This is a genomic window from Photobacterium profundum (assembly GCF_003026285.1).
Lineage (GTDB): Bacteria > Pseudomonadota > Gammaproteobacteria > Enterobacterales > Vibrionaceae > Photobacterium > Photobacterium profundum.
In genome coordinates this window covers 1-57,671 of record NZ_PYOD01000006.1, presented here as the reverse complement: position 1 = coordinate 57,671, position 57,671 = coordinate 1, and the positions used below count along the sequence as shown (strand labels likewise).

The window sequence follows — 57,671 nt, the reverse complement described above, 5'->3', positions numbered from 1 at the left end:
GGCATTGCCGGTTATTTTGGCGTTTCTGTTATCGACCCTCGTCCAGAAGGCGCAGCGGGGCGTGCAGCTGATGGCATGATTCATGTTATTAGCTTATTTAACGCAGAAGGTTTACAACTGATTGTTGCTAACCTTGTTAGTAACTTCACAGGTTTCGCACCATTAGGCACGGTACTGGTTGCGATGCTGGGTGTGGCGATTGCTGAATACTCAGGCCTACTTTCTGCCGCTATGCGTGGCCTAGTGATGGGTGCATCTCGTCGCATGGTAACGCTAGTTGTTGTATTTGCGGGTATCATCTCGAATACCGCCTCAGAGCTTGGCTACGTGGTTCTGATCCCTCTTGCAGCAATGTTATTCCACTCATTAGGTCGTCACCCTCTTGCGGGTTTAGCGGCAGCATTTGCGGGTGTATCGGGCGGCTATAGTGCCAACCTATTACTAGGCACGGTTGACCCACTGCTTTCGGGCATCACTGAAACAGCAGCACAAATGATCGATCCAAACTACCTTGTAGGCCCTGAGGCTAACTGGTATTTCATGTTTGCATCAACATTTGCAATTACGATCATGGGCGCATTTGTTACCGAGAAAATTGTTGAACCTAAACTAGGTAAATACAACGCTGAAGAAGCAAGTGAAGACCTTGGTGGCGATAAGATGGGTCAGCTTACCGATCTTGAAAAGAAAGGTCTTAAGCTTGCTGGTCTGGCTGCTCTTGTTGTATCGGTACTGTTAGCAATGACTATTGTTCCAGCAGATGGCATTCTTCGCCACCCTGATACAGGCTTGGTATCGGGCTCTCCGTTCCTTCGTGGTATCGTTGCGTTCATTTTTGTATTCTTTGCTATTCCAGGCTTTGTTTACGGCAGAACAGTCGGCACAATGAAGAACGACCGCGATGTGATCAACGCGATGTCTAAATCAATGTCGACCATGGGCATGTACATTGTATTGGTGTTCTTTGCTGCACAATTTGTTGCTTTCTTCAAATGGACAAACTTCGGCCAAGTCTTCGCCGTTGGTGGTGCTGACTTCCTACAGTCTATCGGTCTAACGGGCCCAATGCTGTTCTTCGCCTTCATCTTGATGTGTGGTTTCATTAACCTAATGATCGGCTCTGCATCTGCACAGTGGGCAGTAACAGCACCTATCTTTGTTCCGATGCTAATGCTAGTCGGTTACGCACCAGAGACGATTCAAGCGGCATACCGTATTGGTGATTCTGTTACCAACCTGATCACACCGATGATGAGCTACTTCGGAATGATTCTGGCGGTTGCTACGCGCTACCAGAAAAACCTAGGGTTAGGTACTTTGATTTCAATCATGCTGCCTTACTCGATGATATTTGTTATTGGCTGGAGCATCATGTTCTACGTATGGGTATTTGTTCTGGGTATCCCGGTAGGTCCAGGTTCAGCAACCTACTTTAATATCGCGGGTTAATCTTCCTTAGATAAAGAACATCCTCAAGCCGAGATCGTTATCTCGGCTTTTTCTTATCTGCGATTCAAGGATGTCGGATGAAACGTCACGTGAAATGAGCGCCTTGCCTAGAGCCCAACAAATTCTCGCTGAAACAAGCATCTTAAGGTAACGTGGGTATACATACTTTTTCATCGCCGAGCTACCTCTTATGGATCTGCGTCTACTTCGTTTCTTTGTTGCCGTTTATGAAGAAAAAAATATTACTTTTGCGGCAGAACGTTGCTTTGTTTCTCAGCCATCAATTTCCAATGCAATTAAGCAGTTAGAAGAAGAGCTCAGCACACCATTATTTATACGCCATAAGAAAGGTGTAAACCTTACGGATGAAGCTCACTATTTATATCCGTTAGCAATTCGGTTACTTAACGACATCAATCGTTTGCCACAATTATTTCAGCAACGCACAGAATGCTTGCCGCTCACTTTGGGCAACTTCCCCGATCTAAGCCAAAGCCAACTGGCACGCTTTTTAGCATTACTAACCCAACAAGTACCTAATGTGCTGTTAGAGTTAGTCGATCACAGTGCCGAATCTGATGCCCGTATCACATTGGATATGTTCAAGGCCGATGGTGAGATTTTCTTACCCCTGTGGGATGAAGATTATGTGTTATGCATGCTACCCAATCACCCACTAGCTGCACTGAATAAAGTCACGCCACAGCAACTACATCAGCATGACTTTATTGAGTGCCCGCCGTGTGAAGCCCACCAGCAAACAATTGGCTTATTAGCCTGTGATGGTTTGGCGGTAAATTTAGTTGCCAAAGCCGAACATAAAACGCAGGTAATGCACCTTGTTCAAGCAGGGTTAGGTATTTCATTTCTACCAACAGGTGTACTAGAAACAGCCAAAGAGCTGGTTACCGTCCCCCTTGATGGACCCCGTATGTTTCGCCGTTTGGGGTTATGTTACCCCGCCAATAAAACCCTCAACCCAGCGCTATCAGCTGCAGTAAAAGTGCTCAGTCAATATGCACACAGTGATAAGGTCGGTACGGTACTTACCGAGCAAAACACCGAGAGTTAAGTTTTATCTATCGCAACGATAAGTAAAATCGACTGTTTCAAATTACTGGTCAGATTTATGCTTGTACTTCTATAGGATTTGAAGCACAGGTTTTGCCCATGAATAGCACCCCATCAAGAGCACTCGTCGTAGAAGGCGGCGCAATGCGCGGAATATTTGCCAGTGGCGTATTGGATGCTTTTCTTGAAAATGGCTATATGCCGTTTGATTTTGTAATGGGGGTATCTGCAGGCTCGACAAATCTATTAGGGTACTTGAGTGGTAATCATGGTCGTAGTCATAGAATCATTACCGATTACTCGCGTCGCCCTGAATTTATTAACTTTTCGCGTTTTACCCATGGCGGACACTTAACCGACATCCGCTGGTTGTGGAATACAACGACCCGAGAATTACCGCTCAATTTATTTCAATTCGAACAACGCAACATTCCCTTTTTTGCAACGACCACAAACGTTGAGACTGGGCAGGCAGAATACACCGAGGTCACTCGCGAAAATGTGGCCGAAGTTATGATGGCATCGTGTGCTTTACCACTCGCTTATCGTGACTACCCCACAATAAATAAAACGCCCATGAGTGACGGCGGTATTGCTGATTCAATTCCGGTTATCGAGGCATACCGACGTGGGGCGCGTAAAATAACCGTCGTACTTTCTCAACCGTTAGGTTACCGAAAAAGTGATACCAAAGTGCCATGGCTATTACGATCGATGTTTCATCATCACCCGCAATTAGCCAAAGCCTTGTTACATCGCGCCAAGCGTTATAATAAAGCATTGGACTTTATTCAACATCCTCCCGCTGATTGTGAAATAACCATTATTGCCCCCAATAAAACCTTTCAAGTGGGTCGTCTGACACGCCACCTAGGTAAACTAGAGCATGGGTATTTACTCGGGCAACAAGCGGGATATCGACTTTGTGGGATAGTGCCTTGCCATGGTGAGCATTGCTTTGATGATACAGCGTTGATGGTTTAAGAGGAAAACACTACGACAGCTTTTCGTAGTTATTGGTCCAATCAAGCGCCTGCTGATGGCTACTGGCCACCAATGCTTCTGGGATACCTAATTCAGTACAATATACACTGACCTTGCTCCAATCAGCTTGCTCGTAAGCATCTAACAGTGCCAAGACTTGCCCGAGCTGACCTTGATGATGCAATAGGGCGGTTTGTACTTCATCTTGCAGGGGTAACAGTGCCAGCAGCTGATCGAGTGAGCTGTCTAATAATGCGTCCAATAATGAAAACATTCCAGTCAGAAATGCCTGTTCAGATTTTGCCTTTAAAGTACTGTTCGCCACCAAAACTTCGCACATCCGTGCCCGCTGCAGCGACATTGAGTACAACTCTTTCGGTTTATTTAATGCGGCATGTGCCGTTGCAACCACCCCGACAAACATCCGTACTTTGTCTTCACCCAAATACACCAATGCTTGTTTAAATGAACTGATGGGCTCAACAGTGCGCGTCGTTGCGGTATTTACATAACGCAGCAATAAGTATGACAACGAAACATCGCTGGCAATAATCTGCTCAACCATTTTAAAATTAACTGGCTCACGGCAAATTTCTTGCAGTAAGCGAACCGTTGTAAGTTTTTGCGGTTCAATTTGACGATTTTTCAGCAACTCTGGCTTACTGAAAAAATACCCCTGAAAAAAGTGAAAGCCCGCATCCAGTGATATTTGAAAATCTTGATGTGTTTCCACTTTTTCAGCTAAAAACTTTAGTTTCCGGTGCTTATTTTCAGCCACAAATGCACACGAATTGTCGAGACCTAACTTAATCAAATCAAGTTTAATAATATGAACATAAGGTAGAAAACGCAGCCATTCAGCCGAAGCTTCAAAGTCATCTAATGCAATCACGTAACCATTACGGTGTAAGTGTTTAATCGCAATGAATAACTCATCATTCGGAATGCAACTTTCAAGCACTTCAATCACCACCCGCTTTTTAGGCAGCAGCAGTGGTAATAAACGAATTAGGCTTTCATGAGGAAAGTTAATAAAGGTACGTTGACCAGTCGTTGCTAAGTTATCCCCCACAGCCATATAGTTTTCAACCAACAAACGACAGGTCGCTTTATTGGCTTCAATTAATGGAAAGGCATTACTTTCACCATCACGGAATAATAACTCGTAGCCGACGGTACGTTGCTGACGATTTAAGATGGGCTGGCGTGCAACGTATGAATACATGACGACTAAAGTATCCTATTATCCGTAAATGAAAATCAGCATTAAGCACGTGCTGATGCGAGTAATGCACCACAACCAATAAACATCGAGCCAAACACACGGTTTAACGTGTTCATCACACGAGAAGATCGTATATACCCAGTAAGTTTAGAAGCTAACGATACATAACACAGCATTACGCAGGTATCGACCAAGACTGTTGTCGCCCCCAAAATAATAAGCTGCATCATTTGCGGTTCATTCGGATTAATAAACTGTGGAAATAAGGCCACCAGGAAGACTATTGTTTTTGGGTTGGTCATATTCACCAATACGGCTTGACGAAATAATGATTGAGCTGAAACATTATCAGTAGGTGTATCGAGGCTAATAACCGATTTTTCTCGCCATTTTTGCACACCTAACCAAATAAGGTAAATCACCCCCACCCATTTGATAATAGAAAATGCCAGCGCAGATTGTGCCACAATAGTCCCAAGGCCAACCCCAACTAATACAATATGAAATGCCAATCCCGCCTGCAGACCGACGATCGACGCTAATGACTTACGAAAACCATAAACCATACCGTTACTGATCGAGTTCACTGTGCCTGAGCCTGGTGCAACGCTAAATACCACCGCTGTCGCTAAATATGCCAACCAAACTTCAATGTTCACAACTACACCTCATAGTGAATTCGTTTAAGTTAAAACTATCAATACTGCCCATGATCCACGCAAGTTAACCGTAGAATCTCAATGAAAGCAACCTGCGGATCATTATTCTGCCGTATCACTTTGCGATATACTCTATTATCAAAGAGATTAGTAATAAATAGCCGACTTATCTATGATTTAACTGTACTCATTAGATCAGGAATATAAATTCATAATCAGATTGATTACTTTTTATTATTCATTTCCTATTTCGTCAGACCGAGAGAAAACATGACCGCTCAACCTCTGCATTATTTTGATTTTTCGCAAGAAGACAGATACACCGAGACAATGTCTGGGCCAGTAGCTGAAATGTGGGAGCAACGCCAGGAAGGCACATTCAAAGGTGTCGATAATCTCAATATTGGTTGGGTAAGCCTGACGGGTTACAACCATGATAAAGCGATTATTGTGGTGAATGGTCGTATCGAAAGCTATTGGAAATACCAAGAGCTTTTCTACGATTTAGTAAAAAAAGGATACGATGTATATGCCATTGACCATCGCGGTCAGGGTATTTCCGATCGTTTAGCTCAAGATAACGAATTAGGACACGTTGAAGAGTTTGATGATTATGTTACCGATCTAAAAACCTTCTTTGATACCGTAGTAACCCCTAAAAAGTATAAACAACACTTTCTGCTTGGTCACTCAATGGGGGGAACCATCTCAACCCTATTCTTGGCAAAATACCCATCACTGATTAAACGTGCAGTACTGAGTGCACCAATGCATGGTATTCAACTGTCTAATTGGATGAAGCCTATTGCTTCCCCTTTTGCGCGCGTCATCGAACAATTACAACGCCAACCTGATTATGCACCAGGACAAGTACCTTATTATCCCAAGCCTTTTTTGAATAATAAATTATGCCAAAGCCAGATACGTTATCAATGGTTCCGCGACTTATATGAAAACAAACCTGCACTAAAGATTGGCGGACCCAGTACTCGCTGGGTATGGCAAGGCATGGCGGCCGCGAATCGCTGCATTAAACAAGCGGCGAATATCACTACCCCTATACTGCTTATTCAAGGTGGCGATGATAATATTGTTGATAACCAAGCACACCATCGTTTTTGCCAAGCCATGAACCAAGCTAATCGTTCATGTGAATTAAAGGTCATTGATGGGGCGCGTCACGAACTATTATTCGAAAAAGATGCTTATCGTAATACTGTATTGGCAGCGACTTTTTCTCATTTAAGCCAAGACAACAGCACATCATCAACATGATCGAGTAAAAGCGGAAATTATGAAATCACACATTAGCCTCTTTTTTCTGACGTAAACTGGTTTAGAATTCATCATACCAATCAGGTACAGAGGTTATTATGTGTATCTGACCCCTGCTTTCATTGCGAGAATATTCATGTACAAGATTGTTGCTTCAGATCTAGACGGTACGCTACTCACTCCTGACCACAAAATTGCACCATTCACCAAAGACGTCTTAAACCGCTTACACCAGCAAGGTAAAGATTTTGTATTCGCCACAGGTCGTCACCATATTGATGTTGCTGGTATGCGTGAACATATTGGTATTCCTGCGTACATGATCACCTCTAATGGTGCACGCGTGCATAATTGTAAAGGCGAATTAATCTTCCAACAGAATGTTCAAGCCGACGTGATTGCAGGTGTAATTGCCTTAACCAAAACAGATCCAGCCCTCAAAATCCATATCTACCGCAATGACGATTGGCTATTAAATGTGGAAGATAAATCACTAAGCGAATTTCATGATACGTTTAGTTATCAGCTTTTTGATGTTGAAAATCCACCATTAGACGGGGTTGCAAAAATATTCTTAACCCGTGATGACCGCGAGCATGACAACCTAGTTGAATGGGAAGATCGCCTTAATGAACATTTTGGCAGTCGTGCCAACATTGCATTCTCGACCCCTTGGTGTTTAGAAGTGATGGATGCTGGCGTATCAAAAGGTCATGCACTAGAAGCGGTTGCGAAAGAAAAAGGCTATGCATTGCAAGACTGCCTCGCATTTGGCGATGGCATGAATGATGCAGAAATGCTTGCAATGGCAGGTAAAGGATTAGTGATGGAAACCTCTCACGATAAAGTGAAAAAAGCCTTACCCAACAATGAAGTTATCGGCTCTTGTGCTGATGAAGCCGTAGCGCATTACTTAGCAGACAACCTGTTATAAGCATCTTTTTACTGTGAATCACATCATATAAAAAGGCTGCCAACGCAGCCTTTTTTGAGCATTTTTTTCAGATACGTTTAATGGTTAGAATTGCCCTGTCATTTGTAATATTGCCAGCCACTGCGCTTCAGTCACTGGCATAATGCTCAATCGATTACCTCGTTTCACTAAAGGCATCTCTTCTAACAACGGATTGGCTTTCATTCGTTTTAGTGAAACCAGCCGTAAATGGCGCTTATATTCCACATCGACCATGATCCAAAGAGGGTTTTCAGGATCGGATTTAGGGTCAAAATACGGGCAAGTCGGATCGAATTGAAAATGATCGGGATAGGCTTCTTTCACGACGGTCGCAATACCAGCCACCCCCACCTCTTTACACGATGAATGATAAATAAAGATCTGATCGCCTAATTTAACCTGATCACGCATCATATTTCGTGCCTGATAGTTACGAACCCCTTCCCAACAGGAAACTTTTTGCTGCTTTAAAGTGTCTATGGAAAAGGTATCTGGTTCTGTTTTAAATAACCAATAGCCCACAATCATTCTCGTTATAATATAAAAGTACTTTCACTTAAGCCTAACATGAAGAGGGATTTGCATGACACATCCATGGATGCGAACAACGTTACCTATTGCCATTCTTATCGCCTTAGCGGGTTGCTCGACATCTACCCCTTCGTCATCCACATCGGGCATAATCGATCTCACGCCCCCTAAAGAGCCAACGCAACTCGGTAGTAGTTCAACAACGGCAGCCAAGACAACAGATGTCACTGCACAGGCAAGTGATAGCGGAAAAGTACAGGCCTTTATGATGCGAGGCATGGTGACGCTCGGTCATGAAAGTAATAGCATTCAACCTTGTGGCAGCACGCAACAATATTGGCTAACAACAGCAATATCTGATCGTTCTGCGCTTGAAGAAATCACCCCAGACGGCTACCAAGCTATGTATGCGGAAATGATTGGTTTCTTAGACCCCGCTCCCGAGGAAGGCTTTGCCGCTAACTACGATGGTCGCTTTACGGTAAAACAAATCAACATGATTTCTGCTGAAATGAGTGGTGGCTGTAAACAACAACCGCACACAACACGTGCTTTTGGTAACGAGCCCGGTTGGGCTGCTGAAATCAAAGACAAACAAGTTACCTTAATTCAAATGGGTAAAGAGCGCCAAAGCCAAGCAATTACCTCAACATCATCCATCTCGGGTAAACAGCAATATACGGGTAAAGATTTCAGCCTAACCTTAACCAAAGCACAATGTAACGACACCATGAGTGATGCGTTATTTGGTTGGCAATCCACCTTAGAATGGCAAGGTAAGCAATTCAAAGGCTGCGCGACCATTGGCGCTACCGATGTCACCTTAAACTGGATTGGCGAGTATCAGAGTAGCGCTCAAGCTGCTCAAAACACGGGATTAACCACCACGTTAGTACTTAACCCGGACCACTCAGCAACCACAACGTACGCCTATACAAATGGTGACAACAGCCTTGTTGAAACAGGATTTTGGCAACAAGCCAATCAAAACACTGTGCAAGTTATGATGACACGCCATCAGGGACGTCGTTTAAATGGCGAACGTCTATTTACATTAAACGGCAATACGCTAATCACAACAGAAGAAGTGGTTAACGGTCATGCTTATAGCCTTGGAAGTAATGGTTTACGGCTCGAAAAACAATAAAGCTGGATTCAAGCAATACATGTGTGGCTTGATATAATATTGCGGTTACCTGCGGGAAGTGGAGCCGCTTCCCGTTTACGTTATGTCATTTTTATTTAAAGAGAACGTTTATGCCCTGCCCGCGCTGTGGTTTCCAACACAACTGTATTTGTCATGCTGAACCCCAATCTCTCACGAGTGCTGCGCATTTTGTATTACTGACTCACCCCAAAGAACTGAACAAAGACACCAATACCGGTGTTTTAATGGAACGTACCCTACCTCATTGTCGCCGTATCACCTGGGATCGAGTAACACCTCCGAGTGAGCTCATCCAACAATTAATCGACCCTCAATTTGACCCTTGGTTATTATTTCCTAGTGATGAAACGCACCCAGCCAATGATTTTCAGTTAACGAATAAGAGAATACCCTTGTTTGTCATTCTTGATGCGACCTGGCAAGAAGCACGAAAAATGGTTCGAAAAAGCCCATGGTTGGCTGCACTGCCACGGTTAAGCCTAACGCCAAGTTCCACCTCTGGATATCAGCTACGTCGTAATCAACAGACTGGCAATTTATGTACTTGTGAAGCAGGCATCGCATTACTATCACTGATGAATCAACCACAACAAGCAGCCAAACTGGAACAGTATTTCAGTACATTTATTGATGTATTTCATGCAGATAAAAGCGGTCACACTAAAAACTGAACCACAATAAGCACGGCTATCATTGTACAAATTTGCATCAAAATTTAAATGAACTATACTAAAACCGACTAATCAGTCGGTAGTGGTGTTATTTAGACACGCCATCGAACTGTTCAGGATCTTTGTGACCACCCACTCATGAGGCAATATCAATGACAGTAGCAGAAAACGTCGTCACCAAATTAGACATCGCGGCAATGCAAAATACATTACACGAACAACGTGCGAGTTATTCTGCTCACTCAATGCCAGACTACGCTGAACGAATCACCCAGCTAAAGGCGCTTAAACAAGCCTTGCTAGCCAACAAAACAGCACTGTGTGAGGCACTGAATCAAGATTACGGACAACGTAGCGAACAAGACAGCCTCATGGCTGATGTACTGCCCTGCGTCATGAATATTAGCTACACCATTAAACACTTAAAAAAGTGGATGAAACCCTCGAAGCGCCATGCTGGCTTACTGTTAGCGCCAGCCAAAGTGGAAGTGGTGTATCAACCGCTTGGGGTTATCGGAATTGTAGTACCGTGGAATTTCCCTGTAATGCTCAGCCTTGGGCCATTAATCACCGCCTTAGCCGCGGGTAATCGCGCCATGATTAAGCTCAGTGAATTCACCCCTGCAACCAACATCGTACTGCGTGACTTGCTGGCATCGGCATTTGATAACAAACACGTAGCGGTTTTTGAAGGTGAAGCCGATATCGCCGCGGCATTTACCGCATTACCGTTTGATCACCTGATTTTCACGGGGTCAACGACCGTTGGCCGCCATGTTATGCGCGCAGCAGCTGATAACCTCACTCCAGTCACACTCGAACTAGGTGGTAAATCACCCACCATTATTGCCCCCGATATACCGTTGAATATCGCTGTTGAGCGGATGATTTATGGCAAAAGCCTTAATGGTGGCCAGATTTGTGTCGCCCCTGATTACGCATTAGTCCCAGAAGGTAAAGTGGACGACTTTATTACAGAGTACAAAAAACAATTCAATAAGATGTACCCAAAGGGGACGGCGAATAAAGACTTCACGTCGGTGATCAATCAGCGCCAATATCAACGCCTAACTGCTTGGCTTGAAGATGCCAAAAGCAAAGGCGCCACAGTGATGCCTTGCCATGAAAATAGTCGAGATGATGATCAACATCGTATGATTCCCCATATTTTGTTGAATACCAATGATGATATGACCGTCATGCAAGATGAAATATTTGGTCCAATATTGCCAATCGTGCCTTATAAGACAATTGATCAGGCATTAGATTATATTCAGCAACGTCCTCGTCCGCTGGCGTTATACCTAATGAGTTTTGATGCAGAGCTACAACAACGCATTAAAACCACCACCCATTCAGGCGGAATGTGTATTAACGAGTCAGTCTTCCACGTTGCTGCCGATGATGCACCGTTTGGTGGTATCGGCCCTTCCGGTATGGGGCATTATCACGGTAAAGAAGGGTTCTTAACGTTCTCGAAAGCGAAAACAATTTTGAGTCGCGGTAAAATAAATACCGCTAAATTAGTGACCCCACCTTATGGTGGCTGGATCCAAAAGCTGATGTTAGCTTTCTTCCTTCGATAAATTTGGGAATTTAATCTGTTTATGGTTACAGAAAAGAAACAGCAAATTTTGGATACTGCTCTTTTGCTCTTTGTCGAACAGGGAATTCAAGCAACAGCAACAGCCAAAATAGCCAAGCAAGCAAACGTGGCAACAGGCACGCTATTCCACCACTTTTCGAATAAACAAGAATTGGTGGTGACACTATACCGTTCAATCAAAGATGAATTGAGCCAGTCCATTAGCCAAAATTCTGCTGACAAGGTTCATCCATCAGACAATCAAATGGATACTTTAAAATCCACCATTGAAAGCTATTGGCACCAAGCGATTGAATGGGCAATGAGTCACCCACTAAAATGGCAGTTTCTGCAGCAATTTGCCAACGATCCACAATTTAAAATTAGCCAACAACAAGATGTCATGACGTCATCAATGGCGTTTTTGGTTGAAGCGGTTGAACAAGGACAACAGCAAGGCGTATTGGCACGCTTACCAATGCCTTTAGTGCTTAATTATTGCCATTATCACTATTTAGCCGTGACAACCTTATTTATTGAACAACCAGAGCTATTCCAACAACCAAGCTACCAAGACGGTGCTTTCCAGATGTTTTGGCAAGGTTTAGTTGCCAAACCATAATATAAAAGTGGCTGACTACAAAAGCAAAACGGGAGCATAAGCTCCCGTTTTTTTATTCATTGCATGATACGGTTTTCACCACATCGTAATGATTAAGCTTGTACTTCAGCGTATTGGTTTAACTCTGCAATACTTACAGTGGTAATAAACTCACCGTCTAAGTAGAAGTTCACGTTATCGCCAGCTTTCTCACCACGTAGTCGCGCAGTTTCACCATTTTGGTAAGACACGTTCATTTCTAGAGTGGAATCGTCAAGCTGACGGAATGTAGCCGCTTCAATATTGCTGTTCTGCACGCTTGCTAGCGGCACAGTCGTCATTGATTTGTCTAACTTGCTGTTGATCTTAAAGATAGCATCAACAGGCATATCAGCCACTGCCGGTGATTTACCCGTAATCGGATTTTTACCTGTCCAGAACTCAATTGAGTTGAAGATAAACAAATCAGCGGCTGCAGCAATACCGTATACCGGGCTTAACAGTACAAATAGACCCGCACGACCATAACGGTTATCGACAGCTGATAAGTTTGCTTTGGTCACAATTTGTGATGTGCCCATCTGACCAATACAACCCGTTAGAGAGGTTGCCAATACTGCCATCGCCACAGCTTTCAGTGCGATCTTTTTCATTTGTGCGTTACTCCGCGTTAAAATTAAAATGGATAAAAAGTCGGCGGATTATAAGCACTTTTGTGGAAATTACGAGTCAATTGTTTGTGAATAGTTCTGAAATAAAAACAAAGTAAGCTGTAAGCTAAATCAAGGTAAAAAGACGGTGATTTCCCATCAAACAATAACAAGCTAAACACCTGATTAATTAATTATAAATATATAAAAAGCGGCTAATTAGCCGCTTTTAGATTTACCGTTGTAACTTGCAACTTTTAATACATTTAAGCGTATTGACCGGCAACATAACCTGAGCTCCAGGCCCATTGGAAGTTGTAGCCACCCAACCAACCGCTCACATCCATCACTTCGCCAGCAAAGTACAAACCAGGAACCAGCTTAACTTCCATCGTTTTTGATGACAGTTCATCAGTATCCACACCACCTAATGTAACTTCAGCAGTACGATAGCCTTCCGTGCCATTTGGAGCGATAGACCACGAGTGGAAATACGTATCGAGGCTTGCGACTTCTTTCTCGTTATATTGCTTCAATGGCTTATCGGTGATGTCACCACGCTCAATAAGCACTTCAATTAAGCGCTTAGGCAATAAACGCGACAGCGCCGTTTTTAAGCTTTGGTTCGGATTACTTGCTCGCATCGCACGCAAGGTATCGCTTAACGACACATCAGGCAACAAGTTGATTGTCACCTTCTGACCCGGTGTCCAGTACGATGAAATCTGTAGAATAACCGGACCAGACAGCCCACGGTGAGTAAACAGTAAACTTTCTTTGAAATAAGTACCGTCTTCCGCTTCAATCGTCACTGGAACCGCAATACCAGACAATTCAGCAAACGCTTCTTTTTCTTCTTTATGCAAGGTGAAAGGCACTAAACCCGCCGTGGTAGGCACCACTTTTAGCCCAAATTGCTCTGCAACCTGATAGCCAAAAGGCGTTGCACCCAGCTTAGGCATAGATAAACCACCCGTAGCAATCACTAAAGACTCACATTCAACCGTATCGGTATTCAGCTTTAAACTAAAGCCAGTATCGGTTTTAGTAATATCATGCACATCACAACGGTAACGCTGTTCAACCGTCGGTAAATCACATTCAGCTAATAGCATTTGTACGATTTCTTTGGCTGAATCTTCACAGAATAGCTGCCCATGCGAGCGCTCTTCATAAGCAATACTATGTTTCGCAATCATCGCGATAAAATCCCACTGGGAATATTGCGATAAGGCTGATTTTGCGAAATGCGGATTACGACAAACAAAATTGCTGGCGGTCACATCATAGTTAGTAAAATTACAGCGACCGCCACCCGAGATCAGGATTTTACGCCCTGGTTTCTTTGCGTGATCAACCACCAGCACAGAACGACCTCGTTTGCCTGCTTCTGCCGCACACATTAACCCTGCAGCACCTGCACCAATAATTACAACATCAAACTTGTTAGCCATTTCTGTACCTAAACGTTGGATCATCACGGAATGAAAAAGGGATGCGATACCATAATGGTTTGCATCCCTTTGTGTTCTGCGCGCATTTTACGCGGCTATGGCGTGAATACCAAACCTAATCCGACTTTAGGCTAAATTAGGCTGGCCGCGACTCATAGTAATATCGGCATCAGGCATGTGTAACGTTGTAGTTGGAAACGCAAAATCAGCACCGTTACGATGCACAATATCAACAATTTTCAGCATTACATCTTGCTGTACTTCTTGATATTCAACCCAATTAACGGTTTTGGTAAAGGTGTACACCAATATATTCAATGATGATGCACCATACGTATCAAAACAAACGATCATGGTTTGGTTACTATCAATATCGGCATGATTTAATAGCATGGCTTTTATATCAGCCGCCACTTTGCCCACGACAGCCGCATCTTCATAACGTAATCCAACACTTTGTTTAATTCTTCGATTGGTCATACGCGAAGGGTTTTCAACCACAATAGAGCTAAAGACAGAATTAGGCACATATAATGGTCGCTTATCAAATGTGCGAATAACCGTCATTCTAAAGCCGATACGCTCAACCGTACCTTCAATTTGGCGATCTGGACTGCGCACCCAATCACCCACTTTAAAAGGGCGATCCAAATACAGCATCATAGCGCCGAAGAAGTTGGCCAGCATGTCTTTTGCGGCCATACCGACAATTAAGCCACCCACGCCACCGAAGGTCAGTACCCCTGACAAACTCAAGCCGAGGTTTTGCATCATCACTAAGCCACCAATGACCATTACGATCAAACGCAGTATCTTAGAAATAGCATTGATAGTAGTTGTATCTTTCGCCTTAGGTAATATACCGGCTTCGACATTACTGATCAGGCGTAACAGTATCCAGACGAAGGTCCAAACTACGATTAAGTGACGAACAACAGCAAGAAAGGTTGTGGGGTAGCTTGTAGTGTTATCAACCACAATGCCAAGCGATAATAAAGCAGGCCATAGCCAGATTAACCAACTGACAGGACGACGAACAGCACTCACTAGTGCATCATCCCAGATTAAGCGGGTATTTTCGGCAATCACAGAAAGACGGCGGGTAACAAGTAGCCATCCACCCCATAAAATTGCACTTAACGCGAGTAACAGACCCACGTTATACATCCAGTCGTGATTCACACCTTGCTCAAGGGATGACCACCATTGAATAAATCTTGTCATAAAAACCGTTAGCCAATATGTCGATAAAATAAACGAGCCATAAAGCTAAGCGGTTCAATTTCAATAAGCAATCAATAAAAACCGCTGAACAAACATAACGACATAATTTGCCATTAGATACCAAGAAACGCGACGGCAAAGATCGAGATAAAGAAAACCATAACAAACGTACTAGCAAGGATGAATAGCTTGCGAACTTTCACACATTTAGTCATGAATAACGGATCATGATGATTCTGATATTGCTGACTACGAATGTAGTGAAAAAGACGAACTTGCTTACTGACATTGCCTTGAGAAGAGAAAAAACCGCGACCATCAACTTGTTGATAAAGTAACGGGTCACAATCTCGCATTACTCGAAGCAATGTACGCAAGGTACTCACATATCGAGACACATTCACAACCATTATCAAAAAGAGTGCAAGTAGAAATGCATCACCACTAATATTCATAATAAAACCCCCAAACAACATCAGTATAGGCTGGGGAAGAGAGGGCGCGATTTAATTGCGCCCCTAAAACACTTAACCAGCCGTTGTATCCATTACAGATGTCGAGCCAGCCTTAGCCATTGCTGCAAGATCTTTATCAATAAAGAATAAAGCTTTGCCATCTTCGCCAACTAACTCAATCTTATCCAAAATGCCTTTAAACAACTTTTCTTCTTCATGCTGCTCTGAGACATACCACTGTAAAAAATTAAAGGTAGAGTAGTCTTGGGTCGTGAATGCAACATGAGCTAACTTATTAATTTGCTGAGTAATTAATTGTTCATGTTCATATGTTTCACGAAATACCGCGCCCAAAGATTCAAACTCGTGCTTTGGTGCTGCAATTGCACCCAACATTGGCATAGAGCCCGTTTCACTCACATAAGTGAACAAACGCTGCATGTGTTCCATTTCTTCAACTGCATGTGAACGTAAGAACTCAGCAGCCCCCTCGAAACCCTTATCTTCACACCACGCGCTCATTTGCAGGTATAGATTTGAAGAAAAGAACTCCAAATTAATTTGCTCGTTCAGCTTTGCAACCATCTCTTGAGCTAACATTACACAACTCCTATCTATTAAAGTGTAATCAACACATTGCCACTGTGCACAATTGAGTTTGCAACTCATGCCCACAATTGCAGTGAAATTATCAATTAGTATCCCATAACATACGGGTAAGATTAAAAAAAAGACTACTTTTGTAATAATTAATTAACGCACTATCTTCCTATAAAGGATGCGATCTAACCGATATTTTTCAATCATACTCAATGCTAGCATGATTAAAACCACGATAAAGGAGTGCACGTTATGGCTTATAAACACATTCTAGTTGCAATCGACCTCTCTGATGACAGTTTCATCCTAGTCAACAAAGCAGCGACACTCGCCAAAGAGCTAGAGGCCAAATTGTCTTTGATCCATATTGATGTCAATTATGCCGAACTTTATACTGGTCTTATTGATATCAACCTCTCTGATACCCAATTTAAAATGTTTGATGATGCACAAAAGCAGCTCCAAGCACTGGCAGAAAAAGCAAATTATCCGGTTTCTCATACCCTCGTGGGCAGCGGTGATTTTAGTGATGAAATTTGCCAAGCCATCAATAATCTCGATATCGAGTTAGTGGTATGCGGTCACCACCAAGATTTTTGGAGTAAGATCCTTTCTTCAACCAAACAATTGATGAATGCGACTCCGGTCGATTTATTGATGGTGCCTTTAAAATAAAATCTATCCTGTTGATCGGTTTTCCTGAATATATCAACAACGGCGCTTGATACAATCAACGCCGTTGTATCTTTATGGTTTGGTTCTCAAACCGTGGTTTAAACTATTCCCCTACCTTTTATCCATATTTCAACGGAATCATTTCGGTTAGACTGTCGCCATCTATGGATAATAAATTAAATAAAAAATGGGATATTTATCAGCAATCACCCTGTTATGGGCATTTTCATTTAGCTTGATCGGTGTGTATTTAGCCGGTCAGGTTGATGCATGGTTCTCTGTGCTCACGCGTGTCTTACTTGCCGGTTTAGTTTTTCTTCCCTTTTTAAGAAAGAAAAACTTACACGCTAAACTAGCCATTAAACTGATGATTGTCGGAGCTTTTCAGCTCGGCATTATGTACTGCTTCTATTACCAATCTTTCTTATATTTAACCGTTCCTGAAGTATTATTGTTTACTATTTTCACCCCCATTTACGTCACCTTGATTTACGATCTGCTACATAAACAATTTTCAGCGTGGTATCTACTGACCGCGGTTATCGCGGTGGTTGGGGCTGCGGTAATTAAGTTTGAAGGGATCAATGAGAACTTTATTCTTGGGTTCTTTATCGTGCAGGGGGCTAATTTATGCTTCGCTATCGGACAAGTTGGCTATAAACATATCATGGAGCAAGAGCAGGCGGATCTACCACAACATACGGTATTTGGTTTGTTTTATTTAGGCGCTATTTGTGTCGCATTACCGATGTTTTTATTGTTCGGTAATATCGATAAGTTACCAACAACCAGTACCCAATGGGGCATTTTAGTGTACTTAGGTACGATTGCTTCTGGTCTGGGTTATTTCATCTGGAATAAAGGGGCAACGATGGTGAATGCGGGTGCGTTAGCCATTATGAACAACGCTCTAGTGCCTGCGGGATTAATCGTAAACCTAGTGATCTGGAATCGAGATGTCGATTACTCTCGCTTAATTATTGGTGGCGTTATAATTCTATTTTCATTGTGGTTCAATGAAACGTGGGTTAAGCGCAAAGTCGAGCAAACTAGAATCGCATAACCAATAATCCAAACCTCGCATAAAAAAAGAAGCGAAATACTCGTTAACATTGAGTATCTCGCCTCTTTTCAAGATTCAGCTATAGCAAGAAGTATCAGTTATTACTGAGAACAGCTATCAGCATCCGCTTTACGTGCAGCAGCATCTTCCGCTAACCATTCAGCAACCGATTTAGCAAAGTACGTTAGTACACCATCAGCTCCTGCGCGCTTAAAGCACATCAGTGATTCCATCACAGTTTCACGCTCTTTCAGCCAACCGTTTTGGATCGCGGCCATGTGCATCGCGTATTCACCCGATACTTGATAAGCAAACGTCGGCACTTTTAGCTCGGTTTTCACTCGGCGAACAACATCAAGATACGGCATACCTGGCTTCACCATTACCATATCAGCGCCTTCATTCACGTCCATTGCAACTTCATGTAGGGCTTCATCAGAATTAGCGGGATCCATCTGATACGTTTTCTTGTCACCACCTTTAAGGTTGCTCGACGAGCCGACTGCATCACGGAAAGGGCCGTAATAGTTAGACGCATATTTCGCAGAATACGCCATTATCTGGGTATGAATGTACCCCGCTTCTTCCAATGCTTCACGGATTGCGCCAATGCGGCCATCCATCATGTCAGACGGGGCAACTACATCTGCGCCAGCTTCAGCGTGTGACAATGCTTGCTTAATAAGTACTTCTGTTGTCACGTCGTTAATCACGTAACCTTCTTCATCAATGATGCCGTCTTGACCGTGCGTAGTAAATGGGTCAAGGGCAACATCCGTGATCACGCCCATTTGAGGCACATGTTCTTTTAGCAAGCGCACCGCACGTTGTACTAAACCTTCAGGGTTGTGAGCCTCTGCGGCACAAATACTCTTAAAATCTTGAGAAACAACCGGGAATAACGCAATTGCTGGCACACCTAATTTCGCCAGATATTCCGCTTCTTGTAACATAAGGTCGATAGACAGTCGTTCGATGCCCGGCATTGACTCTACCGTTTCACGGCGATCTTTACCCATCAGAATGAACATAGGGTAAATCAGATCGTTAACAGAGATTTGGTTTTCAGCCATTAAACGACGGCTAAAGTCATGCTTACGCATACGACGCATACGGCGTGCCGGGAAAGCGCCTTGAATAGATACTGACACTGCATATTCCTTGTATGGTTGATTCACTACTGTTTATTAATACCACTCTGGATAAACGTCTAGACTGGTATAAGCCTATAATAATGCGAATGCCATGGCATTATTATCTTAATTCGATAATACCACCCTCATAAAGTTTCGGGAGGTCTGATCACAAAAAACGCCTGCGTTGTCGCACGCGAATTTCGCACTACTTCAGCAGTTTCTTGCTGACGACACTGCGCTATAACACTGGCAATATGGGGTAAATATTGCGGTTCATTACGACTAGATTTTGGTTTTGGTCGGTAATCACGTGGTAACAGATATGGGCAATCCGTTTCAATCATCAAACGATTATCAGGTATCAAATGCACAATATCACGCAATTCAGTGCCACGACGCTCGTCGCACACCCAGCCTGTAATACCGATATGCAAATCAAGATCCAAACACTCTTTTAGCTCTTGCTCACTGCCTGTAAAGCAATGTAAGACTGCCGCAGGTAATTTAGCTCGCCATGGTCTTAGTATGTCGATAAAGCGCTCATGCGCATCACGGCAATGCATAAAAACAGGCAGGTTCAATTCTGCTGCTAACGCTAACTGAGCTTCAAATACTACTTCTTGTTGCGGCCTAGGCGAAAAATCACGATTAAAATCGAGCCCACACTCTCCAATAGCCACCACTTCAGGCTTTGCAGCTAAAGCACGAATATGAGGAAGCGTTAAATCTTCAACAGACTTGGCATCATGCGGGTGAACCCCCGCGGTACTGTAACAATATTGCGGCCACCGCTGCGCCATTTTTTGTGCTTGCTGGCTTTCTTCAATACTGGTGCCCGTTAAGATTAAGCCGGTAACGCCCGCTTCTTTAGCACGAATAATCACATCGTCACGATCTTTATCAAAACGGCTGTTCGTTAGGTTAACGCCAATATCTATCATTTTAAAACCTAATAAATTCAATAATCCTAATCAATACAAACAAAAAAACCGGCTCATCACCGGTTTTTATTATCACAACAGATTACTGTTCTTCGCTTTGCTCAATATCGTCATCTTCTTCTTGGTCTCGAACATAGAAACGTGAGAAGAATAAGCCTACTTCAAACAATATACACATTGGTATAGCGAGTAATGTCTGAGAAATAATATCTGGCGGAGTCAGCATCATTCCAACAACAAACGCAGCCACAACAATATATGGTCGCTTTGTCTTTAAACTTTCTGGGTCTGTTGCCCCCGTCCAGCATAAAAGAATGATGGCTACAGGTATCTCGAATGCAATCCCAAACGCCATAAATAACGCTAAGACAAAATCAAGATAACTGGCAATGTCGGTTGCAACCTGTACCCCTTCTGGCGCAATTCCCGTAAAGAAACTGAACACTAACGGGAAAACAACGAAATACGCAAATGATACGCCACCGTAAAACAACAAAGAGCTGGAGAACAATAACGGCATGATTAGCTTACGCTCATGCTTATACAGACCTGGCGCAACAAAGCCCCATACCTGATATAAAATCATAGGTACAGCAACAAATACTGAAGTGACCAATGTGAGTTTTATTGGTGTAAAGAAAGGCGAAGCAACATCCGTTGCAATCATCGTTGCCCCTTCAGGTAAACGCTCTACCAAAGGTGCAGCCATGAAAGCATAGATGTCGTTTGCAAACCAAACTAGACCAAGAAAAACCACCAAGACACTCAAGATAGAACGCAATAGGCGATTACGTAGCTCAACTAAATGGCTAAACAATGGCTGCGTTTCTTCTACTGTCGACATAGTGATGTAATTTATTCCTGCTTTTGAGAAGTCGTTGTTGAGGTTGACTCGCTTTTTTCAGCATAGGGACGTTGAACATCTGAAGCTGCTTGCTTCAATTCTTCAACCGATTCACGCAACTCTGGCGATAAATCTTTCATTCCCATTTGTTCGGCTTTTTTAAGATTTTCTTGCAGTTCCTGAATTTTCAGTTCTTGCGACAGTTCATCTTTCACCGAATTCGCCATATTGCGAGCGGCGCCAACCCAGCGCGAAACACTACGTATCGCGACAGGTAGACGCTCTGGCCCCAGTACTACCAATCCCACCACAGAGATCAGTATTAACTCCCAGAACCCTATATCAAACACGCGTTAAACCTGCTCTTTGTCTTTTTGGCTCTTTTGAACCTGATCTTCACTTTGCTGCTCTTTGGACAGTGTTTTCTGTTCGAAGTCAGCGTCGGCGTCAGTGTTGTCTTTTTTCACGGTTGGATCTTCATCACCAATCGCTTTTTTGAAACCTTTTACGGCCGACCCAAGATCACCACCAAGAGAACGTAATTTCTTTGTTCCGAATAAAAGAACAATGATCAGTGCAATAATTAGCAACTGCCAGATACTGATACCACCCATGCTTGTTTTACCTCAGCTCTTTGTGGTTAATGACTAATGTTATGTTGAAACTGTGAATGTATATATTGTCGCTTACTTTACCGCTATTTACGGCAAGCTCGCCAACCAAGTAACCAGAACGTGACGCCCATTGCAGCAGACGCTGCAGGAATCGTTTCAACATGGTTACTAAAAAGTATGGCAGAACATACCAATAGAGTCGCGCCGATACCAAAATAGAACCGGGCAAGCCCTTGATAGCGTCGACTCTCCATGAAGTTGTCATAGAGTTTATCGATTCGCTGATTCATTACCTTGCCTTGGCGCAAACTGTCGTAAAGTAATTCTGGCAATTCCGGTAGCTTTTCAGCCCAGAAAGGCGCTTTGCTTTTCACTGCCTCAACAATGGCCTGCGGGCCCACTTGGCGAGACATCCAATCTTCAAGGAAAGGCTTTGCTGTGGTCCATAAATCTAATTGTGGGTACAGCTGACGTCCAAGCCCTTCAACATATAATAACGTTTTCTGTAATAACACAAGCTGCGGTTGCACTTCCATATCAAAGCGACGCGCGGTGTTAAATAGATTCAATAGTACATGACCAAATGAGATGTCACATAACGGCTTCTCAAAAATAGGCTCACATACTGTACGAATTGCAAACTCAAATTCGTCAATATTAGTATCTTGCGGTACCCAACCTGAATCCACATGTAATTCAGCGACCTTGCGGTAATCGCGATGAAAAAACGCTAATAGGTTTTCCGCTAAGTAACGTTTATCTTCACGGTTTAAGGTACCCACAATGCCGCAATCTAATGCAATCCACTGCGGTGTTTCTGGGTTTTCGTAAGAAACAAAAATATTCCCAGGATGCATGTCTGCATGAAAGAAGCTATCACGAAAAACTTGAGTAAAGAAGATATTAACCGCATTTTCGGATAACAGCTTCATGTTGGTGCCATTCGCAATCAACGCATCAATATCTGAAACTTGAATACCATAGATACGTTCCATCACCAATAAATTGGTACTGCTGTAGTCAGTGAACATCTCTGGTACATACAAGGTATCGCTGTCTTCAAAATTACGACGCAACTGGATGCTGTTCGCCGCTTCCCGCATCATATTCAGTTCATCAAGCAACGTTTTTTCATACTCACGCACTACTTCAACAGGGCGTAATAAACGAGCTTCTGGCAATAAACGCGCAACGATATGTGCCATACGATACATCAGTTTGATGTCAGCTTGTATAACAGGAAGAATGTCGGGGCGAATAACTTTCAACACCACTTCGCGCCCATTTTCTTTCAATGTCGCGGTATGTACTTGAGCAATAGATGCTGAAGCAAGAGGTGTTTCATCAAAATCATCGAACCAGGTTTCAATAGGGCCACCTAAAGAGAGCTCCATGTGTTCTTTAGCAAGCTTGCCATCAAACGGTTCAACCTGATCTTGTAGCAAAGCCAGCTGATCAGCGATATGCGGCGGGAAAAGATCACGACGGGTCGACATCATTTGCCCGAACTTGATCCATACCGGTCCAAGTTCTTGTAAGGCTAAACGTAGACGTTCACCTAGTGATTTTTCTGGATGCTGATTTTTAATCCAAAATAATGACTTACGCACCATTTTTGGCATTTTCGTTCGCGGGTCTTCTGGCAGAAAGTCATCGAGCCCATACCGTAATTGGACTTCAATAATTTTATAAAGACGCTTAAATTCAGATGGCGTGATCATGATTGATGGCGCTCTAATAACTGATTAAATCGCGCTTCAAGGCGTGAAGAGTCTGATTTTAAATCATCCACTTGATCAGCAAAATAGGCAATTTCCAAGGCTTGTGGTGCTAGCTTCCACTCTTCGGTAATGATTTCCGCTAAGTCACGCTGACGACGTTCAACACCGCGCTGAATAAAACGCGCACTGTTTTTCAATCCACTAACAACAGTGTGTGCAACGACATCACCGGTATATTGAGACAGCTTTTCTTCAACATCAGGTTTTAGACCACTAAGCAGCGCAGAAAATTGCTGAGCTAATTGAATATCACCTTCTAATGAAAGCTTATCGGCTTTAATCAGTTGGGTCAGATTCGCCTGCTGACGCAATTCAGAGAGCACAGTTAGGTTAAGCGCTAATTGACAATCAACATCACCTTCATAAACAGCCAACACATCAATTTGCTGACTAAATATAAAAATCAGTTGTTTACCAAATTCATTAATCGTTACGCTAATAATTTTTCCGCGTAAACGCGCTAAACGACGCTGGCTTTCAGCATCGTCTTTCAATAGCGTGTTAAGCGAGGTTTCTACCGCGCCAGTGACCAAAGCATCAAATGACATACAGTCCTCAGAACTTAAAACCACGATGCAGCGCAACAATACCACCGGTTAGGTTGTAATAGTTGGTTTGCTCAAAACCTGCATCATCCATCATACCTTTTAAGGTTTCTTGATTCGGATGCATACGGATAGATTCAGCGAGGTAACGATAGCTTTCTGCATCGTTAGCAATCAGCTCACCCATTTTAGGTAACAAGTGGAACGAATACGCATCGTAAACTTTAGATAAAGGCTCAACAATAGGTTTAGAGAACTCTAACACTAACAAACGACCACCGGGCTTCAGCACACGATACATCGAACGTAATGCTTTCTCTTTATCGGTCACATTACGTAAGCAGAAGCTGATAGTGATGCAATCGAAGTAGTCATCAGGAAAAGGCAGCTCTTCTGCATTCGCTTGTACGTAACCTACGTTACCAACAATGCCAGAATCACGTAATTTACTGCGACCAACCTTCAGCATTGAATTATTGATGTCAGCCAAGATAACTTGACCCTCATCCCCAACAATACGTGAGAATTTAGCGGTTAAATCACCCGTACCACCGCCTAAATCCAACACGCGATTACCACGGCGCACACCACTACAGTCAATAGTAAAACGCTTCCATACTCGGTGAATACCTAGCGACATCATATCATTCATAATGTCGTATTTAGCGGCAACGGAGTGGAATACATCCGCGACTAAATTCACTTTTTCGTCCTTGGCTACGGTTCGATAGCCGAAATGAGTCGTATCTTGTGTGGTGTCCGTCATGCTACATCCGTTATGCTTATAATTTGTGTAAATAACCAGCGTAGTGTACTTGATGCTTGAGCTTTGCTCAAAGCACTACGACAAATCATTTACTTCTGAGCGCTCTGAATTACCTCTTTCGGGTAGTTCATTCAAGGTAGATTGCGCTTTTTCTACCAATATTGGGTTTATATCACGCTTAACTTCAACCCCAAGCTGTTTAAATCCTTCCGCTTGGCGAATCACATTGCCTCGCCCTAAGGTCAATTTATTCATTGCCCCTTGATAACTTTGGTTCGCCTTATCAAGTGATACGCCTACTGTTTCCATATCGCTCACAAACAAACGTAATTTGTCGTATAACTTACTGGCACGTTCAGCAATTTGTTTGGCATTTTGATTTTGACGGTCATTGCGCCATAAGTTGTTTATCGTACGTAGCGCCACCAGCAATGTTGTCGGGCTCACCAGCATAATGTTCAAATCCATTGCATCTCGGATCAAGCTTGGGTCAGTCTCTATAGCAGCTTGGAATGCAGGCTCTACTGGTATAAACATCAAGACATAATCGAGGCTATGTAGCCCATGAAGCTGATGATAATCTTTACGGCTTAATCCACGCATGTGCGCTCGTAACGAAGCAGCGTGCTCACTTAGCGCCAACTCTTGTTCTGCAATTGTGTCGGCATTAAAGAAGCGTTCGTACGCGACCAGTGACATTTTAGCGTCTACCACCACATCTTTATCTTGCGGCAAATGCACCACTACATCGGGCTGATAGCGTTTTCCTTCTTCATTTTCTAAGCTGACTTGCGTTTGGTATTCGTGCCCTTCTCGTAAACCGGATTCACTCAGCACCCGTGCCAGTACTACTTCACCCCAATTACCCTGCGCTTTATTGTCCCCTTTTAACGCTTGAGTCAAGTTAACGGCTTCTTGTGCCATTTGTTCATTCAAATGTTTAAGGTTATTAATTTCATGCACTAAGGTGTGGCGTTCACGTGATTCTTGGCTAAAGTTATCATTCACTTGTTTCTTAAAGCCTTCAAGCTGTGCTTTTAATGGGCTTAGAATCGATTCCATGCTGAGTTTGTTTTGCTCATCAACCGTTCGGGTTTTCTGTTCAAACAGCCGGTTAGCTAAACTTTCAAATTGCACCCGTAAACGCTCTTCTGCATTCACGAGCAATGCAATTTTTTCTTCCGCAGCTTTTTGTTCTTCAAAATGACGCGCTTCTTGTTCTCTCAAATCCCCTTCAAGCCCGGCATTGGCTGCTCGTGCATTTTCCAGTTGTTCAGAAAAGTATTGTTTTTCATTTTTCAACGCTTCGAAATGGCGCATTTTTTCTAATGCACCAGCAAGACGACCGTGCATTTGGCGTAATTCATTGGTCAAGCGATCGCGCTCAACATCCAGTTCGTCTAATTCATCATTTCGTTCAGTTAATTGCGTTTGAATTTGCTGTTCACGGCTTTGTGCCAACTGTACACCTGCATCAATCTGCTGTTGGAACAATTGTGCCTGTTGTTGCAAGCGCCCTTTCATCCAGATTGCAGTTAACACACTCGCAATAGTTGCACCGGACATTGCAGCCAATATCGCCAGTACACCACCGTTAAGCCATTCTGCCATCATCATTTAAACCTGAAAAAAGAAAAATATCAGACATAAAGGCTAAGTGGATACTGGATAAATGTCCAGCAGTTATCCGTTAGTGAAAACCAAGTGAAAAATAGTGACCAAAATTACGCGGAGACAATCACAGCGTTGAAAGATGTGATCTAGTTGTTAGAAAAACAATCGCATAGACTAGCGCACTGATCCCCCCTCTTATTATTAACCGAATCGTAGGAAAAAAATGAACGAACGTCATGCGCTCGGATATGGCTTAGCTGCTGTATTACTCTGGTCTACCGTCGCAACCGCATTTAAGATCACCCTTGAATATTTTACTCCTATTCAAATGATGGTCGCTGCCAGTATTGTTTCAGCTATCGCACTGACGGCAATTGCACTCTATCAAGGCAAGCTGCACTTATTAGGTCGAACGTTTACTGCCCGTCCTTTTTATTACCTTACGCTCGGTTTGATAAATCCTTTTGCTTATTACCTTATTTTATTTAAATCGTATGAGTTGCTACCCGCATCTCAAGCCCAACCACTCAACTATAGCTGGGCAATTACCCTGACATTAATGGCAGCGGTATTCCTCGGTCAGAAAATTCGAAAACAAGATTGGGTAGCTTGTGCGCTAGGTTATTTCGGTGTGATAGTGATCGCTACCAAAGGCAATCTTACCGCGTTGCAGTTTGATAGCCCATTAGGTGTCGGGTTGGCCTTATTTTCAACCATTCTATGGGCGATGTATTGGATCTTAAATGCTAAAAATAAAGCCGACCCAGTGCTCGGGGTATTATTGGGTTTTTTGGTGTCGTTACCTTTCTCGATTGGCTTAAGTGTGTATTTGGGCGGTTGGAAACCAGTGCCATGGCAAGGTTGGATAGCTGTGAGTTACGTCGGCCTATTTGAAATGGGGATCACTTTCGTCTTGTGGATAAACGCATTACGCTTAACCAACAATACGGCGCGGATCAGTAACTTGATTTTCATCTCACCGTTTATTTCACTGCTTCTGTTAGCTACGATTATTGGCGAAGAAATTCACCCTTCTACTTTGGTCGGTTTGGTGCTGATAGTCTGCGGCCTCTTAATCCAACAGTGGAAAGGCAAGAAAGCCCCTGCAGCAAACACATCTAGCTAATGCATCGAACGAATAACAAGATAAAAAAAAGCCTGTCACAAAGACAGGCTAACGTTTTACAGGGTTGTCGAGACCCAGCGCCTCTCGAAGAGCAAAGGCGTCTAGTTATAAATTTCTAATTAGCTGATACCGTGTGCCATTTACGACCCACTTTAGACCAAAGAATCAATAAGCCAGGAATCACTAGCCACATTTGAAACGTCAGTAAAATTGGTGGTGAAAAATCTAAACGTTGCGTCAAACTTACCATCAAACCCGCGCCACTCATTTGGAATAAACCCAGTAATGCCGCAGCGGTTCCTGCACGGTCACCAAATGGTGCAAGTGCTTTACCTGCCGATGAACCTAGAACAAATGCAAAGCCAAATGAACAGATAAAGATAGGCAGCATAAATGCCCATGCTTGTGCGATATTACTCAATACCAACATTGCCGCACCAGCACCAATTAATAAGATCAGCCCTGTTTTAAGCGTGCGACGAGTACCAAAGCGATCCATGTATTTGGGTGCGACCATACACGCTAAAATATTGAGTGCGGCATTAATACCAAACCAAATCGTGAATTGCCCCATATCCTGACCGAGTTCCATCATCAACCAAACTGGTGCTGATGTAACGTAAGCCAGAATCACTGCCATTGCTAACATACATAGCGTCGCATGGAATAAGAAAACTGGTTCGCGCAATACTGACATATAACGTTCGAAGCTAATCATCGAACCTTCAATATTGGTATCCGCTGGGCGCGTTTCTTTAAAGCAAATAGCAATAAAGCTACCCGCTACAATCGCAAAACCCGCCATAAAACTAAAGTTAGAACGCCAACCAAATTCGTGGGTTAACCATGAACCAAGAATCGGCGCTAAAGCTGGAATGAAACAGATTGCTCCGTTTAAATAACTGATCATACGACCGCTACGTTCAGGACCAAAACTATCACGCACTGCCGCAAAAGCCGCAACCGATGTTGCACAAGCGCCGAAGCCTTGTAATAAACGCGCCACCAGCAATAAATCTAATGTTTGTGCCCAATACGCCATTGCGGCACTCAATGCGTAAATGGTGATACCACCTAACGCAATAGGGCGACGACCAAAGCGATCAGCTAATGGACCCGCCAAGAGTTGGCCAAGACCTAAACTAAACATGAACCATGTAACGGTATCTTGCACACGGGTTGTATCTACCGCAAATTCCTTTGCCATTGCTGGCAATGCAGGTAAATAAATATCGATCGCAAGAGGACTAAATAAAACAAGTACCACCATTAAGGCGATTAATCTTGTTCCTGATACGGCTGTTGATTGACTTGCCGTTGCTGTTTCTGGCTGCATGTTACTTTCCTATTTAATGACAGCGGCAGTCTAAGGCTTTAGTGATATGAATAGAAATGGTTTATATTCAAACCAGAATTTCCATTTTGGAATATCACTTTTTCAGGGGTGCACTGTGTCATTCGAAAAGCTTGCCCGACTTGATCTTAATCTCTTAGTTTGTCTGCATGTATTGCTTGAAGAGTGCAGCGTTACTCATGCAGCAAAGCGCCTTAACCTCAGTCAATCGGCGGTGAGTAAAACCTTAACGCGCTTACGTGACCAATTTAATGACCCTTTGTTTACCCGTTCTGCTCACGGTATCAAGCCCACCCCTCGTGCGTTGGCATTAGTCCCATTACTAGAACAATTATTACGGGATGTCGAAAACCTTACCGCTCCCGCAATCTTTGAGCCGAAAAGCAGTGATCGTCATTTCAAAATGGCACTGGTAGAAAGTGCTTATCCTTTATTTTTACCGCAGTTTCTTGGTGATATCTTTTCTGAAGGCCCCAATATAATTCTCGATACTCGCGCGTGGGAACGTAATGCCTTTGATAAATTGCAACGCGGGGAAATCGATTTCGGGATCACTGGTAAAGATCTGAACCCCAAAGATGCAATGCTGACATTGATGCCACCTAAAGGCATCATTTCTCAAGAACTATGTCGCGACACCCAGTGCTGCATCGTACGCAAAGAACACCCTATTTTGAGCCCTGACAGCCCTGAATGGGATCAAGACTACTACCTTAAACAGCGCCATATTCAGGTACGATGTGGGCAAGATGATCGCTGGTTATTGGATTATAAATTAGCAGAGCAAGGCCTTACGCGGGATATTGCAATGTATGTGCCCGACTTCAATAGTGCAGCAAGCTTATGCACTCACACAGATTTAGTGTTTACCGCGCCGAGTCACTTCGCAAATTACATTGCTGCTCAATTGGATTTAGTGGTACTGCCTTTACCTTCAGAACTTCCTGCTATGGCTTACACGTTATTTTGGCATCAACATCAAGAAAAAGACCTCGGGCATAGTTGGTTACGTCAAATTATCATCAGTCGTTGTCGTGATTTATCTTCCGTCTAATTGCAGCCAGCCAACAAAAGCGATAACGTAATACGATATGCCAGAGCAACTGAATGCGATAAACGAGATATAAAAAGTGCACCTCATTGTTCAATAATTAATGTTCAGTAGTTAACGTTCAGTAATCAACGCTTAATTATTTCGGCTGGCAACTTTCCGTCACACGGACGGTGACATACAACAAGGAACCTCAAAACATGCAAGCAGCTATCTCACAACGTGTTGAGCAGATCCGCCAATGGTTGATTAGCAATCAACTCGACGCTTTGCTTATTCCTCATGAAGATGAATACCTCGGCGAATATATTCCCGCGCATAATGAACGCTTACTTTGGGCTACTGACTTTACTGGCTCTGCGGGTATGGCAGTGATCACGCGTGATAAAGCTGCCGTTTTTGTTGATGGTCGCTATGTGGTTCAGGTACGTAAGCAAGTACCGGGTGATGTATTTGAATACCGTCACCTTATTGAAGAGCCACCAGTACAATGGGCACAAGATAACCTGATTGCTGGCAGTAAAGTGGCCATTGATGCTCGCCTTCATAGCGGTGCATGGTTAACACGAACAACAGAAAGCCTTGCGGGTGCATTAGAGCTTGTATGTATTGATCAAAACCCTATCGAAACGCTATGGCATGATCGTCCTGCGGCAACATTGTCTAACGCCAAGTTAATGGGATTAGATTTTGTTGGCCAAAGCAGTGCTGACAAGCGTAGTGAAATTGCAGCAAAACTTACGAACCTAAAAGCTGAAGCAGCGTTATTAACACAAGTCGATAGTATTGCGTGGTTATTAAACGTACGTGGTAGCGATGTGCCAAGCCTACCGGTTTTATTATCAACAGCCATTATTCATGCTGACGCACGCGTCGATTTCTACATTGACCCCGCTCGCTTACCGGAAGAGTTTGCCTCACACGTTGGCGACGGTGTTCGTATTCATCAACCTGACGCACTGGAAACAGGTTTACAGGCCTTAGGTGGTAAGCAAGTATTGATTGATCCGGCAACAAGCAATGCATGGGCAGGTCAAACATTACATACTGCAGGTGCCAACCTTATTGAAGCCGCAGACCCTTGTTTACTGCCAAAAGCACAAAAAAATTCAACTGAAATAGCAGGCATGAAAGCCTGTCATATCCGTGATGGTGTTGCAGTCTCTAAATATCTAGCATGGGTAGATGCACAGGTTGCTGCGGGTAACCTGCTGGATGAAGGCACGCTATCTGACAAGCTATGGCAGTTCCGTATTCAAGATACTAGCTGTACTGATGTGAGCTTTGATACGATTTCAGCTGCTGGCAGCAACGCTGCAATGTGTCATTATAATCACTTAAACCAACCAGAACCTAGTGTACTGGAAATGGATAATGTGTACCTTGTCGATTCAGGCGGTCAGTACCCAGATGGCACAACCGATATCACTCGTACAATTGCCATTGGTCAGCCTGGATATGAGGTTAAACACACCTTTACCTTGGTATTAAAAGGTCATATTGCTTTAGCATCAGCACGCTTTCCAAAAGGCACAACAGGCTCTCAACTTGATGCACTCGCCCGTCAACACCTATGGGCAAATGGCTTCGACTACGACCACGGTACTGGTCATGGTGTGGGTCACTTCCTTAGCGTGCATGAAGGACCGCAGCGTATTGCGAAGAACTACAACCCAACAGCCTTGCTACCGGGCATGGTGTTATCGAATGAGCCGGGTTACTACCGTGCAGATGCCTTTGGTATTCGTATTGAAAACCTAGAATTAATCGTTGAAGTCGAGACCCAAGGTGACATGACCGTTATGGGCTTTGAGTCGTTAACTCGTGCACCGATTGATCGCCGTTTAATTGATTTAAGCTTGCTAAATGATGTTGAATTAGCTTGGTTAAACAATTACCACCACACGGTATTTACCGTGATTAGCCCATCCCTTGAAGGTGATGATCTAGCATGGCTTGCAAAAGCGACAGCACCACTGAAACGCTAAATCACTCGTAAGTTCAGATTCAGTAAATAAAACAAACTAAAACGCCCGTATACATGTTTCGCGAAAATTCGCTGAAGTATACGGGCGTTTTTTATTGCGCTAAACATGACGCTAACTAATTCTAGCCGTCATTAACCGGAGTAAGCATGGTGCCAATCTTTCCATACCACTTCAAAACCATTCTGCTTAACGGCAGCTGCCACATCAGCAACCGAACGATCATCACTAATCGAAAATTGCTCCAGTTCTGGCTCATCGTTAGCATAACCACCCGGTTGAGTTTTCGAACCAGCCGACATGCTCGTTACACCTAGTGGTAATACATTATCACGAAACTCGGGTGATTCTCGGGTCGATAATGATAACTCCACTTGCGGATTAAACATCCGATAGGCACAGATCAACTGAACTAACTGACGATCACTCATTATCGACTTCGGCTGTAATCCGCCTTCGCACGGGCGTAACCGCGGGAAGGAAATAGAATATCGGGTTTGCCAATATGTACGTTCAAGGTAATCAAGATGAGTCGCCGCAAAGAAGCAGTCTGTCCGCCACTCTTCAAGCCCAATCAGCGCACCTATTCCGATTTTATCTATCCCAGCTTTAGCCAAACGATCAGGCGTGGCGAGGCGATACTCAAAGTCCATCTTATTGCCGCGCAAATGATGTTCGGCATAAGTCGGCGCGCTATAGGTTTCTTGGTACACCATCACGGCATCCAAGCCTAAGGTTTTCAGCTCGGCATATTCTTCTTGCTCTAGCGGCTGCACTTCCATTGCCAGATAGCTAAATTGCTGTTTGATCGCAGGCACACTTTCGCGAAAGTACTCCATTCCTACCTTGCGTTCATGCTCACCTGTTACCAGCAATACGCTATCAAAATTCATCGCTTTGATGGCTTGGCATTCTTGGTTAATTTCTGCCAAGGTAAGCGTACGACGCTTAATCCGGTTTTCCATTGAAAAACCACAATAAGTACAGGCATTCGCACAAAGATTAGAAAGATACAAAGGCACATAAAACGACATGGTGTGCCCAAATCGTTTACGGGTTAATGCCGCAGATTGCTGTGCCATTTGTTCTAAATACGGTTCAGCGGCTGGAGAGATCAACGCTTTGAAATCTTCCAAATCACGCTTCGATTTCCGTAATGCACGCTCTACATCTGTCGCTGTTTTACTATAAATAGATAGACGTACATCATCCCAATTTAGCTGCTTCCAAACATCAACGTAACTCATGCACAACCCTTATGCGGTCTGATCTAAGAAAGCCGTTAATGGGCTTGACGCAATTGCATGGTTTACCGTGCCAGCCAAACCGGCTTCATACGCCATACGCCCACTTTCAACCGCAAGCTTGAATGCTCGCCCCATAGCAATAGGATCGGCTGCAGCAGCAATCGCCGTATTCACTAGCACTGCATCTGCCCCCATTTCCATCGCTTCAGCAGCATGAGATGGCGCGCCAATACCAGCATCAACGATAACTGGCACTCGCGCCTGATCGATAATAATTTCAAGGAAGTCACGCGATGCCAGCCCTTTATTGGAGCCGATCGGGGCACCTAACGGCATCACAGCAGCACAACCGACTTCTTCTAGACGCTTGCATAGCACAGGGTCGGCATGGCAATAAGGCAAAACGATAAAGCCTTCACGCACCAGCTCGGCGGCGGCAGCCAATGTCTCGATTGGATCGGGCATTAAATATTTCGGGTCTGGATGAATTTCTAACTTCAGCCAATTGGTACCCAAGGCTTCACGGGCAAGCTTCGCGGCAAAAATTGCTTCTTTGGCATTTTTTGCCCCTGAAGTATTAGGGAGCAGGTTCACTCCAGCTTTAATCAAAGGGGCAAGAATGTCGTCGTCACGGTTATCAATATCAACGCGTTTCAACGCCATCGTCACCAACTCAGATTCAGACGCGATAATAGATGTAGCCATCACCTGGCTGTTAGCATATTTACCGGTTCCGGTAAAAAGACGAGAAGAGAACGTTTTATCTGCAATAGTTAACATTTTAGCCTCCAGCTATAGCTTGAAATAAAGCAATACGATCGCCAGCATTCAATATCGTGCTGCCCCATTGGATGCGCGCAACAATATCGTCATTAAGGGCAACAGCCGTTGCTTGTAATGGCATTTCTAATTCAGTAAGTAGCGCTTCAAGATTGAGATCCAATGAGCACTCGACGGGTTTCTCATTGACCAGAACTTGGATCATTACATCGGTTGGATTATCGGTGTGGGTTGTCATTAGCGACTTACTCTCCATTGTCATTGTGCTGGCGACACACTGGACACTGTGGATCGGCGGCAATATTAAATCGCTGCCAAGCCATGGTTAATCCATCAAATTGTTGCAGAGCGGCAAAGGCCACACTACCTGCACCAGTAATACATTTAATCGTTTCTAAAGCTTGCATCGTCCCCATCATGCCAACTACTGGGCCAGCAATGCCTGAGTTACTGCAATTTTGAGGCTCTTGCGCGGCATCTGGTTGGATCGGGAACAAACAGTGGTAACACGGCCCTGTTCCTGACCGATTATCAAATGCCATTAACTGACCTTGCCAACGAATGGCAGCCCCTGATATCAAGGGCTTTTGCGCTTTAACGCACGCTTGATTAACCGCGTGACGCGTTGGCAAGTTATCAGAGCAATCCAACACAATATCTGCCAGTGCCACTTCAATGGCTAACCGCTGATCAGCCAATCGCGCCTGAACCGCTCTGACTTTGATATAAGGGTTTAGAGCCTGAAGGTGCGCTGCTGCCATCTTGACTTTGCTTTTACCTTGGTCGGCATCACGGTAAATAACTTGACGCTGTAAGTTTGAGCTATCGACTTCGTCATCATCGGCAATCACTATATTACCGACCCCAGCCCCCGCAAGATAAAGCGCAGCCGCAGAACCTAACCCACCAGCGCCGACAAGCAATACTTGTGCTTGTGATAAGGCTTGTTGCCCAATCTCCCCTATATCTGGCAGCATGATTTGGCGGTTATAACGTAAAAATTCTTGATCAGTCAGCATCAATACGATCCGTTATTGTCTCGTTAATTACTTCAGGGAATTCAGGACGCACTAATAACTGGTTAAATGCATTAACCGCAACAGCTGGATCGCTCGCCTCGGTAATTGCACGTACCACAGCAACACTGCTGACCCCTGTACGCCACACTTTTTCGGCACGAGGTAAATCAATTCCGCCAATTGCAACAGTTGGGAATGTATCGCCAATCAGCTTTTGGTATAGCGCCAAACGGTTCAGTCCTTGCGGTTTTGATGGCATTTCTTTGGTCGTGGTAGGAAAGATATGACCCAATGCGATATAACTTGGTGAGAATTCAGCGGCACGCAATATTTCGTAATAGCCATGTGTCGATAAGCCAATCCGTAAACCCGCTTGCTGAATCGCCACTAAATCTGCGGTTTCAAGATCTTCCTGCCCAAGGTGAACACCGTACGCTTGGTGTTTTATCGCCAGTTGCCAATAGTCATTCACAAAGACTTGTGCTTTGTACTGGTTACCAGCAGCGATAATTTGCTGCACCTGAGTTTCAAGCTGTGGGTCTTGCGGGTTCTTAATCCGTAATTGCGTGGTTTTTACCCCAAGATCAAGCAAGCGCTCTACCCACTCAGCTGTATCAACCACCGGATACAACGCCAATTGCAATGCATCGGTGGCAGAAAACGGTTTAACTGCCACTTCTTTGCTCTGCCAACCTAACACATCCACTTCGGGATGATTCGCCGTTAACGGACATGGGAATAGCTCACGTGATACTGGCCAGCTAACTTCACCGTGACCATCTTGGTGAGAGCTTTGGTATCCACGCGCATGAGCACGCGCTAATGTCACGGCATCTTCCAAAGGATAATCTAAGGCTAATGCGCAAAGTAACATTGCACGCTGTGGCTCTCCTGCCCCTGCATGATGGCAGTAAACCGCACGCGCTTCGCCATTGTGGTGCCAGATATCAACACAGCCATTTTCGGTAGGCAGACCACACACAACCAAACGACTGTCTTGCTCAACCTTTAATTGCATCTCCCGCACACAGGGATACGGCGCGTACCATTGGTCCAATACTTTTAATCCTGCGAAACCAGCCTCAGCCTGGTTGAAAACCAGGCTGAGCTGACGCTCTTCAATCTTAATGTCTACAACACCCGATTCACTCACGCTAACACTAACCGCATTACCTAGCTGATATTGATCAGCATTGGCAAGCAGTGGTTCAACATGCATCAGTAACGGCGTTAAGTGATCTGGTAAACATAAAGAGCTCATTAGATTTCCTCTTGAACAGGGTGATATAGCTCACTGCCTCGAGAACGGAATTCATCGGATTTTTGCTGCATGCCTTCTAACGGGTTATCAAGCAATTTAATTGCTATATCACCGTTTTCTTCTAGCCCTTTGGCATAATCTCGCACTTCTTGAGAGATTTTCATCGAGCAGAATTTAGGCCCACACATCGAACAAAAATGCGCGACTTTTCCTGATTCTTGAGGCAAAGTTTCATCATGATAGGCACGTGCCGTATCAGGGTCTAAGCCGAGGTTAAATTGGTCTTCCCAGCGGAATTCAAAACGGGCTTTTGATAATGCATTGTCTCGAACTTGCGCACCTGGGTGACCTTTAGCTAAGTCAGCCGCATGAGCACATAGCTTGTAGGTGATCAATCCGACTTTTACATCATCTTTATTGGGCAAACCGAGATGTTCTTTCGGGGTGACGTAACACAACATGGCACAGCCGTACCAACCAATAATCGCAGCACCAATACCCGAGGTTATATGATCATAACCCGGTGCAATATCAGTCGTCAGGGGGCCTAGCGTATAGAACGGCGCTTCGTGGCAGTGCTCAAGCTGCTCATCCATGTTCTCTTTGATCATGTGCATCGGCACATGGCCCGGCCCTTCAATCATGACCTGAACATCGTATTCCCATGCGATTTTAGTTAACTCGCCTAAGGTACGTAATTCACTAAACTGGGCTTCATCATTGGCATCTGCCACCGATCCCGGACGTAAGCCGTCACCGAGAGAAAGTGAAATATCGTACTGAGCACAAATCTCACAAATTTCGCGAAAGTGCATATATAGAAAACTTTCTTCATGGTGAGCCAAACACCACTTTGCCATTATGGATCCGCCACGAGAAACAATACCAGTGACGCGCTTGGCGGTCATCGGTACATAACGCAGCAATACGCCAGCATGGATCGTAAAGTAATCGACCCCTTGTTCAGCCTGCTCCAACAACGTATCGCGGAAGACATCCCAGTTCAGGTTTTCAGCAATACCATTGACCTTTTCCTGTGCTTGGTACATTGGCACAGTACCAATCGGCACTGGACTGTTTCGGATAATCCATTCGCGGGTTTCGTGAATATTACGTCCAGTAGAAAGATCCATGACGGTATCGCCCCCCCAGCGGGTCGACCACACCAGTTTCTCGACCTCTTCTTCAATGGAGGAGCTCACTGCCGAGTTACCAATATTGGCATTCACTTTTACCAAGAAGTTACGGCCAATGATCATTGGCTCTGATTCTGGGTGGTTGATATTGGCAGGAATAATTGCACGGCCTTCGGCGACTTCCTTGCGCACGAACTCAGGGGTGATTTCAGGGGGGAGATTGGCACCAAAGTTAATTCCTGGATGCTGCTGGTTTAGCACTTCATCGGCATATTTGGCACGACCCATATTTTCACGGATCGCGATATATTCCATTTCCGGTGTCACGATGCCTTTGCGCGCATAATGCAGCTGAGTGACACAGTGCCCTTCAGCCGCTTGGCGTGCTTGAATTCGGGCATCAAAGCGCAGCTCATCGAGAGTTTCATCAGATAAACGTTCTTTGGTGTATACCGAATTTGATTCCTCCAGCAATACGGTATCGCCACGCTCTTCAATCCAACCTGAGCGCACTTTTTCTAGACCATCATAAATATTAACGGGTTGATTCGGATCAGTATAGAAACCAGACGTATCATAAACACGGATCGGTTCATTCGGCTCTAAGATGGGATCTTTTTTACTACCACCGACTAAGCTATCAGCCAGTGAAATTTCACGCATCGGTACTTGGATGTCTGCTCGACTACCTTGAACGTACACTTTTTGTGAATTAGGGAAAGGTTGTGCAGTCAGTGAATCTATAAATTGTTTAGCTTCCAATCTCGCTTGTTTGCGAATCGACATAGCAAATTCCTCTGTATCCATGTAGGGAAAGTTGCTTGACGGGTTGGTGCATAAACAAGAGGCGTACACAGAGTATGTGCAGCATTATCTGATGCGCTAACTAAGTATAAATAATAGTTCTATCAATACAGTTAGGCAGAAGATTTTCTCTTGTTCCCTTCGCAGGTATTAGCCTGATCAGGTTCAACGGATCCCGTAATACGGTCTCAGCCATGTGGCACTCCGACAAGTTTCAAGAGGAAGTATAAGGAAGGGAACAAATCACGGCAACCACAAAACTTAAAAAGTGATGAAGTAGCGATAAAAATTCAGATCCGACATAAATATACTGTCCCTGCATTATTTTGTATGTTATTTAACCACCAACTATCAATATTACTGCAAAATCATGACATCACATTTCACTTCTTGAGCAACGTCGTGGCTAATATCATTACACCAGTGAAAACGATTTTTGTGGTAACCCGTCATCACTAAGTTAGCTTTAATTTTTTCTGCCAACTCAATTACATGGTTAGTAACCCCCCCATCAGCAATATGAACTGCACGTACTGGGTAGGGTGATTGCTTTGACAGCTCAGACAGTTGATTCATGCGTTTAAGCTCGAGATCGTTGTGGCTCTCTTCCAACCCCAACTCAACATCCATATAGCTCACATTACCGACACCAGGTTCAACGAACACAATATGCAACTCTGCATTATTTTGTTCTGCCACTACACCCGCTTTAATCATTAACTTATGTGCATCGATATCATCAGGATTCACTGATAATAAAATAGTTTGGTAAAGTGCCATGATGTTGCCTCCCAAAGAAAAACAATTCGTAATACCTAACGATAGTTATATTGCTGCTATAACAAGTATGTCGCAATAAAAAATATATATTGCACAGGAAACAGTGATTTCAATTTTGAAACGATATGCGGATGAATAATTAAACCTAATTATGGTATTAGTATATCAATTCTTTCATTTTAAATGAGATACCAATGAGTCAATTTACATTATTGGGCTTTATTGCCCTCGGGGGAGCCTTCGGAGCCTGCTCGCGCTACTTGATATCAGAGCTTTGCGTCGTACTTTTAGGACGCGGATTCCCATACGGTACGCTAACCGTCAATGTCATTGGTTCGTTGCTGATGGGCATTTTAATGTCTTCACTTAACCAAGGGTTAATTGAAGCTGGACCATGGCGTCCAATTATCGGCCTGGGCTTTCTTGGTGCACTGACAACCTTTTCTACGTTCTCGATGGATAACGTCATTTTAATGCAGCACGGTGAGTTCATAAAAGCAGGGCTAAACATTCTACTGAATGTAGCCTTGAGCATTACGGCCTGCTTTATCGGCTATCAGCTGATGATGAAAAGCTAAATATACGTAGCATGTTGTCACGCAACTTTTCGATACCAACAAAAAAGCCTCGCATAAATGCGAGGCTTTTTCTAAATCTGGCAGGGGTGGAGAGATTCGAACTCCCAACACGCGGATTTGGAATCCGCTGCTCTGCCAATTGGAGCTACACCCCTAGATGTGCTGATTATTGTATACCGCTGACAGAGAATTGCTAGTAGCAATAGCGCAAAGTTTTCAACTTCTTGTCCAAGTGTCTACTTTACGAACAAAATAACCCTATTAACAACCACTTGCTACCGAAAAAACCAGTTCCAACTAATAAAAAAGGTGATCCGAAGATCACCTTTTTTGTTCAGTAACGTCAGACGTTAGCCTTTATACAGCTTCGGGTTAAACACATCACGTAGCCAATCACCCAGTAAATTAATCACCAATACCAGAGAGATCAAAACGATGCCAGGGAATGCAGTGATCCACCAAGAGCCGGAGAAAATGTAATTAAAGCCAATACTGATCAATGAGCCTAATGACGGTTGATCAACTGGCAAACCTAGACCAAGGAAAGATAATGCTGCTTCCGACATAATCGCATTCGCAATTTGTACTGTTGAAATAACCAAGATAGGTGATAAGCAGTTCGGCAAAATATGGCGGAACATGATACGTGGCGAACGGAATCCCATTACACGCGCAGCTTCAACATACTCTTTTTTCTTCTCGGCCAATACTGATGCACGCACAGTACGCGCATACTGCGGCCATTCAGCCACACCGATAATCACCACCAGCATAACCACTGCATATTGACTAAACAGCTCAGACCCTAAGACGGTTCGGAATATTGCCGACACGATGATGGCTACCATCATGGTTGAAAACGACAGCTGCACATCAGCAAAGCGCATCAAGAAGCTATCGATGCGACCACCAAAGTAACCTGCACTTAAACCAATTGTCACACCCAGTATTAACTGAAGACCAACGGCTAATAAACCAATGGTGAGTGATAAACGAGAACCATAAAGAATGGTAGAGAAAATATCTCGCCCCTGATCATCCGTGCCTAACAGAAAACGGCTATCGCCCTCTTCCATCCAAGATGGTGGCAATTCAGAGTCCATGATATCGATCACCGACAAATCATAAGGGTCTGTCGGTGCAATCCATGGTGCTAATACTGAGGCAGATACAAAAGTAAGGAAAAGGGCAAAACTGAACATCGCCACTTTATCTTTCAAGAAGTAGTACACGATATCGGAGTTTTTAAAGCGTTCCCAACGGCTTGGAGCGGTTACTGTTACTGTATTCATAACTTACTCCCCTTTACCTGTTAGATTAACGGTTGGGTTAACCAAGCCATATAGCAGGTCAACAATGGTATTCGTTACTACAAAGATTAAGCCCACGAAGATAACGTAAGCAGTGATTAACGGCGTATCGACACGGTTAATCGCATCTAGGAACAACAAGCCTGTTCCAGGCCATTGGAATACCGTTTCAGTCAAAATAGTGTAGGCAACCATTGTACCGATCTGCACCCCACCGACAGTTAATACTGGCAACATGGTATTTTTCAACGCATGTTGATAATAAATCTTGTTGCTTGCTAAGCCTTTAGCTCTCGCAAACTTAATGTACTCCGAACTTAACGCTTCCAGCATTTCAGAACGAACAAGACGAATAAACAGTGGCAGCATGATGGAAGCAAGCGCGACACAAGGCAGTACTAAGTGTTTAAGACCATCAATGGTGAAGTAGCCCGATTGCCAGCCTAATACATTCGCAGTTTCCCCTCGGCCATAAGACGGCAGCCAACCTAATTCAATAGAGAAAACATACATCAACATGATCGCAGTTAAGAAAACTGGTATAGAAATACCGACACTACTTAGCGCCATCACGGTTTTAGTAAACATGCTATTGGGGTGGATAGCAGAATAAACCCCGAGTGGTATCGACACCACGATAATAATAAGTGTTGCGCCAAACACAAGCTCAAGCGTTGCCACCAGTTTATCCAGAATCACTTCTGCTGCTGGGCGCTTAAAGAAATATGACGTACCTAAATCGCCTTGAACGGCATTAGTAATAAAACGGCTATATTTAGTCACGAATGGGTCGTTTAGACCGAGATCGTCACGCAATTGTTGACGTTCAGCTTCTGATACAGACTGCCCCACTAGCTCTCGCAATGGGTCGCCAAGGTTATCCTGAATGGCAAATGCCACCAGACTGATCACAAACATCACTATCAGTGCCTGAAACAGGCGCTTGACCAGAAACGTAAACATTCCTTGCCCCTTCTATCGTCCTTAAAAAGTGCCGAAGCATGTCACTTCGGCACTGGTGCTACTTATTTCATTTACAAGCTGTTACTTACTTCTCGTCAACCACAAGGTCACCGAAGTAAGGCATTACCATTGAGTTAACAATCTTTGCAGCATGAACATTTGATTTCACACCCCATGCTTCACTCTGCCAATGTAGAGGTACGTATGCCGCATCGTTATACAAAGTGGCTTCTACTGTTTGAAGCATTTGTGCACGCTTTTTAGGATCCGTTTCTACGTTTGAGCCTTCTACTAACTTATCGACTTCAGCATTTGAGTAATGACCACAGTTATACTGACCACGACCCGTATCTTCATTTCGAGTCATTGTCAGGAATTCACTTAGGTTCGCTGAATCTTCTGTATCTGAGTGCCAGCCAATCATCATCATGTCTGCTGAACACAGATCGAACTCAGGCCAGTATTGCGCTTTTGGCAATGTTTTTAGATCCACCTTGATACCGATTTTAGATAACATTGCAGCTGCGGCCTGCGCCACTTTTGCATCGTTAACATAACGGTTGTTAGGTGCCATCATGGTTAGCGTAAAGCCGTTCTCGTAACCAGCTTCCTTCATAAGCTCTTTCGCTTTTTTCAGGTCGTAACGTGGAACTAGTTCGTCGTCGTAACCCGCATAACCTTCAGGACCTTGCTGACCAGCTGCCGTTGCGAAGCCTTTCATGATTTTCTTCACGATGCCTTCGTTATTGATTGCATTAACAATCGCTTGACGAACTCGTACGTCTTTTAGGGCTTCGTTGCTATTTTGGTTCATCTGGAACGTGATGATACGTGTGCCAGGTAGTGTAACTAGATCGATACCGTCAGCGTTCTCTACGCGCTTATGATCGTTTGGTGCAACAGGGTGAATCATATCAACACCACCAGAAAGCAGCGCTGCTACACGTGTGGCGTTTTCTTTAATCGGCACTAGCGTTAACTTATCAACGTTACCTTCCGATGCTGTGTCCCAGTAATCTTTAAAGCGTTCAAATTCAACTTTAACGCCTTGCTCACGCGACGTTACAACAAAAGGACCGGTACCAGAAATGTGCGTTGATGCGAAAGAGTTACCATGCTTCACTAACTCAGCTTTATCTTTACCATCTTCTGTTTTGCCCGAGTAGAACTTGCTGTCCATTGGGAAGATGTAAGTTGCTGTTTGAAGCACTAGCGGGTAAGGACCTTTTGAAATCAATTGAACTGTGTACTCATCTACTTTTTTCATTTCTGAGTACGGTTCGAAGATTGCTTTAAAATCAGGCGATGATTTAAGACGGTTAAATGTCCAAACTACGTCATCCGCTGTCATGGTGTTACCGGAGTGGAATTTAACCCCTTTACGTAATGTGAACTGGAATGTGTTGTCATCAATACGTTTCCAGCTTTCAGCTAGACGAGATTCAAATTCAAACTCTTGGGTGTAACGAACCAGTGGATCAAAGACCATGTGGGACAATTGCAGCGTACCACCAGAAAGTTGCTCATGCGGGTCAAGCGATACTGGATCGGCATCGTAAGCGACTTTGATATTTGCTGCTGCTGCGCTAAAACTTAGGCCTGCGGCGATTAAAGCGACTGCCAGCTTGCTCTTAATGGTTTTCATTGCATAACTCCTTTATGCGGGGAGCGAACTCCCTTGCTGTTGTGTTTGGTTTTTATTAGTTTTACTGAACCCAGCCAAGGCAATAGCAATAGCCATAACCGGTACAGATGGTTAAGCTAATTTCAATCCTTCCTGACTCATGCCCTTAAACTCAGGCATTAATGAAATCAGGTGTTTGCTGTACTCATGTTGAGGAGCAGTAAACAGTTGCTCGGTAGGCGAGACTTCCAACAGTGTTCCTTGCTGCATTACACCAATACGGTCACACATTTGTCGTATAACGGGTAAATCATGGCTAATAAATAACATGGTGAGGTTTAGCTCATCCTGCAGATCTTTCAGCAGGTTAAGAATTTGTGCCTGTACCGATACATCTAATGCAGATGTTGGCTCATCACAAATTAATAAACGTGGGCGAGTAGCGAGCGCACGAGCGATAGAAATACGCTGACGCTGACCACCAGAGAATTCATGGGGAAATTTCACGCTAGCTGCACGGCCTAAACCAACATGATCCAATAAGTCATGCACAATTTGACGCGTTTGAGCTTCATTATCAGACAGTTTATGGAAACGAATAGGTTCGGCAATAATGTCGAATATTTTCATCCGTGGGTTCATTGAAGAATACGGATTTTGGAATACCATCTGCATTTGACGACGCATTGGGCGGCGCTCTTTTTCACTCTTCAGTGCCGTAAGATCAATGCCTTCAAATGTTACTTTTCCTGAATTAGGCGGGTATAGCCCAGCAATAACACGTGCAATCGTTGATTTACCTGAACCAGATTCACCAACTAAACCAAATGTCTCACCTTCATAGATTTCAAAGCTAACATTATTAGAGGCTTGCACGTACTCACGGCGACTTTCAAAAAATGAATCTTTCGTCGTAAAACGTAAATTCACGTTTTCAACCTGAAGCAAAGCACCAGTGTAACTGCGCTGATCTTCACTTTGACCTAGCCAATGGTTTTTTACATCAAGTTGTGTCAACTCATGCGCTTCTTCGATATAACTAACTAACGGAAAACGATTTAGTTTTACGTCTGAACGAGGCACCGCAGAAATCAAACTTTGAGTATATGGATGGTTAGGACGACTCAATACTTGCTCAGTCGTACCAATCTCAACCAAATCACCACGGTACATTACCGCAACCCGATCGGTTACATTCGATACAACGCCCATATCGTGAGTGACCAGCATACAGCCGACATTTTTCTCGATACAAAGGTTACGAATAAGAGTCAGGATTTGATCTTGAATAGATACATCAAGTGCTGTTGTTGGTTCATCGGCGATAATCAGATCAGGCTCACCTGATAGTGCTATCGCAATCACCACACGTTGACGCATACCACCCGAAAACTGGTGCGGATACTGTTTGATACGAAGTTCTGGCTCAGGAATACCAACCTGATCCATTAAACTAATAGCACGAGTATAGGCTTCAGCCTTCGTTACCTTTAAATTCGTTAAAATCGTTTCTGTTATCTGTTGTTCAACCGTAAAGAGTGGATTTAACGATGTCATAGGATCTTGGAAAATAAATCCAATTTTTGAACCTCGAATCTTTCTCATCTCTTCTGATGATAAACCTGAGATTTTATCACCATCCAGATAAACGTCGCCACTTGCGACCTTTCCTGGTGGGCTCAATAAATCAATAACAGCATTACCTACTGTCGACTTACCGGCGCCTGACTCACCCACTACACCTACTATCTCACCACGTTCAATGGTGAACGATAGTGATTTAACAGCGGCATGTATCCCATGACGAGAGGGGTATTCTATACGAAGATTTTTTACTTCTAATAATGACATTACCAGACCTCAACTGCTTGGCAGCTTTCTGCCCTGTCTGAAAAATTGAATCCATTCACTTCCAGTACAAATGGCTGGACATAAGTACGTCCAATAATCTGTCAAAAATTTCACAGAAAAGCAACAAAACAAGCTGAAAAACTAAAAAATAGAGTAAAGAACGAATAAATACTCAATTCAAACCACACGAAAAGCGATTATCCAGAGGTTGTAAAACGCCACCAAGGTGCTGCTACATAAGGCTGAATTAAGAGCTTTCATCTAGAAAAAGCCCTATGTTTTATAACTTAAAATAAAATAATCATGAATAAAAAATCAAAAAAGCTCGCTCGACATTTAACACTATATAAACATAAACTAATAACGTAGGGTAAAACAGTTATTTAAACCACACCAAAAGATAATCTCGAGATATGTGTTCAAATGATAAACACCAACATAGTGAATAACACTAACGTATCTATCAGGTAGTCTTTTCTACTATTAATAAAGTCACATAAGTATAAAATACAAAAATATCAATAAGTTAAAACGATATTCAAGGTAATAGGAAGGAAAAGGGCATCGCTATACGAATTAAAGGTCAGCAATTAATGAAAAAAGAAAAATCACGAATAATTTAGAGGATAATGATAACAAGCTGCGGTTTTTAATAATCGGAGGAGGTAATAAGAAGATTTAAAAGATAAAAAAAAGCCTCGTCTTTCGACGAGGCTTTCTAATGGTGGTCGGTGAAGAGGGATTCGAACCCCCGACCCTCTGGTCCCAAACCAGATGCGCTACCAAGCTGCGCTATTCACCGACAATCGTTTTAGGCTTAAAGCCAAGGAAGTGAAAACACTACCTAAATATGGGGTGGCTAACGGGGCTTGAACCCGCGACAACCGGAATCACAATCCGGGACTCTACCAACTGAGCTATAGCCACCATTGTTAGTGGTCGGTGAAGAGGGATTCGAACCCCCGACCCTCTGGTCCCAAACCAGATGCGCTACCAAGCTGCGCTATTCACCGACTAAATCTTGCTTTTTAAAGGCTATCGCCTGAGAATACTGATTTAACAATCAATCTTCTAAAATATGGGGTGGCTAACGGGGCTTGAACCCGCGACAACCGGAATCACAATCCGGGACTCTACCAACTGAGCTATAGCCACCATTGTTTCTATTTTACCAATTTTTTATACCGGATGGTGCGCCTGAAAGGATTCGAACCTTCGACCTTTGGCTCCGGAGGCCAACGCTCTATCCAGCTGAGCTACAGGCGCCTTGCCCTGTCGGCGGAGGTGAATATTACGGATCAGGGGGGTATTCGTCTAGTCTTTTTTTTGTTTTTTTTACTGTATGCTTTAATTTTAAACGATTAAGTGTTGATTAGCTTCATACAAATACAGCCGCTCTGTTTATCACTTTAAATTTAACGGATATAATAACTTGGTTTTTACATTTTAAACATTTTGTAAATAATCACTGCCTAGTCTCAACAGTTCGATTAAAAACAATTCATTATATACGGCTGTGGCAATAGCACATAAATAATTTGGAAGTGTAAGGTGAGCTCAATGGAATTATCTCTTCGGCAGTTAATCGTCGCGACAGTAGCAGCATTAACATTTGCTGGTTCAGTTGCTGCGGCTGATATGTCAGACGACGCTATCGCAGAACGAATTAAACCTGTTGGTTCGGTTTATTTAGAAGGTGATACCCCTACAGATACAGCAGCAACGTCAGGCCCTCGTTCAGGAGATGCCGTTTATGGCACATTCTGTATTGCCTGTCATGGCTCTGGGGTTTTAAGTGCACCGAAGCTAGGGGATGCGGGCGATTGGAGCCCACGTTTAGCTAAAGGGATGGATGTATTAACCGATCATGCTCTTAACGGCTTTAACGCAATGCCAGCTAAAGGCTCATGTATGGATTGTAGTGACGATGAGATCGTCGCAGCAATTAATCATATGATTGAAGGTTTATAACAGCGCATTTAAGCCAATCAAAATAAGTAACACAAACTAAAAAGGTTAGCCTCTCGGCTAACCTTTTTTAATGCATATTTGCTGTTAACTTAATTCTTCTTAAACATGGCTGCACGTAAGTTGGCGATATGTGATTGCCCTTTTTGCATTCGCTCTTGTTGAGTAACTGGGCGCTTTTCAACATCCCAGTGCAAATCATCTTGTGGCAATTCATACAAGAAACGGCTTGGCTCCGGTTTTATCAACTCACCGTATTGTCGGCGCTCTTTACACAAGGTAAAAGTTAACTCTTTTTGTGCCCGCGTAATGCCAACATAAGCTAAACGACGCTCTTCCTCTACGTTACCTTCATCCACGCTGGTTTGGTGAGGCAAAATCCCCTCTTCGGCACCAACAAGGTACACATAGGGAAACTCCAGACCTTTTGAAGCATGAAGCGTCATTAACTGTACTTGATCTGCTTCATCATCTTCTTCACCACGCTCCATCATATCTCGTAGTGTTAAACGCTGAACGATCTCTTTTAATGTTTTAACTTCGTTATCATAATTATCGCCCTCTAAATCTGCAGTCACCCAACTATACAACTGAGATACGTTTTTCATTCGCATCTCTGCCGCTTTAGGGCTTGGAGAGCTTTCATACAACCAATCTTCATAATGAATATCACGCACTAATTCACGCAGAGCAGCAACCGAGTCACCTCGTTCAATATTCTCAGACATCTCAACAATCCAGCGTGTAAACCGCTGTAAATTTTCTAACCCACGCCCCGCTAAATGTTGCTCTAATCCAAGTTCAAAGCTAGAAGCAAATAAACTTTTGCCACGCATATTGGCGTAAGTACCCAGCTTTTCTAACGTTACCGGACCGATTTCACGACGTGGCGTATTTACGATACGTAAGAAAGCATTATCATCATCAAGATTGGTTAACAGACGAAAGTACGCCATGATATCTTTAATTTCAGAACGAGAGAAAAATGACGTGCCACCGGAAATTTTATACGGAATTCGGTTTTGCATTAATGATTTCTCGAACAAGCGCGACTGATGGTTGCCACGGTATAAAATCGAATAATCTTTATACCCAGTATTATTCAAGAAACGGTGCGCAATCAATTCACCCACAACCTTTTCTGCTTCATGCTCTTCATTTTTAGCCGTGATCACTTTCAGCATTTCGCCGTCAGGTATCTCTGAAAAAAGTGCTTTCTCAAACAGGTGAGGATTGTTAGCAATCAATATATTGGCAGTACGCAAAATACGGCTGGTTGAGCGGTAATTTTGTTCAAGTTTAATCACCCGTAAACTAGGAAAATCTTTCTGCAATAACCCTAAGTTTTCTGGCTGAGCACCACGCCAGGAATATACCGACTGATCGTCATCACCGACCACAGTAAAACGCGAGCGCTCGCCGACTAACAACTTCACAAATAAATATTGGCTGGTATTAGTATCTTGGTATTCGTCGACCAATAGGTAACGAATTTTATTTTGCCAACGTTGACGTACTTCTTGATCATCACGTAGCAGCAATACAGGCAATAGAATTAAGTCATCAAAATCTAATGCGTTATACGCTTTCATTTGTCGTTGATACAGCTCGTAACAATGAGCAAATAACTGATCACGTTCTGATTGGGCATAAGCTTGTGCTTCTGCAGCCGACAACATCTCATTTTTCCAGTTGGAAATCGCAGACTGTAATAGCTTTAACAGATCTTTATCGCCGTCTAATTCATCTTCTGTTAATTCTTTTAACAAAGCCATTTGGTCTTGATCATCAAACAAAGAAAAATTGGCTTTCAAACCAAGAGCTTTATATTCACGACGAATAATATTTAAGCCCAAAGTGTGAAATGTTGACACCATTAAACCTTTGGCTTCTTTCTTACCCAAAGTTTTCCCAACACGCTCTTTCATTTCACGTGCAGCTTTATTGGTAAAGGTTAAAGCAGCGATGTTGCGAGCTTTATAGTCACAATGCTGAACTAAGTACGCAATTTTATTAGTGATTACACGAGTTTTACCTGATCCAGCCCCAGCCAGAACAAGACATGGTCCAGCTATGTATTTCACTGCTTCTGTTTGCCTTGAGTTCAGTTTCATCTGCTTATCCTGTTTCAAATTTTTATCGTGTTAACACCAACAGGCGCATTGTAGCGGGTTCTTACAACTTGTCTATTAAGCCCTCCTCGAAGCATTCACGAAACTAAAGGGGGATAAGAAAATACTTGCACAAAATTTTATGCCATTTAAAATAATGAATGAACATTCATTCATTATTTTATTTAACATTGAATACCCCATGAATAATAAAAAAGAACGTATCTTACTAGCAACAGAAAAACTGCTCGCCGAGTACGGATTTCATGGGCTTTCCATGCAAATGGTTGCTAAAGAAGCTGGGGTCGCTGCGGGGACGATTTATCGTTATTTTGAAGATAAAGATGATCTACTCTACCAACTTCATGATCATATTTTAGGCTATGTTGCGAACAAACTGACACTTAATGTGTCTGATGAAATGCCGTTGAAACAACGGTTTCGCACTATGTGGCTAAATATATGGAATATGGCAACACGCGGTGATGCACCATTGATCAATAGAGGCCAGTTTGAAAACTTACCTCGCCGCGATAATCACGAGCAGCGATTATTAGAAAAAAAGATGTTTGCACAAGTTGATCGCCTCTTTGATGAGGGGAAAGCAAGCGGTCAATTTAAAGACCTCGATAATGAAATATTAAGTGTTTTAAGCCTTGAGCCTAGCAGTTGCCTGGCTCGTAAACATATGAAAGGCCTTGTAACGGTCACCGATGAAGCTATAGACGCAGCCATCGATGCTTGTTGGGACGCCATAACTAAGCATTAACATTAGCAATTCCGGAGCACACCCTAAAATGAAAAAATGGATAGTGATGCTATTTGTCGCGCTACTGCTGTTCGGTAGTGTGATAGGTTTTAATCTGATTAAGCAGAAAAAAATAGCAGAATACATGGCAAGTATGCCTGAACCTGATTTTCCAGTAACCGTCGTAGACGCCAAAGCAGGAAGTTGGGTTCCTGTTATTGACGCTATTGGCTTTATCGAACCCAATCAAGGTGTAATGATATCAACAGAGGCATCTGGTGTTATCGATGATATCGACTTTGAATCTGGCGCAATTGTAAAAGCGGGTCAAAAGCTGATAGCACTTGATTCTGATGTTGAAAATGCCAACTTACAAAGTAGCCAAGCACGTCTTCCTGCTGCAAAAGCAAAGTACATTCGCTATCAAGGTCTTTATAAGAAAGGATCTATCTCGAAAGAATCTTATGATGATGCTGAAGCGGCTTATTTTTCGCTGGTTGCTGATATAAAAAGCCTAAAAGCGACGATTGATCGCCGTACCATCAAAGCGCCTTTCGATGGTGTCGTTGGCTTACGTAATATTTTCCTTGGTCAATATATTCAGCCAGGAACTGACGTTGTTCGCCTAGAAGATACGACCTTAATGAAGCTACGCTTCACAGTGCCACAAACCGATATCTCTGAAATCTACCTTGGTCAAGAAGTCGATATATTTGTTGACGCTTACCCTGAAACACCATTCAGAGGGAAAATCAGTGCCATTGAGCCTGCCGTTAACTACCAAAGTGGTTTAGTTCAAATTCAGGCTGATATTCCAAATAACGATGGTCAGTTGCGTTCAGGGATGTTTGCCCGCGCTAGCATCATTCTGCCAACGTTAGAAAACCAAATCATCTTACCGCAAACAGCCATTACCTTTACGTTATATGGCGATAATGTTTACGTAGTAAATAAAGATGAAAACGGTGACTTACGCGCGCGCCAATCTGTTGTAGAAACAGGTGAACGTGACGGCGCCGTTGTGCACATTTTAAAAGGTGTGAAGGTTGACGATACCATTGTGACTTCAGGTCAGGTTCGTCTAAGTAATGACGCTAAAGTGCGTGTTGTTGAAAGCAATGCACTAGAAGCGCCAGCTGAAATACCAATGCTATAATCCGGAGGATTAATGCGCTTTACAGATGTTTTTATTAAGCGTCCTGTTCTGGCGGTATCAATCAGCTTTTTGATTGCTTTACTTGGCCTGCAAGCTATTTTTAAAATGCAGGTTCGAGAATACCCAGACATGACCAATACCGTAGTAACGGTAACAACCAGTTACTACGGTGCAAGTGCTAACCTTATTCAAGGCTTTATTACTCAGCCTTTAGAGCAAGCGATAGCACAAGCCGATAATATCGACTACATGACATCATCCTCAGTGTTAGGGTCTTCAACCATCACAGTTACGATGAAGTTAAACACCGATCCAAATGGTGCACTGGCTGATATTCTAGCGAAAACTAACTCAGTACGATCTCAGCTACCGAAAGAGTCTGAAGATCCCACGGTTACCATGTCAACCGGCTCTACAACTGCGGTTATGTACATCGGTTTCACCAGTGATGAGTTAGTATCAAGCCAGATTACCGATTACTTAGAGCGCGTGGTTAATCCACAGCTATTTACTGTAAATGGTGTATCGAAAGTCGACCTATATGGCGGTCTAAAATATGCGCTACGTGTATGGCTAGATCCACCTAAAATGGCAGCTTACAACCTAACCGCAACTGATGTAATGAGCGTATTAAATGCGAATAACTATCAGTCTGCGACGGGACAAGCGGTTGGCGAATTCGTTCTGTACAACGGTACTGCCGATACACAGGTATCAAACACTGATGAGCTGGCTAAATTAGTTGTTTCAACGAAAGATGGTCAAGTTATTCGCCTAGGCGATATCGCAAAAGTATCATTGGAAAAAAGCCACGATATTTATCGAGCTTCTGCTAATGGTGAAGAAGCGGTTGTTGCTGCAATAAATGCAGCACCGAGTGCTAACCCAATCAATATCGCAGCAGATGTACTAACATTATTGCCTGAATTAGAACGCAATATGCCAAGTAACATCAAAATGAATGTGATGTATGATTCAACCATTGCGATTAACGAATCAATTCAAGAAGTAATCAAAACTATCGCTGAAGCGGCATTGATCGTATTAGTGGTTATTACCTTATTCTTGGGTTCATTCCGTGCTGTTTTAATCCCAATTATTACTATTCCACTATCACTGATTGGTGTTGCCTTAGTCATGCAGATGTTTGGGTTCTCATGGAACCTAATGACATTGCTGGCAATGGTATTAGCAATCGGACTGGTAGTAGATGATGCGATCGTTGTTCTAGAAAACGTCGACCGTCACATTAAGCTAGGTGAGTCACCATTCCGAGCAGCAATCATTGGTACGCGTGAAATCGCAGTGCCGGTTATTGCCATGACGCTAACCTTGGGTGCGGTATATGCTCCAATTGCAATGATGGGTGGTATCACTGGTTCATTGTTTAAAGAGTTTGCTTTAACACTGGCTGGTGCTGTATTTGTGTCAGGTATTATCGCACTAACATTATCGCCGATGATGTGTTCGAAAATGCTAAAAGCAAATGAAAAGCCAAGTAAATTCGAATCAACTGTCCATAGCTTCTTGGACCGCATGACTAACCGCTATGAGAAAATGCTTGGCGGTGTAATGACAATGCGTCCAGTGGTTATTGTATTTGCAGCGATTGTACTGACGAGCTTACCGTTCTTATTTAAATTTATTCCAAGCGAACTTGCACCATCTGAAGATAAAGGTGTATTGATGATGATGGGTACCGCCCCATCAAACGCAAACTTGGATTACATTGAAAATACCATGCAAGAAGTTAACAAAATGCTGAGTGATCAGCCAGAAGTTGCTTATGCGCAGGTATTCTCTGGTGTGCCTAGTTCAAACCAAGCCTTTGGTATTGCATCAATGGTACCGTGGAGTGAACGAGAAGCGAGTCAGGCTGAAGTTGTTAAGCGCGTAACTGACTTGGTGAAAGACGTTCCTGAAATGGCAGTAACAGCCTTCCAAATGCCTGAACTACCAGGTGCTGGTTCTGGCTTACCGATTCAGTTCGTAATCACAACACCAAACCAGTTTGAAAGCTTATTCCAAGTAACTACTGATATCTTAACTGCAGTTAAAAACAATCCAATGTTCGTATATTCGGATCTGGATTTGAACTATGACTCTGCAACTATGAAAATCAGTATTGATAAAGACAAAGCCGGTGCTTACGGCGTCACCATGCAAGATATTGGTATGACGTTAAGTACAATGATGGCAGACGGTTATGTAAACCGTATTGACCTGAATGGCCGTTCTTATGAGGTTATCCCTCAAGTTGAACGTAAATACCGCCTAAACCCTGAGTCAATTAATGGCTACTACGTCCGCGCAGCGGATGGAAAAGCGATTCCTCTTGGTAGCTTAATTACGATTGATGTTGTAGCTGAACCTCGTGCACTACCTCACTTCAATCAGCTTAACTCTGCCACTATTGGCGCTGTACCAGCACCAGGAACGGCAATGGGTGATGCGATTAACTGGTTCCAAACAGAAGCTGTAGATAAATTGCCATCAGGCTATCAGTATGACTTTATGGGTGAAGCACGTCAGTACGTAACTGAAGGTAGTGCCTTATACATGACGTTTGCACTAGCACTCGCCATTATCTACTTAGTACTAGCGATTCAATTTGAATCATTGCGTGATCCACTCGTTATTCTGGTATCGGTACCACTTGCGATTTGTGGCGCATTGATCGCCCTTTCGTGGGGGGCTGCATCAATGAATATCTATTCTCAGGTTGGGTTAATCACCCTCATAGGTTTGATTACCAAGCACGGTATTCTTATCTGTGAAGTCGCCAAAGAAGAGCAGTTACTGCATCAGAAAAATCGCATGGACGCTGTTATGGAAGCTGCGAAGGTTCGTCTTCGTCCAATCCTAATGACAACTGCAGCGATGATCGCAGGTCTTATCCCGCTGCTTTATGCTTCGGGAGCTGGTGCAGCGCAACGCTTTAGTATTGGTATCGTAATTGTTTCAGGTCTGGCAATCGGTACAATATTTACCTTGTTCGTATTACCCGTGATTTATACTTACTTAGCAAGTATTCACAAACCTTTACCTACCTTTATGGAGGATAAGGATTTGGAAAAGTTAAAGCGGGCTGACGAAGCAAGAAATGCTTTGAAAGCTCGTGATTGCTAATTAAATAAATATCAATTCAGAGGCCGCCATTGTGCGGCCTCTTTTATTTTCACGATTCAACGACGACAATTGCGCTGTGATTGAATAAAATAAGCACAACAAACTTAAACCCGTGACGGAGCTACTAAAGCTATGTTTGATCCAAAAAAGCTTGAGCAAGTTGCTAAGCAGATCCAAGAATCGATGCCTCAGCCAGTAAAAGAATTAGGCGTTGATATAGAACAAAAAGTTCGCCAAGTAATTCAAGCACAACTTGGTAAGTTAGATGTGGTTAACCGTGAAGAATTTGATGTGCAAACTCAAGTTTTATTACGTACTCGCCAAAAACTCACAGAGTTAGAAAAGAAAATGGCAGAACTTGAAGAAAAACTTACAACCAAATCTAAAAGCGAGGATTAATAATCACGGTTTATAGAATGGTTGATGGTCAATAATGAACAAATAAAAAGCCCAGCACGATTATGTGCTGGGCTTCTTTTTTTCTGTGTATTTATTGGAGATTAATCACCAACAGCAATACGCTTCATGTCTGTCATGTAGCCACGTAACTCTTGACCAACCCACTCAACAGGATGGCTACGCAGTGTCTCATTCACAACAATCAGTGTTTCATTGCTAACTTGGTTGCTCACTTCACCCAAGCCACGGCCAATAACATCAGTATCAACGTCAGCCATAAACTTCTCACGAAGTAGTGGAGTTGCTACGTTAGCAAATAGGTAGTTACCATATTCCGCAGTATCTGAAATTACTACGTTCATTTCATACAGGCGCTTACGTGCCACTGTATTCGCAATCAATGGTAGCTCGTGTAGTGATTCGTAATATGCTGATTCTTCAACAATGCCAGATGCAGTCATTGCTTCAAACGCAAGCTCAACTCCAGCACGAACCATAGCAACCATCAAAATACCGTTATCGAAGTACTCTTGCTCTGGGATTTCAACATCAGTTGTTGGGTAGTTTTCGAATGCAGTCTCACCCGTCTCTTCACGCCAGCCCAGTAGGTTAACGTCATCGTTAGCCCAGTCAGCCATCATGGTGCTAGAGAAGTGCCCTGTAATGATATCGTCCATGTGTTTGTTATACAGTGGACGCATTAGATCTTTAAGTTCTTCAGAAAGCTCGAATGCTTTCACTTTTGCAGGGTTTGATAAGCGATCCATCATATGTGTAATACCACCAAACTTCAGTGCTTCAGTAATCGTTTCCCAACCATACTGTAGAAGTTTACCGGCATAACCTGCATCGATACCATCAGCGATCATTTTCTCGTAACAAACGATTGAACCAGCTTGTAGCATGCCGCACAAAATTGTTTGCTCACCCATAAGGTCAGATTTAACTTCAGCAACAAATGATGATTCTAATACGCCGGCACGGTGGCCACCAGTGGCAGCAGCCCAAGCTTTAGCGATTTCTTGACCATCACCTTTTGGATCATTCTCTGGGTGAACAGCAATAAGTGTTGGAACACCAAAGCCACGCTTATATTCTTCACGTACTTCAGTACCTGGACACTTGGGCGCAACCATTACAACAGTGATATCTTTACGAATCTGCATGCCTTCTTCAACAATGTTGAAGCCATGCGAATAACCAAGGGCAGCCCCTTCTTTCATTAGTGGCATTACCGTTTCAACCACATTTGAATGCTGCTTATCAGGCGTTAGGTTAACCACTAAGTCTGCAATTGGGATTAACTGTTCGTAGCTACCTACATCAAAGCCATTTTCTTTCGCATTCTTATACGACTGACGTTGCTCATCAATCGCTGCTTGACGTAGCGCATAAGAAACATCAAGACCAGAATCACGCATATTTAGGCCCTGATTCAGACCCTGCGCACCACAACCAACAATAACTACTTTTTTTCCTTTCAGGTAGTCAGCCTCTGCTGCAAACTCATTACGATCCATAAAACGACAACGACCTAGTTGATCTAACTGCTGACGTAAGTTTAAGGTATTGAAATAATTAGCCATGGTGAAACTCTCCGTGAATTCTGCTCTTTAGGTCGACACTCTCTTGTCGAATAACCTGATAGTAGATCAGGTGTTTCGTTGCGCAAAGTGATATATTCACAATAAGTAATTGCAAAAAATGCAACGAGACTAATGAACATAAAAAACTTACAGTTATTCCTTCATTTGTGTGATTCAAAAAGCTTTAGTAAAACCGCACAGAAGATGCATATAAGCCCTTCAGCGCTAAGCCGAATCATTCAGCGACTAGAAGATGATATTAACCAAACTTTATTTGTACGCGATAACCGAAGTGTCGAATTAACATCAGCAGGTAGAAAACTATTACCTGTAGCATCTTCAATTGTGACAAGCTGGATAGAATTAAAAGCTGAATTAAAAGACGAGACCCATTCACTTCAAGGTAAGTTAAAAATGTTTTGCTCTGTCACAGCGAGCTATAGCCACTTGCCGAGTATTCTCAACGAATTTCGTCTTACCTATCCACAAATCGAAATTCAATTACGCACCGGAGATCCGGCAGAAGCGATAGATAAAGTCATCTCTGGTGAAGTTGACATTGCCATTGCAGCAAAGCCTGAAACTATGCCGTCGAAGCTAACTTATATAGAGCTTGATCAAGTACAGATGTCAGTCATAAGCCCACTTATAGCACCACCTGCAATTCAAAAGTACCTTACAGGCGATCCTGATTGGCAATCACTCCCTTTTATCTTACCGGAATCAGGGCCCGCTCGATCTCGTGCAGATAAATGGTTTAAAACAAAAAAAATCCAACCATCTATCTATGCGCAAATATCAGGGCATGAAGCAATTGTTAGCATGGTCGCACTTGGATGTGGAATTGGCATTGCACCAGATGTCGTCATCAACAACAGTCCAATGAGCAATAAAGTACAAAGGCTAAGCCATGAATCAATTGAGCCTTTAAGCCTAGGCTTGTGCTGTAAACAGTCTCGAGAAAAAGAGCCTTTACTACACGCACTATTACAGCTTTTTTAAAACGATAGTAGAGGGGTTAGTATTGACTTTCTACAGACGAAAAAAAGCCCTAATCTTTCGATTAGGGCTTCTTCAATAATGGCGGAGTGGACGGGACTCGAACCCGCGACCCCCGGCGTGACAGGCCGGTATTCTAACCAACTGAACTACCACTCCGCAGTGTCTAT

52 protein-coding genes, 7 tRNA genes and 1 riboswitch (1 of these 60 running past the window's edge) are annotated in these 57,671 nt (G+C 43.4%); of the genes, 21 read left to right on the top strand and 38 right to left on the bottom strand.

The features are described 5' to 3' along the window. The 3 genes from C9J48_RS15785 to C9J48_RS15775 form a co-directional block, all read left to right on the top strand. Window positions 1-1,449, top strand: partial view of an AbgT family transporter gene (locus C9J48_RS15785; RefSeq protein ID WP_006233253.1) — the 3' portion only. The gene continues 150 nt to the left of window position 1, outside the view; only the last 1,449 of its 1,599 coding nucleotides appear in the window; the start codon falls outside the window, past its left edge; the stop codon is at window positions 1,447-1,449. Window positions 1,450-1,639: 190 nt separating this feature from the next. Next, window positions 1,640-2,521, top strand: a complete 882-nt coding sequence (locus C9J48_RS15780; protein ID WP_006233252.1) for a LysR family transcriptional regulator — start codon at window positions 1,640-1,642, stop codon at window positions 2,519-2,521. Between the two features lie 98 nt (window positions 2,522-2,619). Beyond that, window positions 2,620-3,504: a patatin-like phospholipase family protein gene (locus C9J48_RS15775; protein WP_006233251.1), complete on the top strand. Its 885-nt coding sequence runs from the start codon at window positions 2,620-2,622 to the stop codon at window positions 3,502-3,504. 10 nt (window positions 3,505-3,514) lie between these two features. Here the strand turns inward: C9J48_RS15775 and C9J48_RS15770 are convergent, their stop codons facing one another. Both C9J48_RS15770 and rhtB read right to left on the bottom strand, forming a co-directional pair. Then, window positions 3,515-4,729: an EAL and HDOD domain-containing protein gene (locus tag C9J48_RS15770; protein ID WP_006233250.1), complete on the bottom strand. Its 1,215-nt coding sequence runs from the start codon at window positions 4,727-4,729 to the stop codon at window positions 3,515-3,517. Between the two features lie 41 nt (window positions 4,730-4,770). Then, window positions 4,771-5,388, bottom strand: a complete 618-nt coding sequence (rhtB, locus tag C9J48_RS15765; protein ID WP_006233249.1) for a homoserine/homoserine lactone efflux protein — start codon at window positions 5,386-5,388, stop codon at window positions 4,771-4,773. A 270-nt stretch (window positions 5,389-5,658) separates the two neighbouring features. On the opposite strand from rhtB, the gene C9J48_RS15760 reads away from it, so the two are divergent. Further along, entirely contained in the window at window positions 5,659-6,663 is a 1,005-nt protein-coding gene (locus tag C9J48_RS15760) for an alpha/beta fold hydrolase (RefSeq protein WP_006233248.1), read from the top strand. Between the two features lie 136 nt (window positions 6,664-6,799). Then, window positions 6,800-7,597 carry a Cof-type HAD-IIB family hydrolase gene (locus C9J48_RS15755; RefSeq protein ID WP_006233247.1) on the top strand — a complete coding sequence of 266 codons (798 nt, stop codon included), beginning with the start codon at window positions 6,800-6,802 and terminating at the stop codon, window positions 7,595-7,597. Window positions 7,598-7,681: 84 nt separating this feature from the next. Here C9J48_RS15755 and C9J48_RS15750 read toward each other — a convergent pair whose 3' ends face one another. Continuing rightward, window positions 7,682-8,140 (bottom strand): EVE domain-containing protein, encoded by a 459-nt coding sequence (locus tag C9J48_RS15750; protein ID WP_036804320.1) that lies wholly within the window; start codon window positions 8,138-8,140, stop codon window positions 7,682-7,684. A 61-nt stretch (window positions 8,141-8,201) separates the two neighbouring features. On the opposite strand from C9J48_RS15750, the gene C9J48_RS15745 reads away from it, so the two are divergent. The 4 genes from C9J48_RS15745 (at window position 8,202) to C9J48_RS15730 (ending at window position 12,195) form a co-directional block, all read left to right on the top strand. Then, window positions 8,202-9,296: a COG3650 family protein gene (locus C9J48_RS15745; RefSeq protein ID WP_006233244.1), complete on the top strand. Its 1,095-nt coding sequence runs from the start codon at window positions 8,202-8,204 to the stop codon at window positions 9,294-9,296. 110 nt (window positions 9,297-9,406) lie between these two features. Then, window positions 9,407-9,988 carry a tRNA-uridine aminocarboxypropyltransferase gene (locus C9J48_RS15740; RefSeq protein WP_006233243.1) on the top strand — a complete coding sequence of 194 codons (582 nt, stop codon included), beginning with the start codon at window positions 9,407-9,409 and terminating at the stop codon, window positions 9,986-9,988. Between the two features lie 152 nt (window positions 9,989-10,140). Beyond that, window positions 10,141-11,574: a coniferyl aldehyde dehydrogenase gene (locus C9J48_RS15735; RefSeq protein ID WP_006233242.1), complete on the top strand. Its 1,434-nt coding sequence runs from the start codon at window positions 10,141-10,143 to the stop codon at window positions 11,572-11,574. Window positions 11,575-11,595: 21 nt separating this feature from the next. After that, window positions 11,596-12,195: a TetR/AcrR family transcriptional regulator gene (locus tag C9J48_RS15730; RefSeq protein ID WP_006233241.1), complete on the top strand. Its 600-nt coding sequence runs from the start codon at window positions 11,596-11,598 to the stop codon at window positions 12,193-12,195. A gap of 92 nt (window positions 12,196-12,287) precedes the next feature. On the opposite strand, the gene C9J48_RS15725 is transcribed toward C9J48_RS15730, so the two are convergent. From C9J48_RS15725 to ftnA, 5 genes are all read right to left on the bottom strand, one after another. Then, a complete protein-coding gene (locus tag C9J48_RS15725; protein ID WP_006233240.1) occupies window positions 12,288-12,827 on the bottom strand; it encodes a DUF3332 domain-containing protein in 540 nt (179 codons plus the stop codon). A 263-nt stretch (window positions 12,828-13,090) separates the two neighbouring features. Beyond that, window positions 13,091-14,278: a BaiN/RdsA family NAD(P)/FAD-dependent oxidoreductase gene (locus C9J48_RS15720; protein WP_036804317.1), complete on the bottom strand. Its 1,188-nt coding sequence runs from the start codon at window positions 14,276-14,278 to the stop codon at window positions 13,091-13,093. 126 nt (window positions 14,279-14,404) lie between these two features. Further along, complete coding sequence (locus C9J48_RS15715; protein WP_036804248.1) at window positions 14,405-15,502, bottom strand: mechanosensitive ion channel family protein; 1,098 nt, start codon at window positions 15,500-15,502, stop codon at window positions 14,405-14,407. A gap of 113 nt (window positions 15,503-15,615) precedes the next feature. Further along, a complete protein-coding gene (gene uspB, locus C9J48_RS15710) occupies window positions 15,616-15,957 on the bottom strand; it encodes a universal stress protein UspB (protein ID WP_172635962.1) in 342 nt (113 codons plus the stop codon). A gap of 72 nt (window positions 15,958-16,029) precedes the next feature. Beyond that, window positions 16,030-16,557: a non-heme ferritin gene (gene ftnA / locus C9J48_RS15705; protein WP_006233236.1), complete on the bottom strand. Its 528-nt coding sequence runs from the start codon at window positions 16,555-16,557 to the stop codon at window positions 16,030-16,032. 252 nt (window positions 16,558-16,809) lie between these two features. On the opposite strand from ftnA, the gene C9J48_RS15700 reads away from it, so the two are divergent. Both C9J48_RS15700 and C9J48_RS15695 read left to right on the top strand, forming a co-directional pair. Next, the gene (locus tag C9J48_RS15700) at window positions 16,810-17,232 is read left to right on the top strand and encodes a universal stress protein (RefSeq protein WP_006233235.1); all 423 of its coding nucleotides are present in this window, start codon (window positions 16,810-16,812) and stop codon (window positions 17,230-17,232) included. Between the two features lie 187 nt (window positions 17,233-17,419). Continuing rightward, on the top strand, window positions 17,420-18,295 hold the full coding sequence (locus C9J48_RS15695) for a carboxylate/amino acid/amine transporter (RefSeq protein WP_006233234.1): 876 nt from the start codon (window positions 17,420-17,422) through the stop codon (window positions 18,293-18,295). 101 nt (window positions 18,296-18,396) lie between these two features. On the opposite strand, the gene hemB is transcribed toward C9J48_RS15695, so the two are convergent. From hemB to rmuC, 9 genes are all read right to left on the bottom strand, one after another. Next, on the bottom strand, window positions 18,397-19,446 hold the full coding sequence (hemB, locus tag C9J48_RS15690) for a porphobilinogen synthase (RefSeq protein ID WP_006233233.1): 1,050 nt from the start codon (window positions 19,444-19,446) through the stop codon (window positions 18,397-18,399). Window positions 19,447-19,574: 128 nt separating this feature from the next. Beyond that, window positions 19,575-20,372, bottom strand: a complete 798-nt coding sequence (gene tatD / locus C9J48_RS15685) for a 3'-5' ssDNA/RNA exonuclease TatD (RefSeq protein WP_006233232.1) — start codon at window positions 20,370-20,372, stop codon at window positions 19,575-19,577. An 82-nt stretch (window positions 20,373-20,454) separates the two neighbouring features. Further along, window positions 20,455-21,216, bottom strand: coding sequence for a Sec-independent protein translocase subunit TatC (tatC, locus tag C9J48_RS15680; RefSeq protein ID WP_006233231.1), 762 nt, complete (start codon window positions 21,214-21,216; stop codon window positions 20,455-20,457). Window positions 21,217-21,227: 11 nt separating this feature from the next. Beyond that, window positions 21,228-21,566: a Sec-independent protein translocase protein TatB gene (gene tatB / locus C9J48_RS15675; protein ID WP_006233230.1), complete on the bottom strand. Its 339-nt coding sequence runs from the start codon at window positions 21,564-21,566 to the stop codon at window positions 21,228-21,230. Window positions 21,567-21,569: 3 nt separating this feature from the next. Continuing rightward, entirely contained in the window at window positions 21,570-21,830 is a 261-nt protein-coding gene (gene tatA, locus C9J48_RS15670; RefSeq protein ID WP_006233229.1) for a Sec-independent protein translocase subunit TatA, read from the bottom strand. 83 nt (window positions 21,831-21,913) lie between these two features. Then, window positions 21,914-23,551, bottom strand: a complete 1,638-nt coding sequence (gene ubiB, locus C9J48_RS15665; RefSeq protein ID WP_006233228.1) for a ubiquinone biosynthesis regulatory protein kinase UbiB — start codon at window positions 23,549-23,551, stop codon at window positions 21,914-21,916. Beyond that, window positions 23,548-24,159 carry a ubiquinone biosynthesis accessory factor UbiJ gene (locus C9J48_RS15660; protein ID WP_006233227.1) on the bottom strand — a complete coding sequence of 204 codons (612 nt, stop codon included), beginning with the start codon at window positions 24,157-24,159 and terminating at the stop codon, window positions 23,548-23,550. Before C9J48_RS15660 ends, ubiB begins: the two co-directional genes overlap by 4 nt. 7 nt (window positions 24,160-24,166) lie before the next feature. After that, window positions 24,167-24,922 carry a bifunctional demethylmenaquinone methyltransferase/2-methoxy-6-polyprenyl-1,4-benzoquinol methylase UbiE gene (gene ubiE / locus C9J48_RS15655; protein ID WP_006233226.1) on the bottom strand — a complete coding sequence of 252 codons (756 nt, stop codon included), beginning with the start codon at window positions 24,920-24,922 and terminating at the stop codon, window positions 24,167-24,169. A 75-nt stretch (window positions 24,923-24,997) separates the two neighbouring features. Further along, window positions 24,998-26,536, bottom strand: coding sequence for a DNA recombination protein RmuC (rmuC, locus tag C9J48_RS15650; protein ID WP_006233225.1), 1,539 nt, complete (start codon window positions 26,534-26,536; stop codon window positions 24,998-25,000). 223 nt (window positions 26,537-26,759) lie between these two features. Between rmuC and C9J48_RS15645 the strand changes: the two genes are divergently transcribed. Continuing rightward, the gene (locus C9J48_RS15645; RefSeq protein ID WP_006233224.1) at window positions 26,760-27,662 is read left to right on the top strand and encodes a DMT family transporter; all 903 of its coding nucleotides are present in this window, start codon (window positions 26,760-26,762) and stop codon (window positions 27,660-27,662) included. A gap of 115 nt (window positions 27,663-27,777) precedes the next feature. Here the strand turns inward: C9J48_RS15645 and C9J48_RS15640 are convergent, their stop codons facing one another. Then, the gene (locus C9J48_RS15640) at window positions 27,778-28,998 is read right to left on the bottom strand and encodes a multidrug effflux MFS transporter (RefSeq protein ID WP_006233223.1); all 1,221 of its coding nucleotides are present in this window, start codon (window positions 28,996-28,998) and stop codon (window positions 27,778-27,780) included. A 115-nt stretch (window positions 28,999-29,113) separates the two neighbouring features. Here C9J48_RS15640 and C9J48_RS15635 point away from each other — a divergent pair, with 115 nt between their 5' ends. Then, complete coding sequence (locus tag C9J48_RS15635; RefSeq protein ID WP_006233222.1) at window positions 29,114-30,070, top strand: LysR substrate-binding domain-containing protein; 957 nt, start codon at window positions 29,114-29,116, stop codon at window positions 30,068-30,070. 197 nt (window positions 30,071-30,267) lie between these two features. Continuing rightward, window positions 30,268-32,055: an aminopeptidase P family protein gene (locus tag C9J48_RS15630; RefSeq protein WP_006233221.1), complete on the top strand. Its 1,788-nt coding sequence runs from the start codon at window positions 30,268-30,270 to the stop codon at window positions 32,053-32,055. A 131-nt stretch (window positions 32,056-32,186) separates the two neighbouring features. On the opposite strand, the gene thiH is transcribed toward C9J48_RS15630, so the two are convergent. The 7 genes from thiH to C9J48_RS15595 all read right to left on the bottom strand — a co-directional run bounded on the left by thiH (window position 32,187) and on the right by C9J48_RS15595 (window position 39,079). After that, complete coding sequence (gene thiH, locus C9J48_RS15625; protein WP_006233220.1) at window positions 32,187-33,299, bottom strand: 2-iminoacetate synthase ThiH; 1,113 nt, start codon at window positions 33,297-33,299, stop codon at window positions 32,187-32,189. 9 nt (window positions 33,300-33,308) lie between these two features. Further along, on the bottom strand, window positions 33,309-34,079 hold the full coding sequence (locus tag C9J48_RS15620; RefSeq protein WP_006233219.1) for a thiazole synthase: 771 nt from the start codon (window positions 34,077-34,079) through the stop codon (window positions 33,309-33,311). A gap of 1 nt (window position 34,080) precedes the next feature. Continuing rightward, the gene (gene thiS / locus C9J48_RS15615; protein WP_006233218.1) at window positions 34,081-34,317 is read right to left on the bottom strand and encodes a sulfur carrier protein ThiS; all 237 of its coding nucleotides are present in this window, start codon (window positions 34,315-34,317) and stop codon (window positions 34,081-34,083) included. Between the two features lie 7 nt (window positions 34,318-34,324). Continuing rightward, window positions 34,325-35,098, bottom strand: a complete 774-nt coding sequence (locus C9J48_RS15610) for a HesA/MoeB/ThiF family protein (RefSeq protein ID WP_006233217.1) — start codon at window positions 35,096-35,098, stop codon at window positions 34,325-34,327. Continuing rightward, entirely contained in the window at window positions 35,088-36,359 is a 1,272-nt protein-coding gene (locus C9J48_RS15605) for a thiamine phosphate synthase (RefSeq protein ID WP_006233216.1), read from the bottom strand. Before C9J48_RS15605 ends, C9J48_RS15610 begins: the two co-directional genes overlap by 11 nt. Continuing rightward, on the bottom strand, window positions 36,359-38,281 hold the full coding sequence (gene thiC / locus C9J48_RS15600; RefSeq protein ID WP_036804243.1) for a phosphomethylpyrimidine synthase ThiC: 1,923 nt from the start codon (window positions 38,279-38,281) through the stop codon (window positions 36,359-36,361). Before thiC ends, C9J48_RS15605 begins: the two co-directional genes overlap by 1 nt. A 137-nt stretch (window positions 38,282-38,418) precedes the next feature. Continuing rightward, window positions 38,419-38,516, bottom strand: a riboswitch (TPP riboswitch). 140 nt (window positions 38,517-38,656) lie between these two features. After that, window positions 38,657-39,079 (bottom strand): universal stress protein, encoded by a 423-nt coding sequence (locus tag C9J48_RS15595; protein ID WP_006233214.1) that lies wholly within the window; start codon window positions 39,077-39,079, stop codon window positions 38,657-38,659. 194 nt (window positions 39,080-39,273) lie between these two features. On the opposite strand from C9J48_RS15595, the gene crcB reads away from it, so the two are divergent. Then, window positions 39,274-39,657, top strand: a complete 384-nt coding sequence (gene crcB / locus C9J48_RS15590) for a fluoride efflux transporter CrcB (protein ID WP_006233213.1) — start codon at window positions 39,274-39,276, stop codon at window positions 39,655-39,657. A 78-nt stretch (window positions 39,658-39,735) separates the two neighbouring features. On the opposite strand, the gene C9J48_RS15585 is transcribed toward crcB, so the two are convergent. From C9J48_RS15585 to C9J48_RS15540, 10 genes are all read right to left on the bottom strand, one after another. Next, window positions 39,736-39,812 (bottom strand) — tRNA-Trp (locus tag C9J48_RS15585). Between the two features lie 195 nt (window positions 39,813-40,007). Beyond that, a complete protein-coding gene (locus C9J48_RS15580; protein ID WP_006233212.1) occupies window positions 40,008-40,949 on the bottom strand; it encodes an ABC transporter permease in 942 nt (313 codons plus the stop codon). A 3-nt stretch (window positions 40,950-40,952) separates the two neighbouring features. Continuing rightward, complete coding sequence (locus tag C9J48_RS15575; RefSeq protein WP_006233211.1) at window positions 40,953-41,930, bottom strand: ABC transporter permease; 978 nt, start codon at window positions 41,928-41,930, stop codon at window positions 40,953-40,955. Between the two features lie 85 nt (window positions 41,931-42,015). Then, on the bottom strand, window positions 42,016-43,575 hold the full coding sequence (locus C9J48_RS15570; RefSeq protein ID WP_006233210.1) for an ABC transporter substrate-binding protein: 1,560 nt from the start codon (window positions 43,573-43,575) through the stop codon (window positions 42,016-42,018). A 111-nt stretch (window positions 43,576-43,686) separates the two neighbouring features. Further along, a complete protein-coding gene (locus C9J48_RS15565) occupies window positions 43,687-45,405 on the bottom strand; it encodes a dipeptide ABC transporter ATP-binding protein (RefSeq protein WP_006233209.1) in 1,719 nt (572 codons plus the stop codon). A 725-nt stretch (window positions 45,406-46,130) separates the two neighbouring features. After that, window positions 46,131-46,207 (bottom strand) — tRNA-Pro (locus C9J48_RS15560). Between the two features lie 49 nt (window positions 46,208-46,256). After that, window positions 46,257-46,332: transfer RNA gene (locus C9J48_RS15555), tRNA-His, on the bottom strand. Window positions 46,333-46,341: 9 nt separating this feature from the next. Continuing rightward, window positions 46,342-46,418 (bottom strand) — tRNA-Pro (locus tag C9J48_RS15550). 66 nt (window positions 46,419-46,484) lie between these two features. Then, window positions 46,485-46,560, bottom strand: a tRNA-His gene (locus C9J48_RS15545). Between the two features lie 34 nt (window positions 46,561-46,594). Then, a tRNA-Arg gene (locus C9J48_RS15540) sits at window positions 46,595-46,671 on the bottom strand. A 294-nt stretch (window positions 46,672-46,965) separates the two neighbouring features. On the opposite strand from C9J48_RS15540, the gene C9J48_RS15535 reads away from it, so the two are divergent. Beyond that, on the top strand, window positions 46,966-47,376 hold the full coding sequence (locus tag C9J48_RS15535) for a c-type cytochrome (RefSeq protein ID WP_006233316.1): 411 nt from the start codon (window positions 46,966-46,968) through the stop codon (window positions 47,374-47,376). An 89-nt stretch (window positions 47,377-47,465) separates the two neighbouring features. Here the strand turns inward: C9J48_RS15535 and rep are convergent, their stop codons facing one another. Then, entirely contained in the window at window positions 47,466-49,487 is a 2,022-nt protein-coding gene (gene rep / locus C9J48_RS15530; RefSeq protein WP_006233317.1) for a DNA helicase Rep, read from the bottom strand. A gap of 154 nt (window positions 49,488-49,641) precedes the next feature. Between rep and C9J48_RS15525 the strand changes: the two genes are divergently transcribed. The 4 genes from C9J48_RS15525 (at window position 49,642) to ubiK (ending at window position 54,916) form a co-directional block, all read left to right on the top strand. Next, a complete protein-coding gene (locus C9J48_RS15525; RefSeq protein WP_006233318.1) occupies window positions 49,642-50,253 on the top strand; it encodes a TetR/AcrR family transcriptional regulator in 612 nt (203 codons plus the stop codon). Window positions 50,254-50,281: 28 nt separating this feature from the next. Further along, window positions 50,282-51,388: an efflux RND transporter periplasmic adaptor subunit gene (locus C9J48_RS15520; RefSeq protein WP_006233319.1), complete on the top strand. Its 1,107-nt coding sequence runs from the start codon at window positions 50,282-50,284 to the stop codon at window positions 51,386-51,388. Between the two features lie 12 nt (window positions 51,389-51,400). Beyond that, entirely contained in the window at window positions 51,401-54,517 is a 3,117-nt protein-coding gene (locus C9J48_RS15515; protein WP_006233320.1) for a multidrug efflux RND transporter permease subunit, read from the top strand. 132 nt (window positions 54,518-54,649) lie between these two features. Further along, window positions 54,650-54,916 (top strand): ubiquinone biosynthesis accessory factor UbiK, encoded by a 267-nt coding sequence (gene ubiK, locus C9J48_RS15510; protein WP_006233321.1) that lies wholly within the window; start codon window positions 54,650-54,652, stop codon window positions 54,914-54,916. Between the two features lie 101 nt (window positions 54,917-55,017). Here the strand turns inward: ubiK and ilvC are convergent, their stop codons facing one another. Further along, the gene (gene ilvC, locus C9J48_RS15505) at window positions 55,018-56,502 is read right to left on the bottom strand and encodes a ketol-acid reductoisomerase (protein WP_006233322.1); all 1,485 of its coding nucleotides are present in this window, start codon (window positions 56,500-56,502) and stop codon (window positions 55,018-55,020) included. 132 nt (window positions 56,503-56,634) lie between these two features. Between ilvC and ilvY the strand changes: the two genes are divergently transcribed. Beyond that, the gene (gene ilvY / locus C9J48_RS15500; RefSeq protein WP_006233323.1) at window positions 56,635-57,504 is read left to right on the top strand and encodes an HTH-type transcriptional activator IlvY; all 870 of its coding nucleotides are present in this window, start codon (window positions 56,635-56,637) and stop codon (window positions 57,502-57,504) included. Between the two features lie 79 nt (window positions 57,505-57,583). Here the strand turns inward: ilvY and C9J48_RS15495 are convergent. Next, window positions 57,584-57,660: transfer RNA gene (locus C9J48_RS15495), tRNA-Asp, on the bottom strand. Window positions 57,661-57,671 lie beyond the last annotated feature (11 nt).

Coding starts and splice junctions, on each gene's coding strand:
- C9J48_RS15630 (WP_006233221.1), top strand. CDS start 30,268: ATGCAAGCAGCTATCTCACAACGTGTTGAGCAGATCCGCCAATGGTTG.
- C9J48_RS15565 (WP_006233209.1), bottom strand. CDS start 45,405: ATGTCATTATTAGAAGTAAAAAATCTTCGTATAGAATACCCCTCTCGT.
- C9J48_RS15620 (WP_006233219.1), bottom strand. CDS start 34,079: ATGTTAACTATTGCAGATAAAACGTTCTCTTCTCGTCTTTTTACCGGA.
- C9J48_RS15580 (WP_006233212.1), bottom strand. CDS start 40,949: ATGAATACAGTAACAGTAACCGCTCCAAGCCGTTGGGAACGCTTTAAA.
- rmuC (WP_006233225.1), bottom strand. CDS start 26,536: ATGATGGCAGAATGGCTTAACGGTGGTGTACTGGCGATATTGGCTGCA.
- C9J48_RS15770 (WP_006233250.1), bottom strand. CDS start 4,729: ATGTATTCATACGTTGCACGCCAGCCCATCTTAAATCGTCAGCAACGT.
- C9J48_RS15700 (WP_006233235.1), top strand. CDS start 16,810: ATGGCTTATAAACACATTCTAGTTGCAATCGACCTCTCTGATGACAGT.
- C9J48_RS15570 (WP_006233210.1), bottom strand. CDS start 43,575: ATGAAAACCATTAAGAGCAAGCTGGCAGTCGCTTTAATCGCCGCAGGC.
- C9J48_RS15780 (WP_006233252.1), top strand. CDS start 1,640: ATGGATCTGCGTCTACTTCGTTTCTTTGTTGCCGTTTATGAAGAAAAA.
- C9J48_RS15605 (WP_006233216.1), bottom strand. CDS start 36,359: ATGAGCTCTTTATGTTTACCAGATCACTTAACGCCGTTACTGATGCAT.
- C9J48_RS15515 (WP_006233320.1), top strand. CDS start 51,401: ATGCGCTTTACAGATGTTTTTATTAAGCGTCCTGTTCTGGCGGTATCA.
- thiH (WP_006233220.1), bottom strand. CDS start 33,299: ATGAGTTACGTTGATGTTTGGAAGCAGCTAAATTGGGATGATGTACGT.
- C9J48_RS15660 (WP_006233227.1), bottom strand. CDS start 24,159: ATGTCATTTGATGCTTTGGTCACTGGCGCGGTAGAAACCTCGCTTAAC.
- ftnA (WP_006233236.1), bottom strand. CDS start 16,557: ATGTTAGCTCAAGAGATGGTTGCAAAGCTGAACGAGCAAATTAATTTG.
- ilvY (WP_006233323.1), top strand. CDS start 56,635: ATGAACATAAAAAACTTACAGTTATTCCTTCATTTGTGTGATTCAAAA.
- thiS (WP_006233218.1), bottom strand. CDS start 34,317: ATGACAACCCACACCGATAATCCAACCGATGTAATGATCCAAGTTCTG.
- crcB (WP_006233213.1), top strand. CDS start 39,274: ATGAGTCAATTTACATTATTGGGCTTTATTGCCCTCGGGGGAGCCTTC.
- C9J48_RS15520 (WP_006233319.1), top strand. CDS start 50,282: ATGAAAAAATGGATAGTGATGCTATTTGTCGCGCTACTGCTGTTCGGT.
- ubiK (WP_006233321.1), top strand. CDS start 54,650: ATGTTTGATCCAAAAAAGCTTGAGCAAGTTGCTAAGCAGATCCAAGAA.
- C9J48_RS15745 (WP_006233244.1), top strand. CDS start 8,202: ATGACACATCCATGGATGCGAACAACGTTACCTATTGCCATTCTTATC.
- uspB (WP_172635962.1), bottom strand. CDS start 15,957: ATGAATATTAGTGGTGATGCATTTCTACTTGCACTCTTTTTGATAATG.
- C9J48_RS15640 (WP_006233223.1), bottom strand. CDS start 28,998: ATGCAGCCAGAAACAGCAACGGCAAGTCAATCAACAGCCGTATCAGGA.
- C9J48_RS15525 (WP_006233318.1), top strand. CDS start 49,642: ATGAATGAACATTCATTCATTATTTTATTTAACATTGAATACCCCATG.
- tatC (WP_006233231.1), bottom strand. CDS start 21,216: ATGTCGACAGTAGAAGAAACGCAGCCATTGTTTAGCCATTTAGTTGAG.
- C9J48_RS15720 (WP_036804317.1), bottom strand. CDS start 14,278: ATGGCTAACAAGTTTGATGTTGTAATTATTGGTGCAGGTGCTGCAGGG.
- C9J48_RS15715 (WP_036804248.1), bottom strand. CDS start 15,502: ATGACAAGATTTATTCAATGGTGGTCATCCCTTGAGCAAGGTGTGAAT.
- C9J48_RS15575 (WP_006233211.1), bottom strand. CDS start 41,930: ATGTTTACGTTTCTGGTCAAGCGCCTGTTTCAGGCACTGATAGTGATG.
- C9J48_RS15760 (WP_006233248.1), top strand. CDS start 5,659: ATGACCGCTCAACCTCTGCATTATTTTGATTTTTCGCAAGAAGACAGA.
- tatD (WP_006233232.1), bottom strand. CDS start 20,372: ATGATAGATATTGGCGTTAACCTAACGAACAGCCGTTTTGATAAAGAT.
- thiC (WP_036804243.1), bottom strand. CDS start 38,281: ATGTCGATTCGCAAACAAGCGAGATTGGAAGCTAAACAATTTATAGAT.
- C9J48_RS15730 (WP_006233241.1), top strand. CDS start 11,596: ATGGTTACAGAAAAGAAACAGCAAATTTTGGATACTGCTCTTTTGCTC.
- ilvC (WP_006233322.1), bottom strand. CDS start 56,502: ATGGCTAATTATTTCAATACCTTAAACTTACGTCAGCAGTTAGATCAA.
- C9J48_RS15725 (WP_006233240.1), bottom strand. CDS start 12,827: ATGAAAAAGATCGCACTGAAAGCTGTGGCGATGGCAGTATTGGCAACC.
- C9J48_RS15595 (WP_006233214.1), bottom strand. CDS start 39,079: ATGGCACTTTACCAAACTATTTTATTATCAGTGAATCCTGATGATATC.
- C9J48_RS15740 (WP_006233243.1), top strand. CDS start 9,407: ATGCCCTGCCCGCGCTGTGGTTTCCAACACAACTGTATTTGTCATGCT.
- C9J48_RS15755 (WP_006233247.1), top strand. CDS start 6,800: ATGTACAAGATTGTTGCTTCAGATCTAGACGGTACGCTACTCACTCCT.
- rep (WP_006233317.1), bottom strand. CDS start 49,487: ATGAAACTGAACTCAAGGCAAACAGAAGCAGTGAAATACATAGCTGGA.
- ubiB (WP_006233228.1), bottom strand. CDS start 23,551: ATGATCACGCCATCTGAATTTAAGCGTCTTTATAAAATTATTGAAGTC.
- tatA (WP_006233229.1), bottom strand. CDS start 21,830: ATGGGTGGTATCAGTATCTGGCAGTTGCTAATTATTGCACTGATCATT.
- C9J48_RS15735 (WP_006233242.1), top strand. CDS start 10,141: ATGACAGTAGCAGAAAACGTCGTCACCAAATTAGACATCGCGGCAATG.
- C9J48_RS15645 (WP_006233224.1), top strand. CDS start 26,760: ATGAACGAACGTCATGCGCTCGGATATGGCTTAGCTGCTGTATTACTC.
- C9J48_RS15610 (WP_006233217.1), bottom strand. CDS start 35,098: ATGCTGACTGATCAAGAATTTTTACGTTATAACCGCCAAATCATGCTG.
- C9J48_RS15535 (WP_006233316.1), top strand. CDS start 46,966: ATGGAATTATCTCTTCGGCAGTTAATCGTCGCGACAGTAGCAGCATTA.
- C9J48_RS15695 (WP_006233234.1), top strand. CDS start 17,420: ATGGGATATTTATCAGCAATCACCCTGTTATGGGCATTTTCATTTAGC.
- ubiE (WP_006233226.1), bottom strand. CDS start 24,922: ATGACGGACACCACACAAGATACGACTCATTTCGGCTATCGAACCGTA.
- C9J48_RS15775 (WP_006233251.1), top strand. CDS start 2,620: ATGAATAGCACCCCATCAAGAGCACTCGTCGTAGAAGGCGGCGCAATG.